The 55,362-nt window shown below is 66.7% G+C and carries 54 protein-coding genes (2 of these 54 running past the window's edge); 25 read left to right on the top strand and 29 right to left on the bottom strand.

Annotated elements, in window-relative coordinates; all coding sequences use genetic code 11:
* From LNV23_RS06290 to LNV23_RS06325, 8 genes are all read right to left on the bottom strand, one after another.
* Positions 1–371 carry the beginning of a GGDEF domain-containing protein gene (locus tag LNV23_RS06290; RefSeq protein ID WP_263562191.1) on the bottom strand. Its footprint begins 1,720 nt before the window's first position, so only the first 371 of its 2,091 coding nucleotides appear in the window; its start codon is at positions 369–371; the stop codon falls past the left edge of the window.
* On the bottom strand, positions 368–2,527 hold the full coding sequence (locus LNV23_RS06295) for a tetratricopeptide repeat-containing diguanylate cyclase (protein ID WP_263562192.1): 2,160 nt from the start codon (positions 2,525–2,527) through the stop codon (positions 368–370). The genes LNV23_RS06290 and LNV23_RS06295 overlap by 4 nt, the downstream gene beginning before the upstream one ends.
* A 193-nt stretch (positions 2,528–2,720) precedes the next feature.
* The gene (locus LNV23_RS06300; protein WP_263562193.1) at positions 2,721–3,149 is read right to left on the bottom strand and encodes a PaaI family thioesterase; all 429 of its coding nucleotides are present in this window, start codon (positions 3,147–3,149) and stop codon (positions 2,721–2,723) included.
* Between the two features lie 51 nt (positions 3,150–3,200).
* The gene (locus tag LNV23_RS06305) at positions 3,201–3,479 is read right to left on the bottom strand and encodes a hypothetical protein (protein ID WP_263562194.1); all 279 of its coding nucleotides are present in this window, start codon (positions 3,477–3,479) and stop codon (positions 3,201–3,203) included.
* 41 nt (positions 3,480–3,520) lie between these two features.
* On the bottom strand, positions 3,521–3,742 hold the full coding sequence (locus tag LNV23_RS06310) for a hypothetical protein (RefSeq protein WP_263562195.1): 222 nt from the start codon (positions 3,740–3,742) through the stop codon (positions 3,521–3,523).
* A 93-nt stretch (positions 3,743–3,835) separates the two neighbouring features.
* Entirely contained in the window at positions 3,836–4,489 is a 654-nt protein-coding gene (locus LNV23_RS06315) for a class I SAM-dependent DNA methyltransferase (protein ID WP_263562196.1), read from the bottom strand.
* A 55-nt stretch (positions 4,490–4,544) separates the two neighbouring features.
* Complete coding sequence (locus tag LNV23_RS06320; protein WP_263562197.1) at positions 4,545–5,288, bottom strand: class I SAM-dependent methyltransferase; 744 nt, start codon at positions 5,286–5,288, stop codon at positions 4,545–4,547.
* Between the two features lie 175 nt (positions 5,289–5,463).
* Complete coding sequence (locus LNV23_RS06325; RefSeq protein ID WP_263562198.1) at positions 5,464–7,698, bottom strand: helicase-related protein; 2,235 nt, start codon at positions 7,696–7,698, stop codon at positions 5,464–5,466.
* Positions 7,699–7,858: 160 nt separating this feature from the next.
* Between LNV23_RS06325 and LNV23_RS06330 the strand changes: the two genes are divergently transcribed.
* The 5 genes from LNV23_RS06330 to LNV23_RS06350 all read left to right on the top strand — a co-directional run bounded on the left by LNV23_RS06330 (position 7,859) and on the right by LNV23_RS06350 (position 11,129).
* The gene (locus LNV23_RS06330; protein WP_263562199.1) at positions 7,859–8,242 is read left to right on the top strand and encodes a YciI family protein; all 384 of its coding nucleotides are present in this window, start codon (positions 7,859–7,861) and stop codon (positions 8,240–8,242) included.
* A 116-nt stretch (positions 8,243–8,358) separates the two neighbouring features.
* A complete protein-coding gene (locus LNV23_RS06335) occupies positions 8,359–8,802 on the top strand; it encodes a YciI family protein (protein ID WP_263562200.1) in 444 nt (147 codons plus the stop codon).
* A complete protein-coding gene (locus tag LNV23_RS06340) occupies positions 8,799–9,374 on the top strand; it encodes an SRPBCC family protein (RefSeq protein WP_263562201.1) in 576 nt (191 codons plus the stop codon). Before LNV23_RS06335 ends, LNV23_RS06340 begins: the two co-directional genes overlap by 4 nt.
* Positions 9,375–9,403: 29 nt before the next feature.
* The gene (locus LNV23_RS06345; protein ID WP_263562202.1) at positions 9,404–9,823 is read left to right on the top strand and encodes a VOC family protein; all 420 of its coding nucleotides are present in this window, start codon (positions 9,404–9,406) and stop codon (positions 9,821–9,823) included.
* Positions 9,824–9,833: 10 nt separating this feature from the next.
* Positions 9,834–11,129, top strand: a complete 1,296-nt coding sequence (locus LNV23_RS06350; RefSeq protein ID WP_263562203.1) for an RNA polymerase sigma factor — start codon at positions 9,834–9,836, stop codon at positions 11,127–11,129.
* 10 nt (positions 11,130–11,139) lie between these two features.
* Here the strand turns inward: LNV23_RS06350 and LNV23_RS06355 are convergent, their stop codons facing one another.
* On the bottom strand, positions 11,140–11,781 hold the full coding sequence (locus LNV23_RS06355) for a DUF2242 domain-containing protein (RefSeq protein WP_263562204.1): 642 nt from the start codon (positions 11,779–11,781) through the stop codon (positions 11,140–11,142).
* Positions 11,782–11,911: 130 nt separating this feature from the next.
* On the opposite strand from LNV23_RS06355, the gene LNV23_RS06360 reads away from it, so the two are divergent.
* Entirely contained in the window at positions 11,912–12,433 is a 522-nt protein-coding gene (locus LNV23_RS06360; protein ID WP_263562205.1) for a cache domain-containing protein, read from the top strand.
* A gap of 1 nt (position 12,434) precedes the next feature.
* Here LNV23_RS06360 and LNV23_RS06365 read toward each other — a convergent pair whose 3' ends face one another.
* The gene (locus tag LNV23_RS06365) at positions 12,435–14,702 is read right to left on the bottom strand and encodes an ATP-binding protein (RefSeq protein ID WP_263562206.1); all 2,268 of its coding nucleotides are present in this window, start codon (positions 14,700–14,702) and stop codon (positions 12,435–12,437) included.
* A gap of 210 nt (positions 14,703–14,912) precedes the next feature.
* Here LNV23_RS06365 and LNV23_RS06370 point away from each other — a divergent pair, with 210 nt between their 5' ends.
* The gene (locus tag LNV23_RS06370; protein ID WP_263562207.1) at positions 14,913–16,757 is read left to right on the top strand and encodes a DUF885 domain-containing protein; all 1,845 of its coding nucleotides are present in this window, start codon (positions 14,913–14,915) and stop codon (positions 16,755–16,757) included.
* Positions 16,754–17,149, top strand: coding sequence for a nuclear transport factor 2 family protein (locus tag LNV23_RS06375; RefSeq protein ID WP_263562208.1), 396 nt, complete (start codon positions 16,754–16,756; stop codon positions 17,147–17,149). Before LNV23_RS06370 ends, LNV23_RS06375 begins: the two co-directional genes overlap by 4 nt.
* A 351-nt stretch (positions 17,150–17,500) precedes the next feature.
* Here the strand turns inward: LNV23_RS06375 and LNV23_RS06380 are convergent, their stop codons facing one another.
* Complete coding sequence (locus LNV23_RS06380) at positions 17,501–18,784, bottom strand: NAD(P)-binding protein (RefSeq protein WP_263562209.1); 1,284 nt, start codon at positions 18,782–18,784, stop codon at positions 17,501–17,503.
* 365 nt (positions 18,785–19,149) lie between these two features.
* Here LNV23_RS06380 and LNV23_RS06385 point away from each other — a divergent pair, with 365 nt between their 5' ends.
* Positions 19,150–19,980 carry a hypothetical protein gene (locus tag LNV23_RS06385; protein ID WP_263562210.1) on the top strand — a complete coding sequence of 277 codons (831 nt, stop codon included), beginning with the start codon at positions 19,150–19,152 and terminating at the stop codon, positions 19,978–19,980.
* A gap of 76 nt (positions 19,981–20,056) precedes the next feature.
* On the opposite strand, the gene LNV23_RS06390 is transcribed toward LNV23_RS06385, so the two are convergent.
* Both LNV23_RS06390 and LNV23_RS06395 read right to left on the bottom strand, forming a co-directional pair.
* Entirely contained in the window at positions 20,057–20,500 is a 444-nt protein-coding gene (locus LNV23_RS06390) for a GNAT family N-acetyltransferase (protein ID WP_263562211.1), read from the bottom strand.
* A gap of 3 nt (positions 20,501–20,503) precedes the next feature.
* The gene (locus tag LNV23_RS06395; RefSeq protein WP_263562212.1) at positions 20,504–21,040 is read right to left on the bottom strand and encodes a DUF3455 domain-containing protein; all 537 of its coding nucleotides are present in this window, start codon (positions 21,038–21,040) and stop codon (positions 20,504–20,506) included.
* Between the two features lie 65 nt (positions 21,041–21,105).
* On the opposite strand from LNV23_RS06395, the gene LNV23_RS06400 reads away from it, so the two are divergent.
* Positions 21,106–21,459 carry a DUF3147 family protein gene (locus LNV23_RS06400; protein ID WP_263562213.1) on the top strand — a complete coding sequence of 118 codons (354 nt, stop codon included), beginning with the start codon at positions 21,106–21,108 and terminating at the stop codon, positions 21,457–21,459.
* 43 nt (positions 21,460–21,502) lie between these two features.
* Here LNV23_RS06400 and LNV23_RS06405 read toward each other — a convergent pair whose 3' ends face one another.
* Both LNV23_RS06405 and LNV23_RS06410 read right to left on the bottom strand, forming a co-directional pair.
* Positions 21,503–22,132: a hypothetical protein gene (locus tag LNV23_RS06405; RefSeq protein ID WP_263562214.1), complete on the bottom strand. Its 630-nt coding sequence runs from the start codon at positions 22,130–22,132 to the stop codon at positions 21,503–21,505.
* 75 nt (positions 22,133–22,207) lie between these two features.
* Positions 22,208–23,914 carry a Wzy polymerase domain-containing protein gene (locus LNV23_RS06410; protein ID WP_263562215.1) on the bottom strand — a complete coding sequence of 569 codons (1,707 nt, stop codon included), beginning with the start codon at positions 23,912–23,914 and terminating at the stop codon, positions 22,208–22,210.
* A 127-nt stretch (positions 23,915–24,041) separates the two neighbouring features.
* Between LNV23_RS06410 and LNV23_RS06415 the strand changes: the two genes are divergently transcribed.
* Both LNV23_RS06415 and LNV23_RS06420 read left to right on the top strand, forming a co-directional pair.
* Positions 24,042–24,680, top strand: a complete 639-nt coding sequence (locus LNV23_RS06415) for a LysE family translocator (protein WP_263562216.1) — start codon at positions 24,042–24,044, stop codon at positions 24,678–24,680.
* A gap of 4 nt (positions 24,681–24,684) precedes the next feature.
* Complete coding sequence (locus LNV23_RS06420) at positions 24,685–25,233, top strand: DUF2939 domain-containing protein (protein WP_263562217.1); 549 nt, start codon at positions 24,685–24,687, stop codon at positions 25,231–25,233.
* A gap of 15 nt (positions 25,234–25,248) precedes the next feature.
* On the opposite strand, the gene gshA is transcribed toward LNV23_RS06420, so the two are convergent.
* Positions 25,249–26,799, bottom strand: a complete 1,551-nt coding sequence (gene gshA / locus LNV23_RS06425) for a glutamate--cysteine ligase (protein WP_263562218.1) — start codon at positions 26,797–26,799, stop codon at positions 25,249–25,251.
* Positions 26,800–26,986: 187 nt separating this feature from the next.
* Here gshA and LNV23_RS06430 point away from each other — a divergent pair, with 187 nt between their 5' ends.
* The 3 genes from LNV23_RS06430 to LNV23_RS06440 all read left to right on the top strand — a co-directional run bounded on the left by LNV23_RS06430 (position 26,987) and on the right by LNV23_RS06440 (position 29,393).
* Positions 26,987–28,477 carry a GGDEF domain-containing protein gene (locus LNV23_RS06430; protein WP_263562219.1) on the top strand — a complete coding sequence of 497 codons (1,491 nt, stop codon included), beginning with the start codon at positions 26,987–26,989 and terminating at the stop codon, positions 28,475–28,477.
* A 95-nt stretch (positions 28,478–28,572) separates the two neighbouring features.
* Positions 28,573–29,130, top strand: coding sequence for an adenine phosphoribosyltransferase (locus LNV23_RS06435; RefSeq protein WP_263562220.1), 558 nt, complete (start codon positions 28,573–28,575; stop codon positions 29,128–29,130).
* Between the two features lie 29 nt (positions 29,131–29,159).
* A complete protein-coding gene (locus LNV23_RS06440) occupies positions 29,160–29,393 on the top strand; it encodes a DUF2805 domain-containing protein (RefSeq protein WP_263515962.1) in 234 nt (77 codons plus the stop codon).
* 10 nt (positions 29,394–29,403) lie between these two features.
* Here LNV23_RS06440 and kdgR read toward each other — a convergent pair whose 3' ends face one another.
* From kdgR to kduI, 9 genes are all read right to left on the bottom strand, one after another.
* Positions 29,404–30,231, bottom strand: coding sequence for a DNA-binding transcriptional regulator KdgR (gene kdgR / locus LNV23_RS06445; RefSeq protein WP_263562221.1), 828 nt, complete (start codon positions 30,229–30,231; stop codon positions 29,404–29,406).
* Between the two features lie 65 nt (positions 30,232–30,296).
* The gene (locus tag LNV23_RS06450) at positions 30,297–31,523 is read right to left on the bottom strand and encodes a pectinesterase family protein (RefSeq protein ID WP_263562222.1); all 1,227 of its coding nucleotides are present in this window, start codon (positions 31,521–31,523) and stop codon (positions 30,297–30,299) included.
* 5 nt (positions 31,524–31,528) lie between these two features.
* Complete coding sequence (locus LNV23_RS06455; protein ID WP_263562223.1) at positions 31,529–32,695, bottom strand: oligogalacturonate lyase family protein; 1,167 nt, start codon at positions 32,693–32,695, stop codon at positions 31,529–31,531.
* Between the two features lie 26 nt (positions 32,696–32,721).
* A complete protein-coding gene (locus LNV23_RS06460; RefSeq protein WP_263562224.1) occupies positions 32,722–34,062 on the bottom strand; it encodes an ABC transporter substrate-binding protein in 1,341 nt (446 codons plus the stop codon).
* Complete coding sequence (locus LNV23_RS06465; protein ID WP_263562225.1) at positions 34,059–35,192, bottom strand: ABC transporter ATP-binding protein; 1,134 nt, start codon at positions 35,190–35,192, stop codon at positions 34,059–34,061. Before LNV23_RS06465 ends, LNV23_RS06460 begins: the two co-directional genes overlap by 4 nt.
* 136 nt (positions 35,193–35,328) lie before the next feature.
* Positions 35,329–36,192, bottom strand: coding sequence for a carbohydrate ABC transporter permease (locus tag LNV23_RS06470; protein WP_263562226.1), 864 nt, complete (start codon positions 36,190–36,192; stop codon positions 35,329–35,331).
* Complete coding sequence (locus tag LNV23_RS06475; protein WP_263562227.1) at positions 36,189–37,076, bottom strand: carbohydrate ABC transporter permease; 888 nt, start codon at positions 37,074–37,076, stop codon at positions 36,189–36,191. Before LNV23_RS06475 ends, LNV23_RS06470 begins: the two co-directional genes overlap by 4 nt.
* Before the next feature lie 190 nt (positions 37,077–37,266).
* On the bottom strand, positions 37,267–38,028 hold the full coding sequence (gene kduD / locus LNV23_RS06480; RefSeq protein ID WP_318023209.1) for a 2-dehydro-3-deoxy-D-gluconate 5-dehydrogenase KduD: 762 nt from the start codon (positions 38,026–38,028) through the stop codon (positions 37,267–37,269).
* A gap of 55 nt (positions 38,029–38,083) precedes the next feature.
* Positions 38,084–38,920, bottom strand: a complete 837-nt coding sequence (kduI, locus tag LNV23_RS06485) for a 5-dehydro-4-deoxy-D-glucuronate isomerase (protein ID WP_263562228.1) — start codon at positions 38,918–38,920, stop codon at positions 38,084–38,086.
* 258 nt (positions 38,921–39,178) lie between these two features.
* Here kduI and LNV23_RS06490 point away from each other — a divergent pair, with 258 nt between their 5' ends.
* The 4 genes from LNV23_RS06490 (at position 39,179) to pelA (ending at position 46,211) form a co-directional block, all read left to right on the top strand.
* Entirely contained in the window at positions 39,179–39,514 is a 336-nt protein-coding gene (locus LNV23_RS06490; RefSeq protein WP_102768744.1) for a cupin domain-containing protein, read from the top strand.
* 205 nt (positions 39,515–39,719) lie between these two features.
* Positions 39,720–42,716 carry a TonB-dependent receptor gene (locus LNV23_RS06495; protein ID WP_263562229.1) on the top strand — a complete coding sequence of 999 codons (2,997 nt, stop codon included), beginning with the start codon at positions 39,720–39,722 and terminating at the stop codon, positions 42,714–42,716.
* 2 nt (positions 42,717–42,718) lie between these two features.
* Positions 42,719–44,746 carry a GDSL-type esterase/lipase family protein gene (locus LNV23_RS06500; RefSeq protein WP_263562230.1) on the top strand — a complete coding sequence of 676 codons (2,028 nt, stop codon included), beginning with the start codon at positions 42,719–42,721 and terminating at the stop codon, positions 44,744–44,746.
* Between the two features lie 388 nt (positions 44,747–45,134).
* The gene (gene pelA / locus LNV23_RS06505) at positions 45,135–46,211 is read left to right on the top strand and encodes a pectate lyase (protein WP_263562231.1); all 1,077 of its coding nucleotides are present in this window, start codon (positions 45,135–45,137) and stop codon (positions 46,209–46,211) included.
* 65 nt (positions 46,212–46,276) lie between these two features.
* On the opposite strand, the gene LNV23_RS06510 is transcribed toward pelA, so the two are convergent.
* On the bottom strand, positions 46,277–47,341 hold the full coding sequence (locus tag LNV23_RS06510) for an NAD-dependent epimerase/dehydratase family protein (RefSeq protein ID WP_263562232.1): 1,065 nt from the start codon (positions 47,339–47,341) through the stop codon (positions 46,277–46,279).
* A gap of 71 nt (positions 47,342–47,412) precedes the next feature.
* Here LNV23_RS06510 and LNV23_RS06515 point away from each other — a divergent pair, with 71 nt between their 5' ends.
* From LNV23_RS06515 to LNV23_RS06525, 3 genes are all read left to right on the top strand, one after another.
* Complete coding sequence (locus LNV23_RS06515; RefSeq protein WP_263562233.1) at positions 47,413–48,366, top strand: LysR family transcriptional regulator; 954 nt, start codon at positions 47,413–47,415, stop codon at positions 48,364–48,366.
* Between the two features lie 79 nt (positions 48,367–48,445).
* Complete coding sequence (locus LNV23_RS06520) at positions 48,446–48,703, top strand: DUF3297 family protein (RefSeq protein ID WP_263515976.1); 258 nt, start codon at positions 48,446–48,448, stop codon at positions 48,701–48,703.
* A 43-nt stretch (positions 48,704–48,746) separates the two neighbouring features.
* The gene (locus LNV23_RS06525) at positions 48,747–49,268 is read left to right on the top strand and encodes a YgjV family protein (RefSeq protein ID WP_263562234.1); all 522 of its coding nucleotides are present in this window, start codon (positions 48,747–48,749) and stop codon (positions 49,266–49,268) included.
* A gap of 13 nt (positions 49,269–49,281) precedes the next feature.
* Here the strand turns inward: LNV23_RS06525 and LNV23_RS06530 are convergent, their stop codons facing one another.
* Together LNV23_RS06530 and LNV23_RS06535 are read right to left on the bottom strand one after the other, a co-directional pair.
* Positions 49,282–50,625, bottom strand: a complete 1,344-nt coding sequence (locus LNV23_RS06530; protein ID WP_263562235.1) for a pectate lyase family protein — start codon at positions 50,623–50,625, stop codon at positions 49,282–49,284.
* Positions 50,626–50,633: 8 nt separating this feature from the next.
* The gene (locus tag LNV23_RS06535) at positions 50,634–51,623 is read right to left on the bottom strand and encodes a sugar kinase (RefSeq protein WP_263562236.1); all 990 of its coding nucleotides are present in this window, start codon (positions 51,621–51,623) and stop codon (positions 50,634–50,636) included.
* Between the two features lie 147 nt (positions 51,624–51,770).
* Here LNV23_RS06535 and LNV23_RS06540 point away from each other — a divergent pair, with 147 nt between their 5' ends.
* From LNV23_RS06540 to LNV23_RS06550, 3 genes are all read left to right on the top strand, one after another.
* Entirely contained in the window at positions 51,771–52,751 is a 981-nt protein-coding gene (locus LNV23_RS06540) for a TRAP transporter substrate-binding protein (RefSeq protein WP_263562237.1), read from the top strand.
* Positions 52,748–53,248 (top strand): TRAP transporter small permease, encoded by a 501-nt coding sequence (locus LNV23_RS06545; RefSeq protein WP_263562238.1) that lies wholly within the window; start codon positions 52,748–52,750, stop codon positions 53,246–53,248. The genes LNV23_RS06540 and LNV23_RS06545 overlap by 4 nt, the downstream gene beginning before the upstream one ends.
* 62 nt (positions 53,249–53,310) lie before the next feature.
* Positions 53,311–54,600 (top strand): TRAP transporter large permease, encoded by a 1,290-nt coding sequence (locus LNV23_RS06550; protein WP_171828563.1) that lies wholly within the window; start codon positions 53,311–53,313, stop codon positions 54,598–54,600.
* Between the two features lie 9 nt (positions 54,601–54,609).
* Here the strand turns inward: LNV23_RS06550 and mnmE are convergent, their stop codons facing one another.
* Positions 54,610–55,362: the 3' portion of a tRNA uridine-5-carboxymethylaminomethyl(34) synthesis GTPase MnmE gene (gene mnmE, locus LNV23_RS06555; RefSeq protein WP_263562239.1), read on the bottom strand. It continues 630 nt past the right edge of the window; the window shows 753 of its 1,383 coding nt (coding positions 631–1,383); its start codon lies off the right edge, out of view; its stop codon occupies positions 54,610–54,612.

A 55,362-nucleotide genomic window follows, 5' to 3' on the forward strand; every position in this document is an offset into this window, starting at 1 on the left:
GCTTGATGCCCCGGCTGGGCGGCCAGACGCTCGGCCAGGCGCAGCGCGGCCTCGCTGTCGCCACGGGCCAGCAGCAGGCGAGCCTCGGCCAGATCAAAGTCCGCGCGAGCCCGTTCGTCGAGCACGCCGTCGGTGGCCGCCGCCTGGCGCCAGGCTTGCAGCGTCTTGAGGGAACCGAGGGTGCCAGGCTGATGGTTCGCCTGGCCCTGGTCGTGCCGAACCAACTGATCGAGCTGGGCGGCCAGGGCCTCAGCTTGAGCCGATCTAGGGCTCGATATTGTTGCTTGGACCTGGGCCGGCGCGGGCAGGCCCAGGCTGCATCCCAGCAAGACCCAGAGATAACGCGAGCGCAAGCGGCGGACCCTGCTCATTGCCGGCTGTCCTCGAAACGGGCTGGGCCATGCAAGGTGATCAGCTCCAGCTGTCCGGCCTGCCAGGAGGCTTCCATATCGGCCGTCAGCGATTGCAGCTGCGCATCATCGACTGCGGCCACAGAGGCAATGCCGTAGGCCTTGTTGCGGCCATGGGCCTTGGCCAGATACATGGCCGTGTCCACCAGATCGATGGCGCGCTCCCAGCCCAGAGCCAGCTCATGCGGGGCTATGGGGAAGCTGGCGAAGCCGAGCGATGCCGTCACCGGAATTCCTTGCATGCCGTGATTGACCACAGGCCAGGCGATCTGGTCCAAGAGGCGTTGGGCCAGGGCGCTGGCATAGCTGGCCTCACGGGTGTTGATGAGGATCAGGAATTCCTCGCCGCCCCAGCGCACCAGCAGGTCTTCGTCGCGCAAGCAGGCGCGCAGGCGCTGTGCGATCTCGATCAGCACGCTGTCGCCGGCGGCATGGCCGTGGCGGTCGTTGATGCGTTTGAAGTGGTCGATGTCAATCAGGAACAGGCTGCCACTGATTCGGCCGTGTTCAGCCAGGCGTTTGATGGCGGCCTGGAAATGGCGGCGGTTGGCCAGGCCGGTCAAGGGGTCGCGTTCGCTGGCCGTCTTGAGCGCGGCATTGCTGTGTGCCAGGGCCTGGTTGGTGCGGCGAATGCGCTGATAGGCCAGACCCAGCAACACGGCCGAGAGCACGATGCAGCCGCCCAAGGCGGCCCATAGCCAAAGTTGCAGATCGCGCGCGCGCAGCTGCTCTTGTTTCAGGCTGTTGCCGCGGTTGAGCAGCTCAATCTCTTTGGCGCGGCGCTCGTCTTCATAGCTTTCCTGGCTTTCCAGCAAGGCTTTGCGGGTTTCATTGCGCAGCACCTGGTCGATGCGGCGGCGGTGCTGGTGGAAGGCGTCCACGGCGGCCGGCAGGTCTCCGGCGCGTTCGAGATGCATGCCCAGTTCCAGCCAGGCGCTGGCCGCAGTGGTGTCGGCCCCGCGCTGCTCGTCGCGGGCCAGCGCCTCCAGCACTTCGCGTTTGCCTTCTTCGATCCGCTTCAGACCGATTTTGGCAATGCCGCGGTTGTGGCGTGACAGCAGTTCGTAATCGATGTTCTGGCTGGCAATGGCCAGGGCCAGGGCCTGCTCGGAAAACTTCAGGGCCTGCGGGTAGTTGCCCTGGTTGAGGTGGAAATCGGCGAAATTTCCCAAGGCCAGGGCGATGAGGGCGTCCGAGCCACTCTGCCGGGCCGCGTCCAGGGCGGCTTGCTTGGCTTGCTGTGCCTGCTCCACCAGCCCCTGGGTTTGCAGGATGATGCCGCGCGTGGTGTGGACGTCGTAGAGCAGGGATGGGCTCGGGTCCAAATTGACTTCGGCCTGGGATTGATCGCTGAACTGCTGCGCCAACTCCAGCTGCTGGGCCTGGTGGTAGATGAAGGCGAGATTGCTCATCACCTGGGCGCGCCGCCAATGCTGGCCCATGCCGTCGGCCAAGCGCAGGGCTTCGTTGGCACTGGCGATGGCGTCATCGACCTGACCGGTTTCGGCCAGCAAATAGGCCATGAAGTCATGGCAGCGCAGCAGCAGGCGCGGCCCGGTCTCGCGCACGCTGTAGCCGGCCAGAGGCGCCATGGTCCGCTCGGCCTGGCGCAGCTCGTCGGCGAAACGCTGCTGCCTGGCGCGCACATAGAGCAGGGCGAGATGGGCGGCGCGGCGGCTGGCCTCGGCCGGCCATTCCTCGAGGTCCTTGAGGATGCTGGCGGTCAGTCCCGCATTGCGCATCTCGGTGGCCAGATAGCCGCGCTGTGCCAGCAGTTGCACGCGAGCCAGGCTGCCCGGCGCCGTGCGCGGCTGCAGCTCGTGCAGTGCGTGTTCGCTGGCCGCCGGGTGGCTTCGGCCCTCGCGTTCGATGCGCTCCAGCTCTTGCCAGATGGGCTGCTTGAGTTCTTCCTCCAGGGCTCCACCGCCGGCTGCAGCGGCCACCTGGGCTGGCTCGGCCGAGTCGGCTGAATTGGTTCCGGGCCCGGCCGGCTGGCAGGCACTCAGGCCGAGCAGGCTCAGCAGCAGGCCGACGCGCACGCTTTCAAGCAGGCAAGCGCGCGCACGGCGCCGCCCGGGCGCAGTTGCAGCGCGCGTGACAGCGGGTGCTCGGCTCATGGACGGCGGTATCGGCACGGAAGGGGTGGAGTTGAGGGCGGGCTCAGGATGGTGAGCGGATCGGCGGGCGCAAGCGCGACTTCCTTGGCAGGCCGGGGCGTCGCGGCGGACGCGCAGGCGGCAGTGTAGTGAGGCGGACCCGCCCCACAAGTGCTGATTTCCCCGGGTTCGCTGCCTTGGCTGCCCAAGCGCCTCAGGCGCGCACCAGCACCATGGTCGCCTGCATCAAGGCCACCACCTTGTACTCGCTGGCCTCCTCGCTCAGGAAGGCGCGCACCTCGCCGCTGCACACCGTCAGCAGGCGGCCGGCGTTCTGCACCTTGCCCACGGCCAGGAAATGCGTGCCGATGGCCGGCCGCATCAGATTGATCTTGAATTCAGCCGATACCACCTCAAACTCCGGCGTCGCCCGACTCAGCGCGGCATAGCCGCAGGCGCTGTCGACGAGGCTGGTGACCGCGCCGGCATGGACATAGCCATGTTGTTGCGAGACCTGGGGCGAGTTGGGCATGGCGATGTGCACTTCCCCATCGCCGACCCAGGCCAGGCGCGCGCCCAGCGTGGCCATCAGGCCCTGGGCTTCGAAACTACGGGCGATGCGTTGTTCGATTTCTGGACTCATGGGCATGGCAATGGGAAGCGCTGATGATGCGCTTTACTGTAGCGGCAGGATTCAGCGCCAGCGCTGCCTCAAGGTCATCACGCCACTGGCCGCCAAGTAGAGCAGGGGTGCCACGACGACTGCGGCGAGCGTCATCCCGGCCGGCAAAGTGGCTTTCTCCCAGATGCAAGCCTGTTCAGTCGCCGTCAGCTGGCACTGCAGAGTGATCCAGGCCCAGGGCGGGATCACGGCAAGCAGCAGGCAGCTGGCGGCTAGCAGAAAGTTGCGCAGCCGCCAGAGTAGGAACAGGGCGAGCAAAGCGGGTGTACCCAGTGCAAGGACGTACAGCATGACGCTGATCGGTTCTGTTAGGAACCAGGTAGTAGCGCTACTTAGCGCTTCTTGCCGCCAAACAGCAGCATGGCCGCGCCCAGGGCGATTGCGCCGATGCCGGCCCAGCTCGGAATATTGACGGACTCCTTCTCTTTGAGCGTCAGCTCGATCGGCCCGAGCTTGAGGTCATGGGTCTCTTTGGTGAAACTGAAACCACCGTAGACCAGGCCCAGCACCCCGGCTGCGATCAGCAGGGCTCCCAGCAGTTTGACGAAGTTCATGAGGGATTCTTTCAAGGAGTTGGGCGCGCTGGATCCCTTGACCTGGATCAGTGCGGGCTGGCGCATTGAACCATGGCTGTGCCGTTCCAAGGCTCAGTCCGCGGGCACTGAGTTCCGGCGGGCCAGCATCAGCACGTCGACGGTCTTTTGCGAGGCATTTGCCGGACTGTCGAGTTCTTCCATGAGGTCGACAGCGAAGCCCGCTTCGATGAGCATTTCGGCCAGGGTCGTCGGGCGGCGGTAGACCATGAAGACACGGTCGCCGCTGCTGCTGTGCTGAGGTCCACTGTGGGCGGGGTCCCCGGACACCGAGCTCAGCAGCAGCGTGGCACCGGGCCGCAGCAGCCGGGCCAGTTCCGCCAACACCCGGCGGGCGTCTGTGTCATCGAAGTAGCTCAGTGCGAAGCAGAAAGCGGCGGCGTCAAAGCCGGGCGCGAGGCTGCGGAGATCGCGGCAGTCTGCCTGCTGGCACACGGCGCCGCGCACGCGCTGCCCGGCCACCACCAACATCGCCGGCGAGCGGTCCACACACAGGATGTCGGCACTCGGGCAGGCCTGGCGCACAAAGGCGGCGGCATTGCCGGGGCCGCAGGCGAGATCGAGAAAACGTGCGCCGTTAGGCGGCAATGCCTCTGCCAGAGCCCGGTAGAAACGGTCGTAGTCGCGCAGCTCGAAATACTTCTCGGCATAACGCTGGGCATGCCTGTCAAAGCAGGCCACCGATTCGGCGTTGTAGTCCTCGGACATGGCACCCTCCATACGGGCCACATGCTAGCCGCCTGCTTGCCCTAGCCCGCAGGGCTCAGCGTTGGTAGCGCAGCAAATGCCCGCTGTACTTCTCAGTGGCAAGGGCGAGCGAGCGCAGCGGCTGGTCGTCGAGCTCGAAGCCCAGGCCGGCCATGCGCTTGCTGAAGGCCGGGCGGTTGCCGCGGTTGGGGTCGATGATCAGCACCTCGCAATGCGTCTGGGCGTGGCGTTCGATGAAGCCGGCCAGGGCGCCGCCCTCGTCGCGTTCATAGAGGATGTCGCTGCCCATGATGAGGTCGAAGCGCCCTTGCACGCGCGGCCGCCGACGCGCCGGACCGATATGGCTCAGGGCCTGCGCGAGGGCTTCCTCGTCCCAGCTCTGGCCCGACCAGTCGCCGTGGCAGTAGCGCATGGGCGGCAGCTCGTTGAGGCGCAGGTTCTCGAGCAGAAAGCTGGCCGCCAGCGGGTGGCAGTCGCTGGCCGTGACCAGGGCGCCGCGCCGGTGGCTGACCAAGCTGGCCAGGCCCAGACCGCAGCCGATCTCCAGGATGCTTTCACCTTCCAGCAATGGCCGCAGCGCCATGGCCTCGGCCAGGCGCAGACCCGAGGGCCAGAGCAGGCCGAACAGCGGCCAGGCGGCCGAGGAAATGCCCAGGGCTTCGGCCTCGCCGCCGGGGTCATTGAACTGCTGGCGATCCAGCAAGGAGCGGATCAGCAGGTCGGCCGCGCCGGCGATGGCGATCGACTCCTGCTTGTAGGCCAGAGGTGCTTTGGAGTCCGTTGATCCCGTGTCAGACATGGCTGGAGCTTTCGTGTTGCACACACATCCAACCGGAATGCTCGGGACTTTCTTTGGGTGAACGGGTGAACAAGTGAGCGGCGCTGCGCGCCTGGTGAACCAGCCACCCTCACCCCTTCACCTATTCACTCGTTCACGACTCACGACTCACGACTCACGACTCACGACTCACGACTCACCGCCGCCCGCCCCGCGTCTGCCACAGCGGCTTCTTGCCCTTGAGGTGCCGCTCGATGCCGTCGTTGAGACGGCTGCGCAGGTCCACCACCTCGGCCACCTGGCCGTAGACGCCAGGGAAGCGCAGGTCCAGCCAGAGCCACAAGGTGCAGCTGCGCAAGGCCTGCTCCATGCGATCGAGCCGGCTGTGTTCGTCCACGTCCTGCAGGAACCAGGGCGAACCGGCCTTGCCATTGAGGGCGTGGCGGTGGGCCCAGTCCAGGTATTCCTGCACCTGGGCATCGGTGCGGCTGTCCACCGGCGCTTGCGCGTAGATGAAGCGCTGCTTCATGGTCAGGGCGCCGGCCGCCTGGTCGAGTTGACCGGCCAGATCCAGCATCTGCTCCAGCTCGGCCACCGCGAAATGGGCGTCGTCCAGGCGCAGCTGTTCCATGAAGACATTGAGCACCTCGCGCAGGCGCTTCAAGCCCAGGCGGCTGGCGATGGTGTTGACATGCCACCAGTTCGGCGCCACCGCGGCCTTGAAGTCGCGCGGCGCCCGTGGCTGCTTGGGCAGCAGCTCCTTCAGCACCTTGGCCGCTTGCGGCTCGGCTTCGCGCAGCACGCCGCAGAAGCCTTCGTCGTGCATGCCATAACGCCCAGCCCGGCCGGCAATCTGGTGCACCTCGGAGACGGTCAAGGCGCGGTCACCCTGGCCGTCGAATTTGCTCATGGTGCTGAACAGCACACGCCGGATCGGCAGGTTCAGGCCCATGCCGATGGCGTCGGTGGCGACCAGGATGTGGGCGGCGCCGACGGCAAAGCGCTCGGCCTCGCGCCGCCGCACCTCGGGCGGCAAGGCGCCGTAGATGACCGAGACCGGGTGGCCGGCCTGGGCAATCTGGTCGCGCAGCATCAGCACCTCGCGGCGGCTGAAGGCCACCACCGCATCGCCCTTTTTGAGCGAAGCGATCGGCAGCGGCGCAGGCAGCAGCTGCACCTCCTGCTTGCGCTCGAAATGCTTGACCGTGCAGCGCTCGCCGCACAGACCCAGCAGGTTCTCGATCGCCGGCACGGCATAGGCCGAGCAGATGATGATCACCTCATTGGCCGGCACCGCGACGATGGCCTGGGTCCAGGCCCAGCCGCGGTAGAGGTCGAAGAGCATCTGTGCCTCGTCGATCACCGCCACGTCGATGGGCTTGTTGGTGTTGACCATCTCGATGGTGCTGGAGACCACGCGGGCGTTGTCGGCCGGCACGTTCTCCTCGCCCGTCAGCAGCGAGCAGGGCACGCCGCGGCCGACCAGTCGGTCGCGTCCTTCCAGGGCCAGCAGGCGCAAGGGGGCGAGGTAGCAACCTTCATGCGCTTGCGCCAGGCGCTCGAAGGCGGCGTAGGTCTTGCCGCTGTTGGGCGGGCCGACGTAGAGCGTCACCGTGCGCTGCAGGCGGCGCGCGGCGTCGAAGGTGTCGGGGTAGCCTTGGAAGGCCAGCTCGCTGTTCAGCCCGGCCAGGGTGTTGAGCTCGGCGACGCGGTGCTCCCAGCGGTCCTGGGCGCGCGTGCAGCCGGCCTTGAGCAGCTCGAAGGTCTGGGGCGTCGCGCATTCGGCCTGCAGGCGCGGCAGCAGGGACTCCAGATGCTCGGGGTGGCCGGCCTCGCTGCGCGCCAGCAGCTGGGCCAGATGGGCTTGCAGCTCGGCCGCATGCACATACGGCGGCTGCTGACCCAGGGCGGCTTTGAGCGTGTGCAGGTCGCCGTCGCGATAGAAGGCCCAGACAGGCGCATCGTCATCGAGTGGCACACGGAAGGCGAGCGGAATCAGCCAGCCCGGCTGGGCCAGCTTGAGGTTGAGGCGGCAGAGCCGGCTCCAGCCCAGGCCTTCGCGGCTCAGGCCCAGGCCGTCGAGCAGCACAAGGCGCTGTTGCATCAGTGCGCGCACGGTCGGCGCCGTGCCCACCACATCGAGGTGGGCCAGGGCCGAGGCCATCAGCTGCGGGGCAATCCAGCGGCTCGGCCGGGCACCGGCCACGGCTTTTTGCAAAAGCACCAGGCCGGCGCGGTCCAGCGCGTCTTCGCTGGCGCCGCCCTCGGCACCGGCCACGCCGAAATCGGCCGGCGTCAGCACCTGGGGCAGTTGGTAGGCGGCCTGGCGTATGCGTAGCAGTTGTTCGGGGCCGATGCCGGCCGGCAGGCGGCTGGCATGGCGCGGGTTGGGCAGGTTCAGCGGCGTGGGCTTGCCGGCGCCCGGGGACACAGCAGCCGCGGGGGAACTTGACGGGGACGTAGAAGAGGAGGGGGTGGCGGTCGTGGCCGCGTCTTTGGAAATATCACTCACCCTGGGAGTGGACCACATGTTCAAGCTGGGCACGAAGCCAGACAATGCGCGCGAACTCAGCCCCAAGCCGGAACCCGCAATGGCCACACCTTCTTCGTCCTACATGCTTTTGATCGTCGAACCCACCGGCCAGCGCCAAGAGCGCGGCCGCGAGGGAGGCGAGCAAGCCTATGCCCGCATGCTGGCCTTCACCGCGGACTTGCAAGCCCTCGGTCTGCTGGAAGCCAGCAATTCCCTGGCCTCGACGCGCCAGGCCGTGCGCTTGCAGGTGCGCGAGGGCCAGACCCAGCTGGTTGATGGCCCCTTTGCCGAGGCCAAGGAAATGATCGGCGGCTTCTTCCTGCTCAAGAACTGCAGCCGCGAACAGGCGCTGGAGATGGCCGCCCGCTGCCCGGCGGCCGAGTGGGCGACGGTGGAGCTGCGCCAGGTCGGGCCTTGCTTCGAGGATGCCGAGCCGCTCTGAAGACTGGGTATTTACCCTGATTCTGTGCATCAGCGGTCGAGAAGCGCTGCCCGGCTTCGTCGTGTGTGGGTGGGCCGCAAGCGGCGGCTCTGCTTCCATAGGCTCAGGAGAATCTCATGCGATTCATGATCATCGTGCGCGCCACCGCCAGCAGCGAGGCCGGCATCATGCCGTCGGCCGACGACCCGCTGATGGCGGACATGGCCCGCTATCACGAAGAGCTGGCAAAGGCCGGCGTGCTGCTGGACGGCAACGGCCTCAAGCCCAGCCGCGAGGGCTGGCGCCAGCGCTACCAGAACGGCCAGGCGCAGCTCATGGACGGCCCCTTTGCCGAAACCAAGGAGCTGATCGCCGGCTATACCTTGATCCAGGTGCGCTCCCGCGCCGAGGCCATGGAATGGGCGCGGCGTTTCCCGGCGCCCTTTGGCAGACAGGGCGACGGCGGCGAGATCGAGGTGCGCCAACTCTACGAGCTCGATGACTTCACGCCCGGCCCCGCCCTCGATCAGATGAAGGCGCTCGAGGCCCAGCAGGCCAGCCAGAACGCGGAGGCCGCATGATGTGGGCGAGCCTGTTCAAAGCCGTCGGTGGCCTCTTGCTGCTGGTGCTGCTGGTCTTGCTGATCCAGGCGGCGCGCCAGCCTGATCAGTTCCGTGTCGAGCGCAAGCTCCAGATTCAGGCCTCGCCCGAGGCCTTGTTTGCCTTGATTCAGGATCTGCGCCAGTTCAATCGCTGGAATCCCTACGAGAAGAAGGACCCGCAGATCCAGGGCCAGTACAGCGCCCAGACGGCCGGCCCCGGTGCTCGCTACGCTTGGCAGAGCAAGGAGGTGGGCGAGGGCAGCATGGAGATCACCGCGCAAGAAGCGCCACAGCGCGTGCAGATGCGCCTGGATTTCCTCAAGCCTTTCGAGGCCCACAACCTGGCCGAATTCCAGATCGTGGCGCAGCCGGGCGGCCCGTGTGAAGTCAGCTGGTCCATGAGCGGCCCCTCGCCCTTCATCAGCAAGCTGATGGGTGTGATCTTCAATATGGACCGCATGATCGGCCGCGACTTCGAGGCCGGTCTGCAGAATCTCAAGGCCCTGGCCGAGGCGTCGCCGCCTGCAGCCGCAGCCGCCGCGCAGAAATGACTCTGACCCCAATTCAGGAGGCCTTCGCCATGCACCAACAAATCTTTGTCAATTTGCCCGTTCGGGACTTGGCCGCTTCGCGTGCATTCTTTGAGGCCATGGGCTACCGCTTCAATCCGCAGTTCAGCAATGAGCAGGGTGCCTGTCTGGTGCTGGGCGAGCAGCTGTTCGCCATGCTGCTGACCCATGAGTTCTTCCAGGGTTTCACGGCCAAGCCCATCGTCGACGCGCGCCAGGGCAGCGAGCTCTTGCTCTGCCTGTCTTGCAGCAGCCGGGCCGAGGTCGACGCTCTCGTGGCCAAGGCCGTGGCCGCCGGCGGCAGCGCACCCCGCGCGCCGCAGGACCATGGCTTCATGTACGCCCATGGTTTCGAGGACCTGGACGGCCATATCTGGGAGTTGTGTTTCATGGACGTCAGCGCTTGTGCCGACCCAGGCAGCGATGCCTGAAGGCTGCGCCATGCGTGACACCGTGGCGGCCATCTGGCGTCAAGAGTCGGCGCGCATCGTCGCCCATGTGGCCCGTCTGGTGCGTGATCTGGACCGCGCCGAGGAGCTGGCGCAAGACGCCTTGCTGGCCGCCCTGGAAACCTGGCCGCGTGATGGCCTGCCTGATAAGCCGGCCGCCTGGCTGATGACCACGGCCAAGCATCGCGCGCTGGATCACCTGCGCCGCGTCGCCATGCAGGCGCGCCAGGAGGAAGCCCTGGCCCAGGATCTGCAAACCTTGCAAGCTGATGTGGAGCCCGATTTCGCGCCCGAGCTGATCCGCAGCCTCGATCAGGCCGCCGATGCCGCCCACATCGATGACGACCTGCTGCGTCTGCTCTTCATTGCCTGCCATCCGGTGCTGCCACCGGCCAGCCGGGTGGCCCTGACCCTGCGCTTGCTGGGCGGCCTGAGCACGGCCGAAATCGCCCGCGCCTGCCTGCAGCCCGAGGCCACCGTGGCCCAGCGCATCGTCCGTGCCAAGCGCACCTTGGCGGACAGTGGTCTGCCTTTCGAACTGCCGCAGGGCGCGGCGCGTCGTGAAGCCCTGGGCTCGGTGCTGGCCGTGGTCTACCTGATGTTCAACGAAGGCCATGCCGCCAGCAGTGGCGCCGACTGGCTGCGCCCGGCCTTGTGCGAAGAGGCGCTGCGCCTGGCCCGGGTGCTGGCGGGCCTGAGCCCGCAGGAGTCGGAAGTGCAGGGCCTGCTGGCCTTGCTCGAGATCCAGTCTTCGCGCCTGGCCGCCCGGGGCGATGCCCAGGGCCGGCCGGTGCTGCTGATGGCCCAGGACCGACGCCGCTGGGATGCCTTGCTGATCCGCCGCGGCCTGGCCGCCCTGGCCCGAGCTCAGACCTTGGCACAGGCCGACCCGGCCGGCCCCGGGCCCTATCAGCTGCAAGCCGCCATCGCCGCCTGCCATGCCCGGGCGGCCACGGCCGAGGCCACCGACTGGCCCGCCATCGTGGCCGCCTACGACGCTTTGGCGGCGCGTTTTCCTTCGCCCGTGGTCAGCTTGAATCGGGCGGTGGCGGTGAGCATGATGAGCGCGGAACAAGGCGGCGGGCCCGCGGTGGCTCTGGCCTTGCTGCAGCCCTTGCGCGAGCAACCGGCGCTCCGCGACTACCCCTGGCTGGCCAGCGTCGAGGGTGATGTGCTGGCCCGGCTGGGCCGCGGTCGGGAAGCGCGCGAGGCCTTCGAGCGTGCCGCTCGGCTCAGTGGCAATGCCCAGGACCAGGCCTTGCTGCGCGCCCGGGCGGCCGAGCTTTAAGTCGCGTCGTTCAGCGGTCCGCCGTGCGCTCGCCCAACATGCGCTGCATCAGGCTGAAGAAACGGTCGTAGAAGGCACCGGCCGGGATGGTCTCGCTGGCCACCTTGACCAGGGATTCGTCGGTCGAGGACATGGGTACCGAGATGGACCCCAGGGCGCTGACGCCGATGCTGGTCGAGTTGCTGCTCTTCTTGAGTGAGTAACGGTCTTGTTGGGCGGAGACGAAAGCCGTGGTGACCAGGTCCTGACGGCCGTCAGGCGCACACACGACATTGAAGCTGATCTCCACATGGACCTCGCCGTCCGGCTGGAAATGCTTGCGGCCGGTGACCGAGCTGTTGTTGCTGCTGGCCGGCACGGCATTGGATGGTGTCGGGCTGATCACATAGCCCTGGCTCAGCAGGGCACGGCGCGCTGCCTCGCAGGTGTCTTCGACCGTGCCGTCGAACAGGCGCGAGAAGGTTTCGTCGGCCTGGAAACGCTCGTTCTGGTAGACGGTGGTCTTGCTCACCTTCTCGGCCGGCGCCTGGAAGGGCAGCTGCACCGCACAGGCGCTCAGGCCGAAAGCGCACAGCAATGCGCTCCATCGCCCGGGACGGATGGCCGGCATGGGGCGGGTCGGGCCGGGTGGCCACCGGGGTGGCTGCGTCATGAAATCACTCTCCTCGTTGTCACTCGTCGGGCTCGGCGGGCACAGCGTCGCCATTATGGCAAGGCTGCTCCGTCCCGCCCGCAGCGAGCTGATGCATGATGAGGCCTCCGACATGCACAGGGTGCGGACCATGAAACAGCCATCCCTCCATTTGCGCCTGCGCGCCCTGCGCCGTCTCGGCCTGGGCTTGCTGCTGGGCCTGGGCAGCACGGCGGCCGTGCAGGCCCAGGACGCACGCAGCACGGCCGAGGACGCCCTCGCCTTGATGAAGAAGGCCCAGGCTTTCATCAAAACTCAGGGCATGGACAAAGCGGTGGCCGAGTTCAACAACCCGAACAGCCCCTTCAACAGCAAGAGCGAGATCAACCGCCATGGCGATCTCTACCTTTTTTCGCTGGACGCCAAAGGCTTTCAGATCATTCACGGCATCAATCCGCGCATCCGAGGCACCAACAAGTTCGATATGCGTGACGCCAACGGCGTCTACCTGATCCGCGAAATGGCCCAGCTCTGTTTCGCCAGCGCCGAGGGGCGCGGCTGGGTGCAGTACCAATGGCCCAATCCGGTCAACCGCCAGGTGGAGACCAAGCTCGGCTATGTTGAGCGCGTGCCGGGCAGCGAGCTGTGCCTGGGCACCGGCATTTACAAATGATTCATTTGAGTGGCGCTTGCCGCGGCAGCAGCAGGCGCAGGCGGGTGCCCTGGCCGGGCGCGCTGTCGATGGCGATGCTGCCGCCGAGCACGCTGGTCACCAAGTTGTAGACGATGCTCAGCCCCAGGCCGGAGCCGCCCTGGCCGAGTTTGGTGGTGAAGAAGGGCTCGAAGACATGGTTGAGGTGCTCGGCTGTGATGCCGACCCCGTCGTCGCTGAAGCAGATCTCGAGGCGTTCGCTGTCCAGGGCGCGGCTGCTCAGACGCATCAAACCACTGCTGCCGGGCGCAAACGCATGGCTGACGGCATTGCTGACGAAGTTGGTCAGGACCTGGGTCAGGGCGCCGGGATAGCTGTCCATCTCCAAGTCAGGGGCCAGGTCCAGCTCCAGACGGTGCTGCTTGCGGTACATGGGCTCCAGCATCAGGGCCAGTTCCTGCAGGACATGTCGAAGGTCGAACGGGCGGCGCTGGTCGCTGCTCTGGTCCACCGCCACATGCTTGAAGCTGGTGATCAGATGGGCGGCGCGGTCCAGGCTGCGCACCAGGATGTCGGCGCCGCTCTGGATCGAACCGATCAGCAGCGCCATGCGTGAGCGACGCGGCCGCTCGACGCCCAGTTCGGCCGACAAGCTGTCGGCATAGGCCTGGATGGAGCTGGCCACGGTGACCCCATTGCCGATCGGGGTGTTTAGCTCATGGGCGATGCCGGCCACCAGGGAACCCAAGGCCGCCATTTTCTCGGTACGCACCAGTTCGCTTTGCATGCTCTTGACCGTGTTGAGCGCTTCCTCAAGGTGCTGGGTGCGCTGTTGCACCCGCGCTTCCAGCTGGGTGTTGAGTTCACCCATCTGACGCTCGATCTGGCGCTGCTGTGTGACATCGATGATGGACACGATGCCGAGGGACTGGCCGCCCGATTGCAGCAAGCGGGTCGAGATGAGGGCAGTGAACAGCGTGCCATTGACGCGGCGCAGCTCCGCCTCCAAGCTGTCTACCTGTCCCTGCTGCTGCAGATCGCGTGCATAGCGCTCGCGGCGTTCCGGGTCGAGCCAATGGCGCGGATCGAGCGGTGAGGCGCCGATCCAGCCCGCGCGGTTGATGTCGAACAGCCGCAGCATGGCCTCGTTGACTTCGATCAGGCGGTGTTGGCCGGCATCCATCAGGGCCAGTGGAATCGGTGCGTGCTGGAACAGGGCGACAAACTTGGCCTCGCTGTCACGCAGGCGCTGCTCCGAGCCCTGCAAGCGTTTCATATGCAGCAGCAGGTAGTAGGTCAGCAGCAGGTGCAGGGCGATAAACACGCCGGAAAACAGTAGACGGTCGTGGGCGCGGTCTTGCCAGGTTCCAAGCACCAGCGACATGTCCCGGCCGAAGACGATCACCAAAGGATGAGCGGGGAGTTTGCGGTAGCTGACCAAGCGCGGGCGACCATCGCCGAGCAGGCCGCTGTCTTCGAAACTGCCTTCTTCGGGCCCGGCCTGTATGCGGTCCAGGCCAGCCTGGACCGCGGCTGGGGCGCCGCTGCTCAGTGACGGGGCGCCGGCAACCGCCTGACCGGCCGAGGTGATCATCTGCACCGTCGCCTGGCTGTTTCTGGCCACGCTGGCGTAGAAGCTTTTGAAATAGGCAATCGTGAGCTCGGTGCTGATCAGGCCCAGGTGGCGGCCCTGCGCATCGTAGAGATTGCGCGCCAGCGGCAGCACCGCCTCGCTGTCGATCAAGCGCTCGAAGCGCTTGCCGATCAGCAAGTTCTTGCGTTCGGGGTGCTGCAGCAGCTCGGGGATGAATTCGCGCAGCTCGCCGGGCGCGGCGAAGGCCGGGAAGTCCACCGGGCTGGCCCAACGTTGGCCCTGGAGATTGACGTACTGCAGGGCCCCGGCCGAGCGGCTGGTGCTGAGTTGGTCTTCCACCAGGCCGCGGATGCGGGCCTCGCTCCGAGCCAGGCTCTCTGCGGCGTCCGCGCCTGTGCCCGAGCCGCTGTCCATGCCGGCCACCAGCACGGCAATTGCGTCCAGGCGCGCAGCGGCTACGGCCAGCTGCTGACTGGCATGTTCCTCCAGCAGGCGCGCTGTGGTGCGGCCGTTGGCTGCTTCGGTCGCCAGGGTCAATTCACGGTCCTGTCGTATGGCCCAGACGGTCTGGGCCACGATGGCCACGGTGGTCAGGCCGACAAAGACCGACAAGATCAAGCCGGGCCGGCGAGCGGTTCCAGATGAACCATCACGCAGTCCCGGTTGCTGCGCTTCGGCAGGCGGACGAAGGCTCATGAAGGGGCAGGATGGCGAGAAGGGTGGAAGGCCACGCTTTCGGTCTGGGCGGCCAGCGCAAAGGAGGTGCGCGCTGTGACGATAGCAGATGCTGACGGCGCGAATGGCCGGCTTCGTGGCAGGCCGTCGGCATGCCGTCTCGCTACACTGCCCGCTCCTTGCGGCCCGCTGCGGTGCACGCCGCCCCATCCCTTTACTGCCTTCAGCCTCATGAACTCGACCCGCTCCGTTCGCCCGCGTTTGCGCCGCCTGGCGGCTTGCCTGTCCTTGGCACTTTCGGCCGCCGTGCTGCCTGGTCTGGCTCAGGCCGCGGCGCCCGTGGCTGCCCTGGCTGCGGCGCAGTCGCAAGTTCGTCAGGCTTTCGAGCGGGAAGTCGATGCCTTTCTGAAGGACTATTGGCGCTTGGTGCCCGAGATGGCCGTGGCCGCCGGCCAGTACGCCGCTGCGGCCCAACTGCCGGCGCCGACCGAGGCCTTGCGCCAGGCGCAGCTGGCTTTTGCCCAGCGCTGGTTGAAGCGCCTGCAGGCATTGCCGGCCAAGCTGACGCTCGATGCCGGCCAGCGCAGCGACCTGGCCCTGCTGGACAACCATCTGCGCGGCCTGCAGTGGAGCTTGAGCGAGCTGCGCAGCGACCAGTGGAATCCGTCCGAGTACAACGTGGCCAATGGCTTCTCCGAGCTGCTCAGCAAGGAGGATTTCGCACCCCTGCCCCAGCGCCTGGCCCTGGTGGAGCGTCGCCTGCAGCAGGTGCCGGCCTATTACCGCGCCGCTTTGCTCAAGCTCAAAGAGCCCAGCCCCATGCATCTGCGCCTGGCGATCCGCCAGAGCGAGGGTGCGCTCGACACGTTCCGCAGCAGCATCCCCGAGGCGGCAGCCAAGGCCAAGCTGGCGCCGGCGCGCCAGGCCGCCTTGCTTCGCCATAACGCCGCGGCGCAGCGCAGCCTGGAGCAGTTCATCGCCGAGCTCAAGGCCGTGGATGCGCGCCAGACGGCGGCCGGCACAGGCCGTGATTTCCGCCTCGGCCGGGCGCTGTTCGAGAAGTCCTTCGCCTACGAGATCCAGGCCAATGTCGATGCCGACGGCCTCTACCAGCGCGCCCTGGCCGAGAAGGCCGCCCTGCACCAGAAGATGGGTGAGCTGGCTCGGGGCATGTGGCCCCAGCTCTTCCCCGGCGAAGCGGAGCCGGCCGAGCGCCTGGACCTGATCGCCCGCGTCATCGACAAGCTCAGCGAGCGCCATGCCACGCCCGAAGGCTTTGTGGACGAGATCAAGGCTCAGATTCCGGCGCTCTCGGCCTGGGTCACCGCCCATGATCTGCTGACCCTGGACCCCAGCCGCCCTTTGCTGGTGCGCGAGACCCCCGCCTATATGCGCGGCGTGGCCGGCGCTTCGATCAGCGCGCCCGGCCCGCTGGACCCCAAGGGCATGACCTACTACAACGTCGACCCGCTGGACAAGTACGAGCCGGCCGAGGCCGAGTCCTTTCTGCGCGAGTACAACCACTGGACCCTGCAGGTGCTGAGCATCCACGAGGCCGTGCCTGGCCACTATGTGCAGCTGCTGTACTCGAACAAGTCCAGCTCCAAGGTCAAGAGCCTGTTCGGCAACGGCGCCATGATCGAAGGCTGGGCCGTCTACGCCGAACGCATGATGATGGAAAGCGGCTGGGGTTCGGTCAACGGCCAGCCCAGCCCCGAGATGGGCCTGATGTACGCGAAATGGAATCTGCGCGTGGTTTGCAATGCCATCCTGGACTACCAGACCCATGTGCTGGGCCAGGGCGAGGCCGAGGCCATCCAGCTGCTCGAGCGCGAGGCCTTCCAGGCCAAGACCGAGGCCAAGGAAAAATGGCATCGCTCACAAGTCAGCGCCGTGCAGCTGAGCAGTTACTTTGCGGGCTTCTCGGAAATTCTGGCTCTGCGCGAGCAGCTCAAGGCCGCGCAGGGCCCGGCCTTCAAGCTCAAGGCCTTCCATGAGAACTTCCTCAGCTATGGCAGCGCCCCGGTCAAGGTGGTCAGCGAGGCCATGCTGAAGGTGGCCGCAGGCCGGCCATGAGTTCTTTCGACCTGGCTCATCTCCTGCAACTGGAAGAGCAGGTCTGGGCGGCCTTGGTGTCGGGCGACCGAGCGGCCGATGAGCGCCTGCTGGCCGATGAATTCCTGGGCGTCTATGCCAGTGGCCACGCCGGCAAGGCCGAGCACGTCGGGCAATTGGATGGCGGCGCGGTGGTCGCGCACTACCGATTGAGCGAGGCCAAATTGCTGCCCTTGGGCGAGGGCCTGGCCTTGCTGAGCTACCGGGCCGATTGGCAGCGTGTGTCTCGGGAGATGGAGAAGGCGGCGGAAGCGATGTTTGTGTCCTCGCTCTGGCGGCGCAGGGCCGATGGCCTCTGGCAGAACCTGTTCAGCCAGGACACGCCATGCGTGGAAAGCGGTCGCTCCGCTTGAGCGTCAGCACCGGCTTCAGCCTGCGACCGCAGCCTTGTGAAGCGACGCCTGGCTATGGGAGAGAAGCCAGAGCAGACGCTTGTGCGCATCCTCCGCTGGGATGGATGCCACCCGAGAGAAGCACGGTGCAGCTGTAGATGGCTCCAGATGTCTTGATGCTCGCGAAGAGGCCGGAGCCGGCAAGATGGAAGGCAATGCCCACTGCGCTCGCACCGATATTGCCGATAGGGACACACTTGGGATGAGGACTGCCTGCTGCGTTCTGTACCGATCGGCAGTGACTGGCTCTCCCCGTGGGGGGTATGCCCACAATCCTGCGACAGTCCTAGACATGCGCGATTTGCGAAGCTGTCAGGGCCCCGCTGACGACCGGGCGGCGCAGGACTCCACCAGTGCGGCCACCGCCAGCGCTGATCGCACCGCGCTTTCCAACAGCGGCACGCCGGTTTCGGCGTAGGAGCCGCACCACCAGACGCGACGTCCGGGCTGTGCATGCAGTTGCTTCAGCGCGGCCAGGGCGCCAGCGCTGCCAGCATCGACCAGCGGGCGCTCGAAGCGAGCGTGGCCGATGATGCGGTCCTCTCTCGGCAAGCGCTGCGGCATCACGGTCTGGAACAGCGGCGCGGCATCGCGCAGCCCGGGCTGCACGCGGTTGATCCAGATCGTGCTCTCGGGTTGCTCGTGTTCGGCGCAGACACGGGCGCTCACCGGGGACCAGTCGGCGCGCTGCGCCGGCAGCAGCGCCGTGTCGTTGTGCATCATCACCTCGAGCGCACGGTAGCGGAAGGCGGCCAGCGCCGCGATCTCGTCGGGCGCGGCGTCGGCCAGCAGGGTGAGCGCTTGGTTGGCTTGCGTGGCGAAAACAATATGGTCGAAGGTCTCCTCGCCAGTGCTGCGTTGCACCACCACTTGTTCGGCCGCGCCACGCCGGGACCAAACGGCCACCACGCCGGCGCTGCATTGCACGCGGGTGATGCCGGCCATCAGCTTGGCCGCCACTGCATCGGCGCCGTCGCGCGCACGGCGCACGCTTTGCCGCGCTACGCCAGCGGCTGCGTAGCCGGCGATCACGGCAGCGGGGTAGGCGCGTGCGTCCTCGCTGCTGCAGGTGCCAATGGTGGCGACAGCAGGCAGCAGCAGGCCGTCGACGAACTCGGGTGCGATGCGCTCGGCAGCGACGAACTCGCCGATGCTCGCAGCACCCAAGCCCCCATCGGCCAGCGCCGCGCGTGCGCGGGCCTGGAAGTGCAGCGCACCTTGCACGATGCGCCGTCCCCGCGCGCCGGCCACGTCCTGCGGCAGCACATAAGGCAGTGACCAGGCACCGAGGCGAGCGTTGCGCCAACGGAAGTAGGTACGGCCGTCGCCGTCAGTGAAGGTGGTCGCGTAGTCGACGGGATCGGTGGCCACGCCGAGGTCTGCGTACAGGCGCGTGAGCGTCGGGTAGTAGCCGGGGTAAAACACGCGCAACGGCACGTCGATACGCAGGCCTGAGGGGCTGTCGTTCAGTGCCACCGAGCTGGCGATAAAGCCGGGCAGCGCATGGCGTTCAAACAAGGTCACCGCGTGGCGCCGTGACAGCTGCCAAGCGGCCACCAAGCCGGCGATGCCGCCCCCGATGACGGCGATGTTCATGGCCGAAGGTTAACCGGTGTTTTCCGCCCATGCATCCCGTGCCCGGTGTCGAAGGTATTGCGCTCATCCAGCCTTGCTGGCGACAAATCGCCCATTCAGCTGGAGGCGAAAGTCTTCGGCTCGATGAGTCGAACTCCCGAGATTGACACAAGCCGGATGACCAGGCCCCGTGGCGATCATCGTTCTTGTACGAAGCCTGTTTTGTCTGGCACGGCGCCCTGTGCCGTCGGCAGCTTCTGCCGAGCTCGCGGGGCTAGGTCATGCGATACATGTACTTGACCCGCTTGCGCTGCCGCAACTGGGCACGCGGCGAACCGGCTGCGGCAGCGCTACGATGCATTCACCCCAATGAAGCGGAGCCGACCATGCGACTGATCAAACCACTTTTGGCCGCGCTCGCCCTGGCGGTCCTCGCGGGCTGCGCCACTGCGCCTGTGCCCGGCCCCACGCCGGCCAAGTCCGCGCAGGTGGTCTCCACCGAGATCAAGTCGATGCTGTGGCTGGGCAACAGCTTCTTCTACTACAACAACTCGATGCATGGTCACGTCAGCCAGTTGCTCAGCGCAGCCGGCGCCAAGAACATGCGCAGCAGTTCCGCCACCATCAGCGGTTCGGGAATCAACTGGCACGACCTGGAGGCCCACTTCAAGCCCGGTGGCGTGGCCAGCTACAGTTTCGTCGGCGACAACGAGGTGCGCTTCAACACCTTCGACAAGCCCTTCGACGGCGTGATGATGATGGACTGCAGCCAGTGTCCCATTCACCCGCAGTTGCAAAGCATCTTTCATGAATACGCGGCCAAGCACAGCGCTACCGCACGCAGCCATGGCGCGGCGCCCATCTTCTTCATGTCATGGGCCTATCAGGACAAGCCCGAGATGACGCAGCAGCTGGCCATTGAATACATCAAGGCTGGCAAGCAGAACAAGGCCCTGGTCGTGCCCGCGGGCCTTGCCTTCGCGACTTCACTGGCCAAGCGCCCAGAGTTGACGCTGCACGTGGCCGACAAACGGCACCCGACGCTTGCGGGCACCTACCTGGCAGCATGCACGGTGCTGGCCTCGGTCTACAAGATCAACCCGGTAGGCCTGAGCTACACCGCCGGCCTGCCTATTGACGTGGCCGCACATCTGCAGGTCACGGCCTGGGAAACTTCGCAGGCTTTCCACGCCAAGGAAGGGCGCGGTAGCCTGTGAAGTCAGTAAGGGCATTCAGGGCAGTAAGCGCGGTGCAATTGCTTGCCGCGCAAAGCGATTGCGTTGAAGCCCCGCGTTAGCGCCGCATTTCGAAGCTGGCCTCGCCATGGGCGTCGATGCCCAGATAAGTCCAACCGGTGGCGCGATAGAAGGCCTCGGCGCGGGTGCCCGGTGCGGTGCCCAGGTTCAGGCGTTCCAGTCCCTCGCTGAACAGCCAATCCACCATGACAGCCTGCAGCTGGCGGCCGAAGCCGCGGCCTTCATGGGCGGGGTCCACAAACAAGGCCCAGATATTGCCGGTCTCGCCATTGCCTACGGCAAAGGCTCGCACTTCCCCGGCTTCTTCGACCACCCAGCCGCGGCCGCTGCTCTCGATCGCGGGGATGTAATGCTCTTCGCGGATCACGTCGCTGGTCAAAGGGTTCTCACGCACGGCGCGGCGCACCCGGTGCATGCCGGGGATGTCGCTGCGCAAGGCCTGGCGCAGCTGGCAGCGGGATGCGGTGGTGTTCTCAGTCATGAATCACTTGGTCTCGAAAAAACGGTAGGCGGCACGGTAGCTGATGCGCGCTTCTCGGCCCAGCGCGTCGGCGCTGCAGCCCTCGGCCGGGGCCAGTCCGGCCACGGTGTCGATGCGTTGGATGGCGACGGTCTTGGCAAAGGCGCCGTTGCCGCTGTTGGACTTGGCGCTCAAGAGCAGCCACGGTATGGCCTTGGCATCGGGGCCGGCGTCGCGGGCCCGCACTTCACCGACCACCTTGCTGCCGTCCTGGAACTCCCAGCTCGGGCCGGCGTAGTGCTTGCCCACGCTGCGGCCTTGGGCGTCGAAGAGCTCGGCTTCGGGTGCTTTGAAAGCCCACTCGAAACGGGCCGGCTGGGCGTCTTTGACGGCCTTGCATTCATAGATCTGCACGCCGGTGGCTTGCAGTTCCAAGGTTTGCTGCTGCGATGCGGCGGCTTTCAGGGCTTCGGGCAAGGGGGCGGCATGGATGAGGCCGCTGGCGAGGATCAGGCCGGCGGTAGCCAGGGCCTGGTGGGCAGAGGTCAGGGTATGCGTCATGCGCGCATCCTAGGCGGCAGCCTGAGGCGGCGCTGGAAGTCATGCGGCGCGCCTACACTGGGCCGATGAACAGCTGGCTCTTGATCAAGTACCTGGCCACGGCCGCCGTGGTCGTGGCGGTGTCTGAGTTCGCCCGGCGTAATGACAAGTTGGGTGGTCTGATCGCCGCCCTGCCCCTGGTCACCTTGTTGACCCTGATCTGGCTGCAACTGGAGCAGCAGCCCATGGACAAGATCGCCAACCACGCACGCTACACCTTCTGGTACGTGCTGCCGACCCTGCCCATGTTCCTGCTCTTCCCGGCCCTGCTGGCGCGCCTGGGCTTCTGGCCGGCCTTGCTGCTCAGCGCTGTGTTTGCAGTGCTGTGCTTTGTGGCCTTCGCGGCGCTGATGCGGCGCTTTGGGGTGGAGCTGCTCTGAATCAGAGCAGCAGCCCCTGCCGCATCAGCAGATTCGGCCTGGTTCAGGCCTTGGATTTGCGGCGACCGAAAGTGCCGCCGAGCACCGCCAAACCGAGCAGCATGAGCACATAGGTCTCGGTCTCCGGGACAGCGGAGATGCTGGTCCAGGCCATTTCGGATGCGCTGCCTGTGAATTTCAGCAGCAAGGGGAACAGGGTGTTCGAACTCGTCACTGGCAGGCTGCCGTTGCGGCGGTAGACCTCGAAGCTACGCACATTGGCTGCGAAGTTCAACACCGAACCACTTCCGAAGTTGTCCGTGATGACCGAGCCGTTGGCGCTGACGCTCAGGTCGTCGCCCTGAAAACTGCCAATCTGAATCGAAGTCAAACTCAGCGGTCCATTGCTGAATGATGGGCTGAGGGACACCTGAAATCCCGAATGAGTCAGCGTTGAACCCAGCGCGGAATGCTTCAGGGGAGCGGCAAACCAGTAACCTGAAACAGCCGGTGCGATGAAGTACTGCTTCTCGCCGTTGGCGAGCTGAGTGGATGCCCAGGGCGTGTAGGGATTGGCTTCAGATCCCAGAGGTGGAGTCACCGGCCCGGAAGCACTGCTGAACTGAGCCTGCGAATGAGTCGCGCCAAGGGTCGCGGCCATCGCCACGAGGGCGGTCGCAAAATGTTTCTTCATGAGATTCCTCGCCTGATTGAATGGGCCGACCTGTAGAACACAGGCCGCCGATATTGCTTGTTGTTATGAGCGGCATTATGGCCCAGGCTGTTCGCTCTCTTTTTCCGGGTTTTTGCCCCTGCCGAAGCGCTCATGAGCACGCGCGCAATCTGTCTTCGTATGCAGCTTGCACAAGAGGTCGACGGCCTGACGGGCCGCTTCCACTTGCCCTTGCTCTTGCAGGAATCGAGCCCGTTGTTCCAGAACCGGTGCGTAGGCAAAGCGCTCGGCCAGCTGCGCCAGCTGCTGAACTTGTGCATCGGAGTAGCTGCTCGTATCGCTGATCAAGAGCAGCTCGGGCAGGGGCTGCAACTGCGTGAGCAGTGTGAATCTGGCCTCAGGTCGCGGGGGCGCTGCTTGCATCTGGCCGGCCTTGAAGTCATCGTGCATGCGGCGATGGGTCCGCTCATGCCTGGGGTATTCAAGCGCAATCGCGGTCAAGAGGGCCACGCTCAGCAGGCCTGCGCTGAGGATCAGCGCTCGCGGTACGCGCCAGGATCGACCTGGGGCTTGCATGGCTTGCAGCTCACCCATGATCAGGCCCAGCGGCAGCAGAAAGAAGAAGTACTCCAAGGGGTACTCGGTCATGGCGTGCGTCAGCAGCGTCAGCAGCCCGGCCAGCAAACAGGCGGCACGTGGTGAGCGGCAGGCGCGCAGCTGAATACTCAGCCAGGTGAGCAGCCCAAGGATCAAGAGCCCTCCGAGCGGCAGCCCGTTCCAGACCAGCAGATCGAGCAGCAGGTTGTGGCTGTGTTCGATGAACTCGTGGCTGGCCGGCTGGTTCAGTGCCGCGCGGGTCTGTGCCACCGCGACCTGATTCCAGCCAAAGCCCCAGAGCGGCGACTGCTGCAGGGCGTCAACCAGGGACTGCCAGTGAATGGAGCGTGCGCCCACCGCGAGCAGGGAGCGACTGCCCAGTGGCGCCAGGGCATGCACACGGCTCAGTCCCAATGCGCCTTCCAGCAGAGGCCAGGCAGAGAAGAGCAGCAGTCCAAGTGCACCTATGCCAAGCATGGCGCGTCGACTCAAGCGCAGGCCGGCCCGGCCCTGAATCAGCAGCAGCCAGGTCAGCAGGACCAGCAATTCCAAACGGCCGGTTCGGGAGTCGCTCATGGCAATGCCGGCCCACAAGACCAGGCTGAGGGCGATCAAGGTGCGCAAGCCGAGCTTGTGGCATTGATGCAAGCCCAGGGCGGCCAACTGCCCGAGCACCAGCACGCTGGCCAGCAGATTCGGCTGGGCGAGGTTGCCATAGGGCCGGACCATGGGCCGCGAGCGCAGCAGCCACTCCATGCCTGTGTCGATGCGCAGCCACTGCAAGCTCGCAATGGCGGTCGAGATCAGGGCCGCGCCCAGCAGCCACGGAGCAATCCGGCTCAGCCTCAGTGCCGCGTCCGGCCCGCCGTGAGCGCCTAGCAGCACGGCCCAGGCGAAGCCGACCAGGTAGAGCGAGGCCATCAAAGCGTCGCCTGCAAAATGAATCAGGCCAAAAGCGAACTGGAGCGCAGGTACTGCGGCCAGCAGCAGCGCGGCAAGGGCCAGGCTGGGCATGCGCAGCATGCGGTCTTCACTCTGCCTCAGCCAGGCCAGCACGGCCATCACCAGGGCGGCTGCGGCACACAGATCGCTGTGAAAGGCCAGCCAGGGCGCTTCGTGTTTGGGGATCAGCCAGCTCAATGCCAGGAGCATGGCTGGCAAGGCAGTTTGCAACTGGGCGGCCCAGCGTTCGGGTTGGCGAATCATGGGCGTGATCTGGTGCGAGGGGCAGGCCGGCGCGCGATTCTAGGAGCGTTTGTGCGTAAAGCCTGCGCAGCAGTTCCAGTAAGCTGCGGCCTGCTGCTTCAGCCCACTCAGCGAGAAACTGTTCCCCATGTTCGGCACGCAAGACCTGACCCTCTTCATCATCTCCGGCCTGCTGCTCAATATCGCGCCAGGCCCGGACTCGCTGCTCATCATGGCGCGCAGTGCCAGCCAGGGTTGGCGCGCGGGCTCGGCGGCCGCGCTCGGCATCGGCACGGGGACTTTTGTTCATGTGCTGGCGGCGGCCCTGGGCCTGTCTGCCTTGATGGCGGCCTCGAGCTGGGCCTTCGGGCTGGTCAAACTTTTGGGCGCCGCTTACCTGGTCTATATGGGCCTGGGCTTGCTGCTCAAGCGCGCCGAGCCCGACTCCAACGACGAGGCGCCGGCGGCACCTGCGCCTAGGCCCTTGCGCAGCATCTATCTCCAGGGCTTGCTGACCAATGTGCTGAACCCCAAGGTGGCGCTGTTCTTCCTGGCTTTTGTGCCTCAGTTCATCGCGCCCGATGCCGCCAGCAAACCATTGGCCTTTGTCTTCCTGGGCCTGGTTTTCAATATCAACGGCATGCTCTGGTGCCATTTTCTGGCCTGGTCCACGGCGCAGGCCAGCCGGCGCATCTCGGCCAGCCAGCGCCTGGTGGCCTGGCTGAACCGGGCCATCGGCGCCTTGTTCCTGGGTTTTGGCCTCAAGCTGGCTCTGGCCGAGCGCTGAGACCATGGCCATGGCTCGCTTCAACACCCGGCGCCTCTTGTGGGGCGCGGCCCTTGTCTTCGGTCTGCTGCTTTATGCCAGCCCCTATCTGGCCCTGCTGCAGATGCGGCAGGCGGCCAGCGTTCGCGATGGCGCAGCCCTGGCCGCCTGGGTTGACTTTCCCAGCCTGCGCGCCAGCGTCAAGCTCGGGGTGCAACAGCGTCTGGTCAGCCCGCGCAGCCCCGGTTCGGCGGAGCCGCCCAGCCCGGCGCGCGCCATGGGCGCGGCCGTGGCCAGTGCCTTGTTGGGCCCCATGGTCGATGCCCTGATCACACCGGCCAGCCTGGCCCGCTTGCTGCAGGGCGTACCGCCCGCCAGTGCGGCCCTGCCGCGCCCGCAAGGCAGCGAAGCCGCCGTGCCGCCGCCCCGGGTCGAGACGGCGATGGGCTATGAACACCCGCAGCGATTTGTCTTCAGCATCCGCCAGGCGGGCGAGGATGAGGAGCCGGTCGAGCTGGTCCTGCATCGCCAGGGATTGTTTGGCTGGCAGATCGCGGAGTTGCGCTTGCCCTGAGCCCGAGGGCCGAGCTCAAACCTCCATGCGCTCCGGCGCCAAGTATTGCTGGCGGTAGGCCTCAAACGGCAAGGTGTCCGCTTGCTCGATGCGTGCCTGCTCTGCCAGTGAGGCGGCGGCTTGCTCGGCAAAGCGCTGCGCCAACTCGTCGCTGTAGGGCAGGTCGAGCAGCAGGGCCCGGGTGGCCTCGGACTGCTGGCGGACAAAGCCGACGTAGGAGTTGTCAAAGCGCTCGGCCATGGCTGCCAGCACGCGGGCAGATGGGGTGCTGTCGGGCTCGGCCAGGGTCTGGCGGGCGGCGTCCAAAGCGGCGCGATAGTCCTCACCTCCATGGGCGGCATCGAGTGCGGCCGCCATGGGCGCGCAGGCATCCAGCAGCTCCTTGCCCCAGTCTTGCAGCGTGCGGCTGCCACCGTCCGGGGTTTGCAAGCGAAGGCCCGGCTCGCGGCCGCGTGCGGCCACCAGGTGCTGGTTCTGGCCCAGGGCGCGGATCTCTTCGGGGGTGTCCGGCGGGCTGTCGCTGAGCAGGCAGTGCAAGAGGAAGACGTCCAGGAAGCGCACGGTCTGGGCGGCGATGCCCACCGGCACAAAGGGGTCCAGGTCCATGCAGCGCACTTCCACATACTCGACGCCGCGTTCGCGCAGCGCATGCAGGGGGCGCTCGCCCGAGCGGATCACGCGCTTGGGCCGGATGGTGCCGTAGAACTCGTTCTCGATCTGCAGCAGGCTGGTGCTGAGCTGGTTGTAGTCGCCGCCGGGGTTCTGCACGCCGATGGCCTCGTAGGCCGGATACGGCCGCGTCAGCGCTTCTTGCAATGAATCGGCATAGCTTTCCAGGCAGTTGTAGCTGACCGCCAGCGAAGCCTGGGCATCGCTCTGGTAGCCCAGGCGGCCCATGCGCAGCGAGGTGCCATGCGGCATATAGAGCGTGCCGCTGTTGAGCGACTGCAGCTCGTGCTGGCGACCCTGCACAAAGCTGGAGCACAGGGCCGGCGAGGCGCCAAAGAGATACAGCAGCAAAAAGGAATGGCGGCGGAAATTGCGGATCAGGGCGAAGTACTGCTCGCTGCTGACGCCGGGCAGGGACCAGTTGTAGTGGATGCCCGAGATCGTCTGCATGCGCCGGCCGTAGCGCTGGCCCAGGCCCATGCGGTAGACGCTCTTGCTGCGGCCGACATTGGAGTGACCGTAGCGGCCCAGGGGGATGGTCTCGTCGGTCGGCAGACCGCAGGGCATGGAGCCGACCCAGAGCCGTTCTTCCTCGCTGCTCTGGCCGCAGCAGCTCATCTCGTGCAGTGTCTGGTAGACAGCCTGGTGCACCTCGGTCAATTCCAGCAGGCAGCTGTCCACGCCGGCCTGCACGCCGGTGATCAGCTCGACCTGGGATTCGCTGAAGTCGGTGGTGATGTGGGGGTGGGTCAGTGCCGAGCCCAGGGCCGCCGGGTGGGGCGTGAGTGCCAACTGACCGCCCGGGCGCGCGCGCAGGCTTTCCTTCTCGATGCCCCGGCGTATGCCCAGCAAGTCGGCCCGAGTCAAATGCTCCAGGCGCTTGTTTGCTTCGCTCATGCTGTATGTCCCCAATCACCCTCTGTGCAGTCGCGCACAGTAACAGAGCGCCGTGAATTCTGCCCGCGCCGGGCCCAAGCCGAACTTGTGTTAAAGCCTGGAAGCTGCCTTCCCACCTCGGGTTTTCCCGCTCCCCCGCAGGAAGGGCTGCCGTTGCGCTGGGCTCTGCGCTACGCTGCGCCCTCGCATGAAAGCACACAACGCCGACGCCGCCATCCGCTGGCTGCCCCTGACCGTCATCCTCGCCCTGGCTTTGCAGGTCGCGGTGCTCTGGCTCGACCGGCTCAGCGACGCCGAAACGTCCTGGCTGCCCGGCTTGGCCGAGGCCAGCCTGGTGGTCAATCTCTTGCTGGCGGCCCTGGCCACCTTGGCCCTGCGGCGCGCGCGCGAGCGTATCCGGGCCGCCAATCGCAGCCTGGAGGAGGCCATCGATGCCTTGCCGGCCAGCGTCGAGATCTTTGACCAGGACGACCGTCTGGTCGCCTACAACAAGCAGTTGGCCGCCAACTACCCGCATATGGTGCAAGCCTTCCAGAGCGGCGCCAGTTTCGAGGAACTGGTGCGCCGCTCGGTGCGCGATGGCGCGATTCCGGCCGCGGTGGGCCGCGAGGAAGCCTGGCTGGCCGAGCGCTTTGCCGACCGCGCGCGCGGCCAGGAAGCGCTGCTGCAGCGCCTCAGTGACGGCCGCTGGCTGCGCATCTTCGAGCGCCGCACGCCCTCGGGCGGCACGGTCGGTGTGCGTCTCGATGTCAGCGACCTGATTCTGGAGCAACAGCGCCTGGCCGCCAGCCAGGCCCACCTCAAGGCCTTTGTGCAGGCGGCGCCGAACGGCGTGCTGACCCTGGACACCGAAGGCCATGTGCTGGAGCTCAACCCGGCCGCCGAGCGCTTGTTCGGTTTCCGTGCCGCCGAGCTGCGCGGCAGCCATATCGATCTGCTCTTCGGCATCTGCATGGGCGAGAGCCCGGCCGAGCTGCTGGGCGAGTCACGTGAGCTGAGCACGCGCCGCCGCGACGGGCAAGAACTGACCCTGCAGCTCAATATGGCCGAGGTGCGCACCGACACCACCCACCGTTTTGTCTGCATCATCACCGACCTGACCGAGCGCAAGCGCCAGGAAGTCGCGCTGCAGCTGGCCAATGCGCAGTTGGCGCGCCAGTCCACCACCGACGGCCTGACCGGTGTCGGCAACCGCCGCCATTTCGACCATCTGCTGCAGCAGGAATGGCTGAACAGCGCCAACGAAGGCCGCAGCCTGGCCTGCTTGATGGTCGACATCGACCACTTCAAGCAATACAACGACCATTACGGCCATATCGCCGGCGACGAGACCTTGCGCCGCGTGGCCGAGCTCTTGCACACCTGCGTGGGCCGCGGCGGTGGCACGGTCTGCCGCTTTGGCGGCGAGGAGTTTGTGCTGCTTCTGCCCGACACCGATGTGGCCGAAGCCCAGACCCTGGCCCAGCGCTGCCTGGACAGCCTGCGCCTGGCCGCCATCGAGCACGCCGCCTCGCCCCTGCGGCGCAGCCTCAGCCTGAGCATTGGCGTGGCAGCCTGTGTGGCCGAGGCCCATGCCAGCCCCTTGCGCCTGGTCGAGCAGGCCGATGCCGCGCTCTACGCCGCCAAGCAGAATGGCCGCGCTCGTCTGGTCAGCGCGCCGCTGGACCGGGCCGCTTGAACGGGGCGGCCTGAGCCCCAAGCCCGCTGGCCGTCCGCCTGCCCGTTTGTTCGCTCGCTACCATTGGGCCCTCCTGCCCTCTGGAACACCTTGCCATGCCCACCTCAGTCGACGCCTCGGTCTGCGCCTATTTGCGCAGCCACATTCGCACCGTGCCCGATTGGCCCAGCGCCGGCGTGCAGTTCCGCGACATCACACCTCTGTTGTCCAACCCGCGGGTGTTCCGGGTGCTGATCGACCAGTTCGTGCACCGCTATTTCGACCTCAAGCCCGATGCCATCGCCGGGCTTGATGCGCGCGGTTTCATCATCGGCTCGGTGCTGGCCTATGAGCTGAACATCGGCTTCATCCCCATCCGCAAGAAAGGCAAGCTGCCCTTCACCACGGTGGAAGAAACCTATGAGCTGGAATACGGCAGCGCCACGGTCGAGATGCACACCGACGCGGTGCGCCCGGGCGAGCGTGTGGTGCTGATCGACGACCTGATCGCCACTGGCGGCACCATGGGCGCCGGCGCCAAGCTGCTGCAGCGCCTGGGTGCCGAAGTGGTGGAGTGCGGCGCCATCGTCGACCTGCCCGAGCTGGGCGGCTCGGCCCAGTTGCGGGCGGCGGGGCTGCCCTTGTTCACGCTCGTTGATTTCGCTGGCCACTAAAAAGCTCCGCAGCGAGGGACAATCGCGCCATGGCCAAACCCATTCCCCGTCTCAGCGCTGAAGAAATCAAGCGCGTCATCGCCACCGCCTGGACCGACCAACCGCCCTACAGCAAGGTGCTGATGGAGCATGGGCTCGGCCAGGGCGAGCTGGTGCAGCTGATGAAACGCGAGCTGACCTCGACCGCCTACAAGATGTGGGCCGCCCAAGGCAAGAGCGCCAAGGCGCCGACGCGCAAGGCCCAGTGGCCTTACGGCAAGTAAACCAGCAGTCTCAGCCTCGACCGGCTGGTGCCGGCGGGTCCAGCGGGAACTTGGTGCAGCCCAGCCGGGTCGAGATGTCGCGGCTGGCGGCTGTCAGCATGGCGATGATCTCCGGCGCCTTCTCCTCGTCGTAGCGGAAGGTCGGGAAGGAGATGCTCATGCCCGCGATCGGCTGATTCAGCCGGTCGAAGATGGGGATGCCCAGGCAGCGGATGTGGTCGTCGAACTCTTCGCGGTCTTCGCCGTAACCCTGGGCGCGCACCCGCTCCAGCTCGGCCAGATAGGGGTCGCGCTCGACGATGGTCTTGTCGCGGAAGCGCTTGAACTCGGCGCCGTCCAGGATGCGATCGCGCCGCTCCGGGTGTTCCCAGGCCAGCAGCACCTTGCCGATGGCGGTGCAGTGCAAGGGCGCGCGGCGGCCGACCTTGGAATACATGCCCAGGGTGTGGCGCGAGTCGATCTTGTGCACATAGATGATCTCGCTGTCGATCAAGGTGCCCAGGTGAACCGTCTCGCCGGTCTTGTCGGCCAGCATTTGCATATGGTGCTTGGCCAGGTCCACCAGGTCAGGGTACTGCAGCGCCTTGGCGCCCAGCTCGAAGGCCTTCATGCTCAGGCCGTAGCGTTCGCTGTCGGCCTGCTGACGCACATAGCCCAGGGTCATCATGGTCTGCAGAAAACGGTAGACCGTGGCCTTGGGCATGGCCAGGCGCACCGACAGCTCGGAGATGCCGGTCTCGCTGCGCTCGGACAGGGCTTGCAGGATGGCAAACACCTTGAGCACCGCGGCCACCGATTCGGGCTGCTTGCCGCCGCTGTCGACTGAGTCGTCATCCATTGTTTTGTTTTCCACGGGCTGGTGTTTCATTTGAAGTGGATTGTCCACGGCTTGGCGTTTGCGCTCTACCGGGCTAGCCCGGCCCCGGTGTGAAGCCGTGTCTCGTTCTGCTCGGCTGGCAAATCCTGGTTGCGGTGTTCGAACAGGCGGTTGGCTGCGTCGCCCTCGGTCTGGTGCGGCCGGCGTGCGGTGGAGGGGCCCCAGACGCCATCGCGCCGGGCGTGGATATGGGCGCCGATGCGGCTCTCGCGCACCACGGCCAGGCCATTCGGTGACGAGGGGCCGGCGCGCCACTCGCCCTTGGCCACGCCCTGGTCCCAGGCGCGGCCGAGCCAGACGCTGCCCGGCGCCAGGCCGGCTTCGGCCAGGAAGCGGCTGTCCTGCACGATGAAGCCGATGGTCTCGTTCGCCGCCGTGCTCGACGCCAGCACGATGCCGCCCTCGCCCGGCGTGCGCCGCCCGGCGCGGCTGAGCACGGTGCAGCGCTCCAGCAGCAGGCGGGCATCGCCGAAGATGAAATCCACATCGCCGGCGATCAGGCTGTCATGGACCCAGACGCGGCTCAAGCCCTCAACCTGACGGCGGCTGGCATAGAAGGTGTCCTGATGGCCCCAGAGCTGAACCCGATCCAGCTCGATGCGGTCACCCCGCGTCATCAAGGCCACGGCCTGGGCGCCGCCGCCCTCGCCCACCTCGGGCGGATAGCCCTGGCCGGCGCGCACGCCGTCCATGGCGCTGTTGACGATGCTGAGATGGCGCAGCGTCACCTCGTCGCTGAACACGGCCACGCTGGCGCTGCCGGCCGTGCCGTGGCGGGGTGCGCTGCTGGCTGGAAAGCAGGGTGAGGCGCTGCCGGCTTCGCGCGGCTGGGCGGCAAAGCGGCCGGCCACCAGGCGCACCTCGCCGGGTTCTCCGCCAGCGCCGTAGATCGTCAGCGGCGGCTTGTCGTGGATGCAGACGTTCTCGACGTAGCGGCCTGGCGCCAGGCGGATGAAGTAACGCGCCGGTGCAACGCCCACCGGCGCAGCGCTGCGCGAGGGCAGGGCATCAATGGCCGCTTGCAGGCTGCGGTGGCTGCCGCTGCCGTCGGCCGCCACGCTGAAATGGGCGGTCAGCTCGGCGAGTGGCGGCGCCGCTGCGGGCTGCCAATCCGCGAGGAGCGCAGCGCGGGTCTGCAGCCGGGCCTGGGCCTCGCTGAGCTGCGGGCGCAGGGCGGGGCTGGCCTGCCCGTTTCCCGGGTGAACGGCGAAAAAAATCAGAGCCAGTGCTGCAGCACCGCGCGCCGAGAACAAGACGCTCACTCCAGATCGGCCAAGTAGAGCGCCGGCTCGCCCTCAGCGTCCGAGCTGAACAGCACCTGGCGCTGGTCGGGCGTGAACGAAGGGTGCGGGTGGGTGACCTGGCGGTTGCCCTTGTGCACGCGCCAGGAGCTGTTGTGCCGGGCGATGGGCCGGGTGCTTCCGGCGCGCAGGTCGAAGAGGTGGAGGAAGGGGTCGTTCTGGATCTCGTGGCCGCGCGTGTTGGCCACATCGGTGGGCGTGCCGCTGCCGTCGCCCACCAGCAGGCTGCCGTCGCCATTGCTCATCAGGTGCGAGCAGGGCGGCATGGCGCTGAGGCGGCGGCTTTCTAGCGTCACCGGGTCGAGCGAGCAGATCCAGCGGTCCGTCTGACCTTCGAGGTAGGAGACAAACATCATGGACGAGCCATCGGGCACCCAGAACTCGTGCGTGATGCTTTCCCCCGGTTCGTGCTTGCGGCCGCAGCGCAGGCCGCTGCCGTCCTCGTTGATGAACCAGATGCGGGCGTCGATCAGGTCGTGCGGGCCCTCGTGGCAGAAGGCCACGGTGTGGTCGTCGAAGGGGCGGTACTGCGGGTGGCCGAGCCAGCCCTTCTTCTCGAGGATCACCTGGCGCTCGCCGGTGGCCAGGTCGATGCGGAACAGGCGGCAGCGCGGCTGCGCGTGGTACATCTGGTGGAACTTCTGCCAGTCGGACAAGGGGAACCAATCGTCGGCATGGATCTCGATGCCCACCATCTGCGTGCAGGCGCTGTTGGACACCCAGGTGCCGTAGCCGACCCAGCCCTGGGGCACGGTGTAGACCACCTCTTCGCTGAGGTCGCCCAGGTCCAGGCGGATCAGCTGGCGCTCGGCGCGCACGAAGTAGAGGTGGCGGTCATCGGGGCTGAGGAAGCCGCCGAAGGTGTTTTCACCCGCGCCATCGCTGAGCTGGGTGGCGACCTGGCTTTGCAGGTCCAGCAGGTGGTAGTTCCAGTCCGTGCCCGGGCCGAACTCGGCGCCGAAGATCAGGCGCTGGCCGTCATTGGTGAAGCACTTTTGGTAGAAGTAGTTGCGATGGCAGGTGATGTCGGTCGGTGTCAGGCGGGTGACGCGGCCGCCCTCGCTCGCGCTCAGGCGCAGCTGGGGGCAGTCGGTGAAGTGGAGCTGGCGTTCGGTGCGTTTCATCGGGGTCGTTCCAGGCAGGGGCGGGGTCACTTGATGCGCTGCAGCAGGGCATTGCCCTCGGTGATCAGGCGGCGCGCGGCGTCTTCGTCGCCGGTCTTGCCGTAGGCGATGGTCTCGAACACCTCGCGCATGAATTTGTGCAGGCGGGCATGTTCGAACAAGGGCGCCGGCAGGGCGATCTGGCCGGCTGCGCGCTGCTGGCGGATCTGCTCATGCGCTTGCAGCTCCAGCGGTGGCAGCTTCTTGGCAGCCAGCAGCACCTCGACCTGGGCCTTGGCCACGGGCACGCCGCGGGTGCGGCCCAGAATCAGCGCCGCCTCGCGGCTGGTCAGCAGATAACTGAGCAGCTCGGCGGCCAGCGCGGCATTCTTGCTGTTGCGGCCCACGGCCAACATCACAGTGGGGCGGCCGAACATGCCGCTGTTCTTGGCGCCGGGCAAGGTCGGGTAGTCACCCAGCACCAGGCGCTGCTTCTTGTCCAGCGTGGCGGCGCGCAGGCCGATCACCGAATCCCAGGTGTAGTTGCCGGCCCAGTTGCCGACCACCCAGTCCTGCTGCTGCTCGGTGGCCTTGTCGGCGCCGCCCAGGCTGGCGCGCAGCTTCAGCGGCGTGGCGACATGGCCGTCCACCAGGCGGCGGTAGGTGCGCACCCAGTCCAGGGCGGCGGCGAAATCCATGGCCACGCGCGGCGAGGCCGGGTCCACATAGGGCGTGCCATGCTTTTGCTGCACATAGCTTTGCGACAGCAGCATCATGTCGTAGAGCTCGCCGTCCAGCGGGTAGGCCTGCGGGCCCAGGCGTGCGCGCATCAGGGCGCCGGCGGCGAAGAGCTCGTCCCAGGTCTTGGGCAGGGGCATATTGGCGCGATCAAACGCCGCCTGGTTCCAGAGCAGCACGCGGGCGCTGTAGCTGACCGGCAGGGCGTTCAGGTGGCCGGCCACCATGCCGGTCTGCACGTCTTCGGCTTCGAACTGGTCCAGGGCCAGGTGCTGGCGCTGCTGCAGCAGGTCGGCAAAGCCATTGCCGCGCTTGGAGAACATGGCCAGCCAGGCCCAGTTGATCTGCATGAGGTCGGGCTCGGAGCCGCCGGCGATCTGGGTCGTCAGGCGCTCCAGATAACCGTTGAAACCCATGTACTCGCACTTGATCTTGACGCCCGGGTGCGCGGCCTCGAAAGCGGCCACGGCCTTGAGCGTGGCCTCATGCCGGCTGGCGCCGCCCCACCAGGCGAAGCGCAGCACGGTCGGAGCGCCTGTGCTGGCGCTGCCTTCCGGCCCGGTGGGCGAGCAGCCCGGCAGCAGGCTGCTGGCGGCACCGGCCATGCCGGCGGCCAGCACCGTTCGCCGTTGCAGCAGGGCGGGCTTCACAGCAGCAGGTTCGCGCCGGTGTCGGCGTCGAACAGGTGGGCGCAGGCCATCTGCAGATGAAAGAGGTGGCTGTCGCCGCGTTGCTTCTCGGCCAGGCCGTTGAGCTGGTCGGCCGGAACGCGCGCGGTCAGCGGCTGATCACCGATGGACAGGTGCACGAAGACTTCGCTGCCCATATGCTCCATGAAACGCAGCGTGGCCGGCACGGCCAGGCTGTCGCCTTGCGGCCGGGCCTGGGCGCTGATGTGCTCGGGCCGCAGGCCGAACTTGATGGCGGCGCCACGGCCGTGCAGCTTGGCGGCTTTGGCGGGAGGCAGCGGCAGGCGCTGGCCGCCGAGCAGCACGGTCAGGCCCTCTGCGCCGGACACTTGCTGCAGCTGGGCCTCGAGGATGTTCATCTCGGGTGAGCCGATGAAGCTGGCCACAAAGGCATTGGCCGGGCGGTCGTAGAGCGCGGTGGGTGTGTCCACCTGCTGGATCACGCCGTCCTTGAGCACGCAGATGCGCTGGCCCATGGTCATGGCCTCGACCTGGTCATGGGTCACGTAGATGACGGTGGCCGGCTGGCCCGATTCGCGCAAGGTGCGGTGCAGCTCGGTCAGGCGCACGCGCATGGAGGCGCGCAGTTTCGCGTCGAGGTTGGAGAGCGGCTCGTCGAAGAGAAAGACCTCGGGCTTCTTGACGATGGCGCGGCCCACGGCCACGCGCTGGGCCTGGCCACCGGAGAGCTGCTTGGGGTAGCGGTCCAGCAGATGCTCCATCTCCAGCAGCTGGGCGGCCTGGCGCACGCGCTGGTCAACCTCGGCCTTGGGCGTGCCCGCCAGCTTGAGGCCGAAGGCCAGGTTGTCGTACACCTTCATATGCGGGTAGAGCGCATAGTTCTGGAACACCATGGCGATGCCGCGCTGCTTGGGCGCCAGATCGTTGACGCGCCGGCCGCCAATCTGCAGCTCGCCGCCCGAGATGGTTTCCAGGCCGGCGATCATGCGCAGCAGCGTGGACTTGGCGCAGCCCGAGGGCCCGACAAAGACCATGAACTCGCCGTCCTGCACTTCCAAGTCCACGCCATGCACGGCCTTGAAGCCATTGGGGTAGACCTTCTCGATTTTCTTCAGGCTCAGGTGGGCCACTTGTTTGTCTCCAGTTCGCTCACGACGGCTCTTTGGCCATCGAAGGAAATGCAACCACAGAGGCGCAGAGGCACAGAGGAGTCCGCTCTGAGCTTTCTCTGTGACTCCGTGCCTCTGTGGTTGCCTTTTGTTTTCATCAGCCCTTCACCCCACTCGAAGTCGCCCCTTCGATGAAGTGCTTCTGCGCCAGGAAGAACACCGTCACCGAGGGCACCAGGGCCAGCACGGAGATGGCGATGACGCTGGCCCACTCGACCTCTTCGGTGGCGCCGATGCTCATCTTCAGTGCCAGCGAGACCGGGTACTTTTCGACCGTGGAGAGGTAGATCAGCGGGCCCATGAAATCGTTCATGGTCCAGATGAACTGGAAGACGATGACCGAGATGATGGCCGGCTTGAGCAGGGGCACGATGATGTGCCAGAGCAGCTGCAGGGCGTTGCAGCCGTCGATCTGCGCGGCCTCTTCCATGTCACGCGGGATGCCGCGCAGGAACTGCACCAGCATGAAGACGAAGAAGGTGTCGGTGGCAAAGGCCGAGGGCACGATCAGGGGCAGGTAGGAATCCAGCCAGCCCAGCTCCTTGAACACCAGGTACTGCGGCAGGCGCAGGATGATGAGGGGCAGCATCATGGTGCCCACCATCACCGAGAACAGCAGCTTCTTGCCCCAGAACTCGAAGCGGGCAAAGGCGTAGGCGACCAGCACGCAGGAGATCACCGTCACGAGGATGCGCGGGATGGTGATCAGAAAGCTGTTCAGAAAGTAGGTGGCGAAGGTGTACTCGGTGCTGGTCTTCCAGCCCTTGGCGTAGGCGCCGAAATCAAAGCGGGCCGGCCAGAAGCCGATCTCGGTGTAGATCTCGGTGTTGCTCTTGAATGAAGCGCCGACCAGCCAGAGCAGCGGGTAGAGCATGACGATGGCCACGGCGCCCAGGGCCAGATAGCGCAGCCAGGGCCGGCCGCGCTCGCGCACCAGGATCAGTTCGGAGGCGCCGCTCATCGCTTGCTCTCCTTCTCGCCGGCGTAGAACACCCAGTAGCGCGAGCTCCAGAAGGACAGTCCGCTCAAGGCCGCCACCAGGGCGAACAGCACCCAGCTCAGCGCCGCGCCGTAGCCCAGATTGAAGAAGCGGAAGCTCTGGTCGTAGATGTAGAGCGCCAGCACATAGGTGGAGCTCAGCGGCCCGCCCTCGGTGATCATGTAGGGGCCGTTGAACTCCTGGAAGGCGTGCACCATCTGCATGATCATGTTGAAGAAGATCACCGGCGTGATCAGGGGCACGGTGATGCGGAAGAACTGCTGGCGCTTGCTGGCGCCGTCGCATTCAGCGGCCTCGTAGAGCGCGATCGGCACGTTCTGCAGCGCCGCCAGAAAGATCACCATGGCCGAGCCGAACTGCCAGGTGAAGAGCAGCACGATGGTCCACATCGAGAAGTGCTCGTCGGCCAGCCAGGAGATCGGCTCGATGCCGAACTTGCCCAGGGCGATATTGACCAGGCCATGCTGGGAAAAGATGAAGCGCCAGAGCACGGCCACCGCGATCGAGCCGCCCAGGATGGAGGGCAGGTAGAAGGCCGAGCGGAAGAAGTTGATGCCGCGCATGCGGAAGTTCAGCACATGGGCGATGAAGAGCGCGAAGCCCACGCGCAGCGGCACGGCCAGCAGGGCGAACAGCAGGGTCACACCCAGCGATTTGCGGAACAGCGGGTCCTGCGTGGCCAGCTCGCGGTAGTTGTCCAGGCCGACGAACTCGGGCGGGTTGATGATGTCGTACTGGGTGAAGCTGAGCGCCAGGCTCATCACGAAGGGAAACAGCTTGAACAGCAGCACGCCCAGCACAAATGGCAGGACGAACAGAAAGCCCAGCTTCTTGTTCTCATACATACGCAGCCACTCCGTGACCCTAGGGATATAAAACGTGGAGCCGTGATTGGAGGCTGATTGCTTTTCGTAGCGAGCGCTTGTCAGGCTAGGCGGACGGAGCGTAGGGACCGGAACGTACTTGGTGTACGTGAGGATCCCGAAGCGACGGCCAACGACGCATGGCAAGCGCGCAGTAGAAAAGCAGTCCAGCTCAGCGGGCGAGCCAGCCGCCGTCGACTGCGACGGTATAACCGTTGACATAGTCGGAGGCTTTGGACGCGAGAAACACCACCGGCCCGGCCAGATCCTCGGGCAGGCCCCAACGGCCGGCGGGGATGCGCTCCAGGATGGCGGCGCTGCGGCCTTCGTCGGCGCGCAGCGGCGCGGTGTTGTTGGTGGCCATGTATCCGGGCGCGATGGCATTGACGTTGATGCCGTGGTTGGCCCATTCATTGGCCATGGCCCGGGTGATGCCCATGACTGCGCTCTTGGAGGCGGTGTAGGAGGGCACGCGCACGCCGCCCTGGTAGGACAGCATGGAGGCGACATTGATGATCTTGCCGCCGCTGCCCTGGGCGATGAAACAGCGCGCCACGGCTTGCGAGAAGAAGAACACCGACTTCAGGTTGAGGTCGATGACATCGTCCCAGTCGGCTTCGCTGAACTTGATGGCGTCTTCGCGGCGGATGATGCCGGCGTTGTTGACCAGGATGTCGACGCGGCCGGTCAGGCTCTTGGCCTGAATGAGCAGGCCGTCGATGCAGCCGATGTCGCTGAGATTGGCGCGCAGGTCGAGGAAGCGGCGGCCGGTGGCTTCGACCTGGGCGCGCGTGTCGACCGGGTCGGTGACGTTGACGCCGACGATGTCGGCACCGGCTTCGGCCAGCGCCACGGCCATGCCCTGGCCCAGGCCGGTGTTGCAGCCGGAGACGATGGCCACGCGGCCCTGCAGTTGAAATTGATCGAGGATCATGAGGTGCTTTCGTGAGGGGTGGACCCGTGGGTCGGTCGATGTCGCGTGGGTCCGCTCAACGCAGCGCAGTCATGGGCACATGGTCCATGTCCTTGAAGACCTGGTTTTCGCCCACCATGCCCCAGATGAAGGTGTAGGCCTGGGTGCCGACGCCGGAGTGGATGCTCCAACTTGGGCTGATCACCGCCTGCTCGTTGCGCACCACCAGGTGCCGGGTCTGGCTGGGTTCGCCCATCATGTGGAAGACGGCGGCGTTCTCGTTCATGTCGAAGTAGAAGTACACCTCCATGCGCCGGTCGTGCGTGTGGCAGGGCATGGTGTTCCACAGGCTGCCGGGCTCCAGCTGGGTCATGCCCATCAGCAGCTGGCAGGTGGGCAGCACATCGGGCACCAGGAATTTGTAGATGGTGCGGCGGTTGCTGGTCTCGGGCGCGCCAAGGGTCTCGGGCGAGGCCTCGGCCAGCGTCACCTTGCGGTGCGGGTAAGCGGTGTGGGCCGGCGCGCAGTTGAAGTAGAGCTTGGCCGGTTGCGCAGGGTCCACGCTGCTGAAGGCCAGCTCGCGGGCGCCCTGGCCCACGTACAAGGCCTCGCGCGGGCCGATCTCGAAGACCTGGTCATCGACGCTGACGCGGGCGGCACCGCCGATATTGATCAGGCCCAGCTCGCGGCGCTGCAGGAAGAAATCGGTGCCGGTGTGCTTACCCAGCTCGGGCGCGAAACGCACGGCCTGGCCGACCGGCATGATGCCGCCGACGATGATGCGGTCGATCTGGCTGTAGGTCAGCGTGACCTGGTCGGGCTGGAACAGGTCCTGGACCAGGAAATGGCGGCGCAGGCCCTCGGTGTCCAGGGTTCGTGCGTGTTCGCTGTGGATGGGTTGGCGGATGTCCATGGCTGGGGTCCTAGCGGTCGGGCGGGAGGCCGGCGAAGCCGCGCGCGTCAGGCGGCGGTCGGGGTGCGGGGGGGTTGGCAAGCCCAGGCAGAAGGCCTGTGGCGCTGCGAATGGGTGCAAGCCTAACGCAGCTCAGGACTTTCCCGGAATTATGGTTTCTATTTAGTGAACCGCTGTTTCATTTATTTGGCGGAACGCTATAGTCTGAACCATCGATGCGTGAAACGGCCGTTTGCGCCGCAGCAGGAGACATCCCCGATGAGCACACCGTACTTCGACAACGCCAGCAGCGCCTGGACCGAGCTGGGCGATGGCATCCGCCGCAAGATCGTGGGCCACACGCCGGAGCTGATGTCGGTGCTGGTGCAGTTCGACCAGGGCGCCATCGGCAGCGTCCATGCCCATGATGCGCATGACCAGATCGCTTTTGTGGTCAGCGGCTCTTTCGAAGCCGATGTGGCCGGCATCAAGAAGATTCTGCGCGTCGGTGATGCCTTCACCGCGCCGCGCCTGACCCCGCATGGTGTGGTGGCCCTGGAGGCCGGCAGCACCTTGCTCGACCAGTTTTCCCCGCCTCGGCAGGACTACCTCTAAACAGGCCAGCTCCCCTGCCACCGGAGGCGGCCGCACTGCAGCGGCCGCCCCGGCTCTCCCGATGTAGCGGTGCCCTGCGTGCGCCCTCCAAGCCTGAACCGAACCGGCCAAGCCGCACAGACGGCGCCGGGTCGTGCGAAACCCGCATCAGAGCGTCAGCCGGCCCCGACCGAGCGACGCCGCCCCAAACCATTGGAGACAAGCCATGACCTCGCGCCCCGCTTCGACGCAGACGCCCCAATTCACCTGCCGCCGCAGCCTGCTTTCGCTCGCCTCGCTGGCTGCCCTGAGCACCCTGGCCGCCGGCGCCCAGGCGCAGAGCGCGCCGCCAGCGGCCACACAAGCAGCCCCGGCTGCGCCGTCCAAGGCCAGCCTGGACGCCGTCACCGTCACCGGCCTGCGCGCTTCGCTGGAAAGTGCACTGCGCGCCAAGCGTGATGACAACAGCATCGTCGATGTCATCAAGGCCGAGGACATGGGCAAGTTCCCCGACACCAACCTGGCCGAATCGCTGCAGCGCGTGCCCGGCGTGGTGATCGACCGCGACGCCGGCGAGGGCCGCAACATCACGGTGCGCGGCCTGGGCCAGGATTTCACCCGCGTGCGCATCAATGGCATCGAGGGTCTGGCCACCACCGGCGGCACCGACAGCTCGGGCGGCGCCAACCGCTCGCGCGGCTTTGACTTCAATGTCTTCGCCTCCGAGCTGTTCAATTCGCTGACCGTGCGCAAGAGCAGCTCCGCCGATGTGGACGAAGGCTCGCTCGGTGCCACGGTGGACCTGCAAACCACCCGGCCTTTCGACCTGAAGGGCTTCACCGGCATGGTCTCGCTCAAGGGTGGCTACAACGACCTGTCCGGCAAGACCACGCCGCGCGCCGCCTTCCTGCTGTCCAACACCTTTGCCGACAACAAGCTGGGCGTGCTGATCTCGGGCGCCTACTCGCAGCGCAAGGTGCTGGAAGAAGGCTTCAGCACCGTGCGCTGGGACAACGGCCCCTCCTCCGGCGGCTGGTGCGCCCCACAGGGCGTGACGCCCGCCAACCCGACGAACTCGACCGCCACCACCTGCGGCCCGGCCGCTCAGGGCGTGCTGCGCCTGCCCAACACCGCCGCCAATATCGCGACCTACAACGAGGCCAGCAAGGCCGAGAACTTCCACCCCCGCCTGCCCCGTTACGGCCGCCTGACCCATGACCAGGACCGCCTGGGTGTGACCGCCGCCGTGCAGTTCAAGCCGGCCGACGGCACCTTGCTGACCCTGGACCTGCTCTACTCCAAGCTCGACGCCACCCGCCAGGAAGACTTCCTGGAAGTGATCTCTTTCAGCCGCAACGCCGGCCAGGGCGGCAAGCCGCAGACCAGCGTGGTCTCGGCCAGCTATGCGCCCAACGGCGCGTTGCTCAAGGGCGTGTTCAACGGCGTGGATGTGCGCGCCGAGTCGCGTTTCGACGAGCTCTCCACCACCTTCACCCAGCCCACCCTGACCCTGGAGCAGGACTTTGGCGAGCATGTGCGCCTGACCGCCCGCGCTGGCCGCGCCACCAGCAAGTTCCGCAATCCGGTGCAGACCACCACCACGCTGGACGCGCTCAATGTCAACGGCTACAGCATCGACTTCAGCGCCGACGACCGCGCCCCGGCCATCAGCTACCCCTTCGACCCCACGCAGGCCGGCGGCGCCCTGACCCTGGTCGGTGTGCCGGTGGCCAGCAGCGGCACCCAGGCCGGCACCATCACCAACACCACCAGCAGCGAGATCCGCATCCGCCCGCAAGGTGCCAGCAACACCAACGATGTGTTCCACCTGGACCTGGCCTGGGACGTGCTGCCCAACAAGCTCATGCTCAAGGGCGGTGTGGACTACAAGAAGTACAGCTTCGACTCCTACGAGTTCCGCCGCGTCAACCAGAACGACACCATCTTCCCGGTGCCGGCCGGCAGCACGGTGGCCAGCCTGACGACCAGCCTGACCGGTTTCGGCAAGGGCCAGAACCTGCCCGCGGGCACGGCAACCAGCTGGGTCATCCCCAATCTGGCCGCCATCGCCCAGGCCTACGACATCTATTGCAACTGCATCAAGAGTGGCCCGGCCGGCGGCCCCGGTGACTTCACGCTTTCGTCCATCACCAACGGCAATGCGCGCGGCAACAACCGCAGCGTCACCGAGAAAGACGAGGCGGCCTTCTTCCAGCTGGACTTCAACACCCGCCTCGGTGACATCCCGGTGCGCGGCAATGTCGGCACCCGCTACGTCAAGACCCGACTCGCGGCCACCGGCTACCAGGCCACCAGCGGCGGCACCGCCGTGACCGTGGACCATCTCTACGACGACCTGCTGCCCGCCGCCAATCTGGCCGCGACGCTGAGCAAGGACGTGATCGTGCGCTTCGCCGCGGCCAAGGTCATGGCCCGGCCGCAGCTGGGCAATCTGAGCCCGGGCGGTACCGTGTCTACCACCGGCACCTTGTCGGTCACCAGCGGCAACCCCCTGCTCAAGCCCTTCCGTGCCACCACCTTCGATTCCAGCATCGAGTGGTACTTCGCCAAGAACGCCTTCCTGGGCCTGGGCCTGTTCCAGAAGAACATCAGCACCTACATCCAGAGCATCCGCAACAACGTCCCGTTCAAGCAGACCGGCCTGCCCATGAGCCTGCTGCCGAGCAACTTCACCGGCGACGAGGTCTTCCAGGTCACCGCCCCCATCAACACCGACGGCGGCAAGCTGCAGGGCTTCGAACTCAACTACCAGCAGCCTTTCACCTTCCTGCCCGGCTGGGGCAAGAACTTCGGCGCCCTGCTGAACTACACCTATGTGAAGAGCAAGATCGAGTACGTGGTCTCGCCCACCAGCACGGCCACCATCACCGACGACTTGATCAACCTCTCGCCCAAGTCCTGGAACGCCACGCTGTACTACGACGACGGCGCCTTCAGCGCCCGCATCTCGGGCTCGCAGCGCTCCGGCTTCGTCACCCGGGTGCCGGGCCAGAACAACAACGATGTCGAGGGCAAGAACAAGACCTTCAACGTCGATGTGTCCCTGAGCTACAAGTTCAACGACAAGCTGGAAGTGACCCTGGAAGGCGTCAATCTGACCAACCAGGCCAACGACCAGTTCATCAGCCGGGCGCGCGACAGCGTGGTGGTCAACAACGTCACCGGCCGCGAGTTCATGTTCGGGGCGCGCTACAGGTTCTGAGCATGCTTCGTCATGTCATCGGAACCCTGTGCCTGATGGCGTCCGTCGCTCACGCAGCAGCACCCACCGTGCTGCTCGTGGGTGACAGCACCATGGCGCCGCAAACCGGTTACGGTGATGCCTTGTGCCAGCGTCTTGAGCCGGCTTCGCTTTGCCTGAATCTGGGGCGCGGCGGGCGCAGCACGCTCAGCTATCGGGCCGAAGGGCTGTGGGCGCGTGCGCTGGCGCGGGTCAGCGCTCGGCCAGCCGGCACGCCCGCCCATGTGCTGATCCAGTTTGGCCACAACGACCAAGCAGGCAAGCCGGGTCGCTCCACCGATCTGGCCCGCGAGTACCCGGCCAACCTGACACGCTTCATTCAGGATCTGCGTGCCGTTCAGGCCCAGCCGGTCCTGGTGACGCCGCTGACGCGTCGCCAGTTCAAGGCCGGCGTGCTGCAGGATGATCTGCAGCCCTGGGCAGAGGCGATGCGCACCGTGGCCCGAGAGCAGCAAGTACCCTTGGTGGACCTGCACAATCTCAGCATGGCCGCCGTACGCGAGCTGGGCAGCACGGCAGCGGATGCGCTGGCGCAGGCGGCCCCGGGGCAACCCGCTTTTGACCACACCCATCTGGGCCCCCGTGGCGCCTGCCTGTTCGCCGAGCTGCTGTCGCGCGAACTGGCCGCACAGCTGCCAGCCCTGGATCTTCCGCGCAGCGCGCAGCCAGACTGCGCAGAGCTTTCTCCCCCTTCGGCAGAGTCCACGCCCGCCGCAGCGCCCGCTCCCTTGCACAGGGCAAGTTTTCAGCATGCGGGCTGGGCCGTCGGGACCTTGGGTGGACGGGGCGGACGCATCATCAAGGTCACCACGCTGAATCAAAGTGGACCCGGATCGCTGCGAGCGGCCCTGGAGTCCGAAGGACCGCGCATCGTGGTGTTCGAAGTCGGCGGCGTCATCGACCTGCAAGGGAACGCGCTCGAGATCCGCCATCCCTTCGTGACACTGGCCGGCCAGACGGCGCCCGAGCCAGGCATCACCCTCATCAAGGGCGAGCTGAACATCCGCAGCCATGACGTGATGATTCAGCACCTCAGCGTGCGACCCGGTGCCTACGGTCGTGCGAAACGCAGCGGCGCCGACCACGACGGCATTTCCACCCATGCCGGCGCGCACCAGGTGATCGTCGACCACTGCAGCTTTTCCTGGGCCACGGACGAAAACCTGTCGGTCGGCGGGCCACGCTTCGAAGGCGCTGACCCGGTCGCCTGGCGCCGCGCCACCTCGCACGAGATCACCTACAGCAACAACCTGATCTTCGAGGGCCTGGCCGACAGCGTGCACCCCAAGGGCGAGCACTCCAAGGGCAGCCTGGTGCATGACAACGCCACAGGCGTTCTGCTGCTCGGCAATATCTACGCCAGCAATCGTGAGCGCAACGCCTTGTTCAAGGGCGGCGTGTATGCCGCGATGGTCAACAACCTGATCTACAACCCGGGCGCCAAGGCCGTGCACTACAACCTTGTTGCGCACGAATGGTTGAACCGACCCTATCAGACAGGCAAGCTGGCCTTGGTGGGCAATGCCTTGCGCTACGGGCCAGACACGCCGGCCGGCACACCGCTGTTCAGCCTGGGTGGGCACGGGGACATCGAGTTGCACCTGGCGGACAACATCGCGATGGATATGAACGGCAACAGCGTGGCGCTGACCGGGCGCTACACCTCGGGCTCAGCCCGTCTGCTGGTCGCCGGCAGTGCCGAGCGCCCGGCCTATCTGCCGCCACGGCTGAGCGCCTTGCCGGCCTCGCAGTTGGAGGACCACATCTTGCTGACGGCAGGCGCCCGCCCTTGGAACCGCGACCCCATCGACTTCAAGCTGCTGTCGGATGTGGCCGAGGGGCGGGGCCGCATCATCGACAGCGAAACCGAGTCGAGCGGCTACCCCCGCTATCCCGCGACCATGCGTGCCTTCGACCCGGCGGCCTGGCAGTTGCAGGACATGAGCCCCAAGGCCGGCTGGGATTCCCTGTTTTCCAAGAGCAAGCCATGAGCAAAGGCGTGGATGTCCGCGGTGTGAGCTCAGTTCATGGCGCAGGTATTGACACTTGAAGAGGAGACCGATCGTGTTCCCACTACGTCCTGCGCCAGCATCGCGCTTGTGTCGCGCGAAGCGCCGCCTGCGGCAAGGCGTTTTCGTGCTTGCCTTGGCAACGCTTTGTGCCGAGGCAGGTGCTGCAGTCATTGGCAGCAACCCACCGGCTCCGCCCTTGAACCAGGAGCGCGTGGCTGGCTTGGCGGAGCCTGCTCGGCAAGCCTGGGTCGACTATTTGGCCGCCTCGGCCCGACAGCGCCAGACGGACCGCGCAGTCCTGGCTGCTGAACGAAGTGCGGGGCACGCCATACCCGCTCCGCCGGGCTCGGGCAAAAGCGAAGCCAGCATGCCGCTGGATCGCCCGTCCGCCTGGTATGCCAGCGCCGAGGCATTGCGGGTCGCAGACAATATCGTGAGCTTTCAGACGCCCGCCGGCGGCTGGGGCAAGAATCAGCCGCGCGACCAGCCGCCGCGTCAGCCGGGCCAAGCTTTTGTGGCCAGCAATGCGTCGGCTTTTGCGCAGGCGGGTGATTTTGACGCGCAGCATGAGCATGAATGGAGTTATGTCGGCACCATCGACAACGACGCGACTCTGACGGAAATCCGTTTCTTGGCGCGGGTGCAGGCAGCTCTGCCCGCAACGGCGTCTGCGGCTTATCGAGCTGCGTCCATCAAAGGCCTGCAGTACCTGTTGAGCGCCCAGTTTCCGAACGGTGGCTGGCCGCAGGTCTGGCCTCTGCAGGGCGGCTATCACGATGCCATCACCCTCAACGATGACGCGATGGTGGGCGTCGCCAGCCTGCTCGGGGATGTCGCCGCCGCACTCAGCCCTTTCGACTTCGTGCCACCGGACTTGCGAAGCCGGGCTGCGGTGGCGCAGCAGCGCGCCAGCCGCCTGCTGGTCGAGCTGCAGGTGCGCGTGGATGGGCGCCGTCTGCTGTGGGCGCAGCAGCACGACGGACTCAGTTTGCTGCCCGTCTCGGCGCGCAACTATGAGCCGCCCGCGCTGAGCAGCTCCGAAAGCGCCAGCGTCCTGATCTACCTGATGCGCCTGCCCCATCCCGATGCCGACACTGTTGCGGCTGTGGAGGCGGCGGTCCAGACCTTGCGAGAGTTGGAAATCTTCGATCAGGTCTGGGATCGACCTGCCGGCACGACGGTGCGCGGTCTTCGTCGGCATCCCGGCGCTCGCCATCTTTGGGCTCGCTACTACGATGCCCGGACCTTGAAACCGGTCTTCGGAGACCGCGACAAGTCTCTGCACGACGATGTGGCTGGAATCAGCCCCGAGCGTCGCAATGGCTACGCCTGGTTCGTGACCTCGCCCCGGGGGGCACTCCAGGCCTATGAGAGTTGGGCTCATCGTCTGCCCGAGCGGCCTGCTAGCGCATCTCGGTCGGATGCAGCGAAGCCCTCCCAGTGAGTCGCAAGGGAAATTCGGATCAGCTCGCCCTGGGGCATATGGGACGTGGGCTTGGCCATGGCGCCCTATGCCTTGAGCCCGGCCGCCGCCGAGTGAGACGCCGCAGACGTGGCAAGGGCTAGGCAGCCCAGGCCGCTCATGCTCTGTGCCACCGCCTCGTCGAGCGGCGTGTGCGGCTCTTCGCCGAGCAGGGCGCACAGCCGGGCGTTGTCCAGGCGCACGGGCTGGCGCCAGAGGTAGCGCATCTCCTGCATCTCGCGCAGCGTGGCCACAAAAGGCGCCAGCATGCGCATCAGCCACCAGGGAAAGGCGCGCAGCCGCGGCTGCGGCAGGCCGTGCTGTGCCATCACGCGCTGGATGGCCTCGCCCATCTGGCGCCCGTCGGCATCCCAGTGGCCGGCCATGTGAAAGCTTGCAAAAGCCGGCAGCTCAGCGCGCCGCTGCACCAGGGCCACCATGGTGCGCGCCACATCGGGCAGAAAGGCCCACTGGTGGCCCACGCCCGGCGTGGCCGGCAGCAGCACGCGCGAGGGTGGCCGGCCCGGTTGGATCAAGCCCTGCGAAAACCAGTTGTTGCCCGGCTGCGGGCCGAAGAAATCGCCAGCGCGCACGATCAGCACCTGGCAGGGGCGCTCGGCAGCCTCGTTCGTGGCTGCTTGCAGGCGCCGCTCCATCTCCACGCGGATGGCACCCTTGCGGCTGGGCGGCTGCTGCGGCGTGTCCTCGCGCAGCGGCATCGGTGCGTCCGGCGCGTAGTTGTAGACCGTGCCCGGCAGTAGCAGGCAAGCGCCCTGCTCGCACGCCGCGGCGATGCTCGCGTCCAGCATGGGCAGCACCAGCTCGGCCCAGCGCAGGTAGCCGGGCGGGTTGACGGCATGCACGATCAGCTGGCAGCCCTGGGCGGCCTGGCGCACGGCTGCGCCGTCCAGCGCATCGCCGCGCTGCCAGGCGATGCCGCTGCGGGCCTGGGCCGCGCTGGGCGGCTCGCGTTTGAGGCCGCGCACCTGCCAGCCGGCGGCCAGCAGCTGGCGGGCCACCTCGCCGCCGATGCCGCCGCTGGCGCCCAGGACCAGGGCCGTGCCGGTGTTTGTGAAGGGAGTGACGGAGGTGGGGGTGTGTGCGCTGTTCATGGCCGCCAGTCTCGGCCGGCCAGGCCGCGCGCGGAACTGCCGACGATGTGCCAGCGGCTATACAGTTCTGCATGGACTCCAAGAACAAAGATCCCGAAAGCAGCGCCAGCAACAAGCCCGGCAAGGACATCGGCTGGGAGCTGTACCGCACCTTCCTCGGCGTCTTGCAGGAGGGCTCGCAATCGGGCGCCGCTCGCGCCCTGGGCCTGGCCCAGCCAACCGTGGGCCGGCATATCGAAGCGCTGGAGCAGGCCCTGGGCCTGCCGCTCTTCACCCGCTCGCAGCAAGGCCTGTTGCCCACCGAGGCGGCTCTGAGCCTGCGCGAAGGCGCCGAGGCCATGGCCCACCAGGCGGCGTCGCTGCAGCGTTTGGCACAAGAGCGCCAGCTCGGCGCCCAGGGCCAGCTGCGCGGCGTGGTGCGGGTGACGGCCAGCGAGGTCATGGGCGTGGAAGTGCTGCCGCCCATCCTGGCCCGGCTGGCGCAAGACGAGCCCGGCCTGGTGATCGAGCTGGTGCTGAGCAACCGCATGCAGGATCTGCTGCAGCGCGAGGCCGACATCGCTGTGCGCATGACCGCGCCCACGCAGGAGCAGCTGATCGCGCGCCGCCTGGGCACGTTGGAGCTGGGCCTGTTCGCCCGCAGCGACTACCTGGACCGCGCCGGCCGCCCGGTCACGCTGGAGGATCTGGCTGCGCACCGCCTGGTCGGCTATGACCAGGAAACGCCCTTCATCCGTGCCGCCCGCCAGGGCTTCCCGAGCTGGCGCCGCGAGGCCTTTGCCCTGCGCAGCGACAGCGATCTGGCCCAGCTGGCCTTGCTGCGCGCCGGCGCCGGACTCGGCGTCTGCCAGGTTGCCTTGGCGCGGCGCAGCCCGGGTTTGGAGCGCGTGCTGCCCGAGCAGCTCAGCCTGCCGCTGGAAACCTGGCTGGCCATGCACGAAGACCTGCGCCAAAGCCTGGCCTGCAAGCGCGTGTTCGAGGCCCTGGCCGAGGGCTTGAGTGAAATGATGGCGGCACCGGCCTGACGGGGCCGCCCCAAATCGCGGAAAATGCCGGCATCCAGCCCCGCCCGGGGCCTTTTGTTTTTTGACGATTGCTGCTGCCATGACCGACACCGCCGCTCCCACCGACCGCCCTGCCATTCCCGACCACCTGTCCATCGACCCGCGCAGCCCGCACCACGATGCCGCCGTGTTCCAGCACGACATCGGCATCCGCCTGAACGGCAAGGAGCGCTTCGATGTGGCCGAGTACTGCATCAGCGAAGGCTGGGTCAAGGTGCCGGCCGGCCGCACCGTGGACCGCAAGGGCAACCCGGTGATGATCAAGCTCAAGGGCACGGTCGAAGCTTTCTACAGCTGAAGCCCCGCCCGAGCCTGCCCCTGCCAGGCCGCGCGCTGCCCGCATGCTGGACCCCGCGTATTTTTCTGCCGCGCAGATTTTTGGTTATGTCGCCTTCGCTTGCGGCGTGGCCTGTTTTGCGCAGACCGACGATCGCCGCTTCAAGGTCTTCATGGCCCTGGAGTGTTTCGCCTATGTGCTGCACTTCTGGCTGCTCGGCCAATCTACCGCTGTTGCCAGCAGCCTGGTATCGCTGGGCCGCTCGCTGGCCTCGCTGCGCAGCCGCTCGCCCTGGGTGGGCCTGGGCTTCATTGGCCTGAGTGCGGGCCTGGGCCTGTGGCTGCAGCAGGGCTGGCTCTCGCTGCTGCCGATTGCCGCCTCCTGCATCGGCACGACGGCGCTGTTTTTCTTGAGCGGGCTGCGCATGCGCCTGCTGATGCTGCTGGGCACCTTGCTCTGGTTGGTCAACAACCTGGTGGTGGGCTCGGTGGGCGGCAGCTTGCTCGAAGCCACCATCGCCCTGACCAACAGCTGGACGCTGTGGCGGCTCTGGCGCCGCCCGCCGGAGGCCGCTCAGGCCACGTGAGCTTTAACCCGATTCAGCGCCCGCGGCGGAACAGCGAGGCCCAGCCGGCGCGTGGGCTCATGTCATCCAGATTCCAGGCCTCGGGCTGAAACGCCTGCTTGCTGGGCGCGTAGCGCGGGTAGCCGCTGGCGTTCTGCAGCTCGCTGTCGATGATCTGGCCACGACCTTCGGCCACATCGGACAGCAGCTTGAAATCAATCGGGTCGCGGTCCCAGGGCCGGGCGCCCACGGCCAGGGGCAGCTCCGCCTCCAGGCGCCGTGCCGGCAGGATGCGGCTCAGCGGCAGATCGGCGGGCAGCTCGGGCGCTTGCAGCTGCAGGATGCGCGCCTGGCCGGCGCTGTAGATGCCGGTCTGGGCCACGGCGGCGCCGTACTCGTCCACCGCCAGGTTGTCGTGCAGGAACAGCGCCACATCGCCGTGGCCGCCGAGCGCGAACAAGGGCGTGTTGGGCCGCGTGTCCGGCCCCTGGCGGTAGGCATTGCCGATCAGGCTGATGCGGCCGGTCTGCCAGGGGTGGGGCGCCCACTCATGCGCGACCAGGTTGTAGTGCACCGCCTTGTTGCCGGGGTTGTAGATCAGGTTGTTGACCATGGCCGCCTGCACGCCGCCTTTGAACAAGGCATTGCGCTCGCGGTTGGAGGCGTAGAGATTGGCGTAGAGCAGGATGCCGCTGGCGTTGTCGTGCACCAGGGTGCCCTTGGAATGCTCGCCCTTCTCGTGCACCGAATAGCCCAGGCCTTCGTAGATCAGGTTGTGGCTGTAGGTGATGGCGTGCGAGGTGTTGCGGCGCCAGTCCTCGGGCGTGGCGCCCTCGAAACGCGGGCCGCCGACCGACAGGTTTTCGTCCGTGGCCCAAGACAGGCTGCAGTGGTCGACGATGACGTGGTGGGCCGCGCCCTGGGTGGAGATGCCGTCTTGGTCGGCTCCGCTTTTCTTGGCGCGGCCGAACTCGCCGGGCCGGAACATCAGGTGCTGGACGATCACCTGGTGGGTGGCGATATTGGTCTCGCCCTTGATCACGGTGATGCCGGGTTTGGGGGCGGTCTGGCCGGCGATGGTCAGGTAAGGGTGGCGGATGTTGATGGTCTGGCCGGCCAGGTCGATGACGCCGCCGACCTCAAACACCACGATGCGCGGCCCCTCGGCCTCCAGCGCTTCGCGCAGCGAGCCGGGGCCGGATTCGTTGAGGTTGCTGACCCGAAGGATGCGCCCGCCGCGGCCGCCCACGGTGCCGGCGGCCCAGCCTTGCACACTGATGCCGGCAGGGTCCAGCTGGGGCGTTGGTGGGCCCTCGGCGCTGGCGCTGAAAGACAAGGCCAGCAGGCAGACGCTGGCAAGCAGGTGTCGACGACGCATGGCGGTACTCATGACTGGGGCTGCAGCAGATCGGCCATCAGCGCCGGCTCGATCAAGGCGCCGCGGTGCTGGATCACGCGCGCGGCCAGGCGGTTGCCGAAGCGGGCCGATTCCAGCGCCGGGCGGCCACGCAGGCGCTGGCTCAGATAGCCGCCGGCAAAGGAGTCGCCGGCCGCGGTGGTGTCGACCACGCGCTCGACGCGCTCGGTGGCGGCTGCCTGCCAGTCCGGGGCGCCGGCTTCGGGCGCGCGCACCAAGGTGGGGTCGGCGCCGCGCTTGATCAGCAGCTCGCGCGGGGCCAGGTCTTGCGCGGCGGCCACCGCCTCGGCCAGGCTGGGCAGTTCGAACAGGGCCTGGTGGTCGTCGGCGGTGATCAGGCCCACGCTGGCCAGGTCCAGGGCGCGGCGGAAGACGGCCTGCGCCTCGGCGCGGCTGGCCCAGAGCCGCGGCCGGTAGTTGTTGTCGAACACCACCATGGCGCCTCGCGCCCGCAGCGCCTTCATCAAGGCAAACACGCGCTCGCGCCCGGCCGGCGGCAGGATGGCCAGGCTGATGCCGCTCAGGTAAAACAAGTCCCAGTCGGCGGTCTGGTCCTCCAAAGGTGTGCGCTCGCTCTCAAAGTAAGCCTTGGCTGCGCTGGTGTCGCGCCAGTAGTTGAAGCTGCGCTCGCCGCGCGCATCGACCTCGATCATGTAAAGCCCTGGCATGCGGCCGGGAATCTGGCGCACCAGATCCAGGGCCAGGCCTTCGGCCGCCCAGCGCTCCATCAGGCCACGGCTGAGGCCGTCCTCGCCCAGGCCGGTGGCGTAGTGCACGGTGTAGGGCGCGGCGGCCTCGGCCTCGTTCTGGCCTGGGTCCGCAGCACAGCGCGCCAGATAGACGGCCGTGTTCAGGGTGTCGCCGCCAAAGCCTTGTTGCAGCGCGCCAAAGGCCGGGCCGACCAGCTCCAGCATGCATTCACCGAGCACCGCCACCTGCTTTGTTGAAGCTACCCTCATGGAATCCCTTAGTGATTTGGAACGCTGTTTCGTTATTCTATTTGCGAGCGAACGAATTTCGAAACAAGGGCTGACCCTGATGCGCCGAGGCTGAGGCCGCGTGCGTGCCGGGGCAGACCCTCCCCCACTCGCCCGGAGACGCCCCCCATGTTTTGCCCCCGCTTCAAGATCCTGCCCGCCGCCGCCCTGCTGGCCCTGGCGCTGAGCCAGCCGGCCGCCCAGGCACTGACCCTGCGCGCCGCCGATGTGCACAACAGCAATGAGTACCCGACCGTGCTGGCGCTCAAGCGCATGGGCGAGCTGCTGGAGCAGCGCAGCGCCGGGCGCATCAAGCTCAAGGTCTTCAACAAGGGCGCTCTGGGCACCGAGAAGGAAACCATCGACCAGCTCAAGATCGGCGCGCTCGAGCTGACCCGCGTGCACATCAGCCCCATGAACGCCATCTGCCCGCAGACCCAGGTGCCGACCATGCCCTTCTTGTTCCGCTCGGTGGCGCAGATGCGCCGCGCGCTGGACGGCCCGGCCGGCGAGGAGATCCTGCGTGCCTGCGAGCCGCAGGGCTTCATCGGCCTGGCTTTCTACGACAGCGGTGCCCGCTCCATCTATGCCCGCAAGCCGATCAAGAATCCGGCCGATGCCAAGGGCTTGAAGATCCGCGTGCCGCAGTCGGACCTCTGGGTGGCGGTGGCCGCGGCCCTGGGCGCCAATGCCACGCCCATGCCGGTGGGCGAGGTCTACACCGGGCTCAAGACCGGCCTGGTCGATGCCGCCGAGAACAACCTGCCCTCGTTTGAAGGCTTCAAGCATTTCGAGGCGGTCAAGTTCTACTCCCGCACCGAGCATTCCATGGCGCCCGAGCTGCTGCTGATGAGCAAAAAGGTCTACGACGGCCTGCCGCCGGCCGACCAGCAGCTGATCCGCGCCGCGGCCAAGGAATCGGTCGCTTTCCAGCGCCTGCGCTGGGACGAGCAGGAGGCGAAATCGCTGGCGATGGTGAAAGCCGGTGGCGCGCAGATCGTTGACGTGGACAAGAGCGCCTTCCAGGCTGTGATGCCGCCGGTCTACGCCCGCTTCATGAACACGCCGGAGCTGCAGCGCCTGGTCAAGACCCTGCGGGAGACACCGTGAACGCCCCCGCATTCACGCGCTTGTGCGCCGCCCTGTCCAAGCTGGCGCTGGTGTCCGCCGTGGTCTGCCTGATCGCGGTGCTGCTGTGCGTGCAGTTGCAGGTGGTGGGCCGTTATGTCTTCAACGACACGCCCACCTGGACCGAGGGCCTGGCCATGCTGCTGGTGCTTTATGTCACGGCCTTTGGCGTGGCCGTGGGCGTGCGCGATGCCGGCCACATCGGCCTGGAGTCCTTGCTGGTGCTGCTGCCCGAGCGCTGGCGCTTGCGCCTGGAGCTGCTGGTCCATGCCCTGGTGGCGGGCTTTGGCGCGCTGATGGCGCAGTCGGGCTGGGTCTGGACGCAGCTGAAATGGAGCGAGCCCAAGCCCATGTTGGGCGTGCCCGAGGGCCTGGACTACCTGCCGCTGCTGATTGCCGGCGTGCTGATCGTGCTGTTCTCGCTGGAGCATATGCGTGCGCTCTGGCGCGGTGAGGCGGTGCGCCCGTCCTGGTACTGAACCCAGCGCAGCACGCCGCCTGGCGAAGCCTGCCCCCTTTTGATTCACAAGGAATTGATGCGATGGAACTCTGGGTTCTGGGCCTGAGCTTTGCCCTCTTGCTGCTGCTGGGCGTGCCGGTGGCTTTTGCCATCGGCCTGTCCTCGGTGGCCACCATGCTGGCGGCCGATCTGCCACTGGCCCTGGTCTTTCAGAAGATGGTCGGTGGCATGCAGGTCTTCTCCTTCCTGGCCATTCCCTTCTTCGTGTTCGCCGGCGAGCTGATGCTCTACGGCGGCATTGCCGACCGCATCGTGCGCTTCGCCAACAGCCTGATCGGCCATGTGCGCGGCGGTTTGGGCATGAGCAATGTGCTGGGTTGCACCTTGTTCGGCGGGGTGGCGGGTTCGCCGCTGGCCGATGTCTCGGCCATGGGCTCGGTGATGATTCCGCTGATGAAGAAGGAGGGCTACCACGCCGATTACGCGGTCAATGTGACCACGCATGCGGCCCTGGTCGGCGCCCTGATGCCGACCTCGCACAACCTCATCATCTTCGTGCTGGCCGCATCGGGCATCGCCTCGGTCAGCGTCTTCGGCCTGATCCTGGCGGCCTTGATCCCGGCCCTGCTGCTGACCCTGGCCAATCTGGCCGCGGCCTACGGTGTGGCCGTGCGGCGCGGCTATCCCACGCATGGCGCCTTCCCGGGCTGGGCGGCGGTGGGCCGCGCTTTTGTCGGCGCCCTGCCGGGCCTGTTGGTGGTGGTGATCATCCTGGCCGGCATCCTCAGCGGTGTCTTCACCGCCACCGAGTCGGCCGCCACGGCGGTGTTCTGGGCCCTGGGGGTGACGGTCTTCGTCTACCGCTCGCTGAGCTGGCAGAACTTCCTCAAGGCCTGCGCCAAAGCCTGCAAGACCACGGGCGTGGTGCTGCTGCTGATCGGCATCTCCTCGGCCTTCGGCTACTTCATGGCCTTGTACGAGGTGCCGCAGCGCACCGGTGAGCTGATGCAAAGCGTCAGCCAGAGCCCCTGGGTGATCTTTCTGATGGTCAACCTGCTGCTCTTCGTGCTCGGCACCTTCCTGGACATGGCGGCCACCATCCTGATCTGCACGCCGATCTTTCTGCCCATCTGCCAGCAGTACGGCATGGACCCGCTGCAGTTCGGCATCCTGATGCTGATCAACTGCGCCCTGGGCCTGAACACGCCCCCGGTCGGCAGCACCCAGTTCGTCGGCTGCGCCATCGGCGGCATCTCGGTCGGCCAGGTCATGCGCTCGATCTGGCCCTTCTACGGCGCCTTGCTGGCCACGCTGGCGCTGGTGACCTTTGTGCCGGCGATCTCGCTTTGGCTGCCGGCGCTGATGAAGTGAGCGGGCCCCTCACTTGCCGATGCAAAACTTGCTGAAGATCTCGCCGAGCAAGTCGTCCGCCGAGAAGGCCCCGGTGATTTCGCCCAGGGCGTCGTGGGCCAGCCGCAATTCTTCGGCCAGCAGGTCCAGCGCCGGCGGCTGCTGGTGGGCCACGGCCTGGGCCATGTCCAGATGTTCCCGTGTGCGGCGCAGGGCCTGCACATGGCGCTCGCGGGCGATGTAGAGGCCTTCGGGCGTGGCTTGCCAGCCGACCTGCTGCAGCAGGCGCTGGCGCAGGGCTTGTAGGCCGGCGCCGGACTTGGCAGAGAGGCTCAGCGCGCCCTCGGGCACCGGCACGGCATTCGGCGCATCGCTCTTGTTGAACACTTGCAGGATGCGCTCGGCTGACACGTTAGCAAGACGGGCTGAGATCAAGCGGTCCTCGGCCTCGTAGTCGGCCTGGCCGACGCGGGTCAGGTCGTGCAGGAAGAGGATCACATCGGCATCGGCAATCGCCTCCCAGCTGCGCGCCACGCCGATGCGTTCGACCTCGTCCTCGGTGTCGCGCAGGCCGGCGGTGTCGCTGATGTGCAGGGGCACACCTTCGATCTGTATGGTCTGGCTGACCTTGTCGCGCGTGGTGCCCGGGATGGGCGTGACGATGGCCAGCTCGGCGCCGGCCAGGGCGTTCAGCAGCGAGCTCTTGCCCACATTGGGTTGGCCGGCCAGCACCACCTTGATGCCCTCGCGCAGCAAGGCGCCCTGGCGGGTGCGGTCCAGCAC

The sequence above is a fragment of the Kinneretia sp. DJ1R-11 genome, assembly GCF_025717595.1.
Classification (GTDB): domain Bacteria; phylum Pseudomonadota; class Gammaproteobacteria; order Burkholderiales; family Burkholderiaceae_C; genus Paucibacter_A.

Coding starts and splice junctions, on each gene's coding strand:
- LNV23_RS06295 (WP_263562192.1), bottom strand. CDS start 2,527: ATGAGCCGAGCACCCGCTGTCACGCGCGCTGCAACTGCGCCCGGGCGG.
- LNV23_RS06300 (WP_263562193.1), bottom strand. CDS start 3,149: ATGAGTCCAGAAATCGAACAACGCATCGCCCGTAGTTTCGAAGCCCAG.
- LNV23_RS06305 (WP_263562194.1), bottom strand. CDS start 3,479: ATGCTGTACGTCCTTGCACTGGGTACACCCGCTTTGCTCGCCCTGTTC.
- LNV23_RS06310 (WP_263562195.1), bottom strand. CDS start 3,742: ATGAACTTCGTCAAACTGCTGGGAGCCCTGCTGATCGCAGCCGGGGTG.
- LNV23_RS06315 (WP_263562196.1), bottom strand. CDS start 4,489: ATGTCCGAGGACTACAACGCCGAATCGGTGGCCTGCTTTGACAGGCAT.
- LNV23_RS06320 (WP_263562197.1), bottom strand. CDS start 5,288: ATGTCTGACACGGGATCAACGGACTCCAAAGCACCTCTGGCCTACAAG.
- LNV23_RS06330 (WP_263562199.1), top strand. CDS start 7,859: ATGGCCACACCTTCTTCGTCCTACATGCTTTTGATCGTCGAACCCACC.
- LNV23_RS06335 (WP_263562200.1), top strand. CDS start 8,359: ATGCGATTCATGATCATCGTGCGCGCCACCGCCAGCAGCGAGGCCGGC.
- LNV23_RS06340 (WP_263562201.1), top strand. CDS start 8,799: ATGATGTGGGCGAGCCTGTTCAAAGCCGTCGGTGGCCTCTTGCTGCTG.
- LNV23_RS06345 (WP_263562202.1), top strand. CDS start 9,404: ATGCACCAACAAATCTTTGTCAATTTGCCCGTTCGGGACTTGGCCGCT.
- LNV23_RS06350 (WP_263562203.1), top strand. CDS start 9,834: ATGCGTGACACCGTGGCGGCCATCTGGCGTCAAGAGTCGGCGCGCATC.
- LNV23_RS06355 (WP_263562204.1), bottom strand. CDS start 11,781: ATGACGCAGCCACCCCGGTGGCCACCCGGCCCGACCCGCCCCATGCCG.
- LNV23_RS06360 (WP_263562205.1), top strand. CDS start 11,912: ATGAAACAGCCATCCCTCCATTTGCGCCTGCGCGCCCTGCGCCGTCTC.
- LNV23_RS06365 (WP_263562206.1), bottom strand. CDS start 14,702: ATGAGCCTTCGTCCGCCTGCCGAAGCGCAGCAACCGGGACTGCGTGAT.
- LNV23_RS06370 (WP_263562207.1), top strand. CDS start 14,913: ATGAACTCGACCCGCTCCGTTCGCCCGCGTTTGCGCCGCCTGGCGGCT.
- LNV23_RS06375 (WP_263562208.1), top strand. CDS start 16,754: ATGAGTTCTTTCGACCTGGCTCATCTCCTGCAACTGGAAGAGCAGGTC.
- LNV23_RS06380 (WP_263562209.1), bottom strand. CDS start 18,784: ATGAACATCGCCGTCATCGGGGGCGGCATCGCCGGCTTGGTGGCCGCT.
- LNV23_RS06385 (WP_263562210.1), top strand. CDS start 19,150: ATGCGACTGATCAAACCACTTTTGGCCGCGCTCGCCCTGGCGGTCCTC.
- LNV23_RS06390 (WP_263562211.1), bottom strand. CDS start 20,500: ATGACTGAGAACACCACCGCATCCCGCTGCCAGCTGCGCCAGGCCTTG.
- LNV23_RS06395 (WP_263562212.1), bottom strand. CDS start 21,040: ATGACGCATACCCTGACCTCTGCCCACCAGGCCCTGGCTACCGCCGGC.
- LNV23_RS06400 (WP_263562213.1), top strand. CDS start 21,106: ATGAACAGCTGGCTCTTGATCAAGTACCTGGCCACGGCCGCCGTGGTC.
- LNV23_RS06405 (WP_263562214.1), bottom strand. CDS start 22,132: ATGAAGAAACATTTTGCGACCGCCCTCGTGGCGATGGCCGCGACCCTT.
- LNV23_RS06410 (WP_263562215.1), bottom strand. CDS start 23,914: ATGATTCGCCAACCCGAACGCTGGGCCGCCCAGTTGCAAACTGCCTTG.
- LNV23_RS06415 (WP_263562216.1), top strand. CDS start 24,042: ATGTTCGGCACGCAAGACCTGACCCTCTTCATCATCTCCGGCCTGCTG.
- LNV23_RS06420 (WP_263562217.1), top strand. CDS start 24,685: ATGGCCATGGCTCGCTTCAACACCCGGCGCCTCTTGTGGGGCGCGGCC.
- gshA (WP_263562218.1), bottom strand. CDS start 26,799: ATGAGCGAAGCAAACAAGCGCCTGGAGCATTTGACTCGGGCCGACTTG.
- LNV23_RS06430 (WP_263562219.1), top strand. CDS start 26,987: ATGAAAGCACACAACGCCGACGCCGCCATCCGCTGGCTGCCCCTGACC.
- LNV23_RS06435 (WP_263562220.1), top strand. CDS start 28,573: ATGCCCACCTCAGTCGACGCCTCGGTCTGCGCCTATTTGCGCAGCCAC.
- LNV23_RS06440 (WP_263515962.1), top strand. CDS start 29,160: ATGGCCAAACCCATTCCCCGTCTCAGCGCTGAAGAAATCAAGCGCGTC.
- kdgR (WP_263562221.1), bottom strand. CDS start 30,231: ATGGATGACGACTCAGTCGACAGCGGCGGCAAGCAGCCCGAATCGGTG.
- LNV23_RS06455 (WP_263562223.1), bottom strand. CDS start 32,695: ATGAAACGCACCGAACGCCAGCTCCACTTCACCGACTGCCCCCAGCTG.
- LNV23_RS06470 (WP_263562226.1), bottom strand. CDS start 36,192: ATGAGCGGCGCCTCCGAACTGATCCTGGTGCGCGAGCGCGGCCGGCCC.
- LNV23_RS06475 (WP_263562227.1), bottom strand. CDS start 37,076: ATGTATGAGAACAAGAAGCTGGGCTTTCTGTTCGTCCTGCCATTTGTG.
- kduD (WP_318023209.1), bottom strand. CDS start 38,028: ATGATCCTCGATCAATTTCAACTGCAGGGCCGCGTGGCCATCGTCTCC.
- kduI (WP_263562228.1), bottom strand. CDS start 38,920: ATGGACATCCGCCAACCCATCCACAGCGAACACGCACGAACCCTGGAC.
- LNV23_RS06490 (WP_102768744.1), top strand. CDS start 39,179: ATGAGCACACCGTACTTCGACAACGCCAGCAGCGCCTGGACCGAGCTG.
- LNV23_RS06495 (WP_263562229.1), top strand. CDS start 39,720: ATGACCTCGCGCCCCGCTTCGACGCAGACGCCCCAATTCACCTGCCGC.
- LNV23_RS06500 (WP_263562230.1), top strand. CDS start 42,719: ATGCTTCGTCATGTCATCGGAACCCTGTGCCTGATGGCGTCCGTCGCT.
- pelA (WP_263562231.1), top strand. CDS start 45,135: ATGCCGCTGGATCGCCCGTCCGCCTGGTATGCCAGCGCCGAGGCATTG.
- LNV23_RS06510 (WP_263562232.1), bottom strand. CDS start 47,341: ATGAACAGCGCACACACCCCCACCTCCGTCACTCCCTTCACAAACACC.
- LNV23_RS06515 (WP_263562233.1), top strand. CDS start 47,413: ATGGACTCCAAGAACAAAGATCCCGAAAGCAGCGCCAGCAACAAGCCC.
- LNV23_RS06520 (WP_263515976.1), top strand. CDS start 48,446: ATGACCGACACCGCCGCTCCCACCGACCGCCCTGCCATTCCCGACCAC.
- LNV23_RS06525 (WP_263562234.1), top strand. CDS start 48,747: ATGCTGGACCCCGCGTATTTTTCTGCCGCGCAGATTTTTGGTTATGTC.
- LNV23_RS06530 (WP_263562235.1), bottom strand. CDS start 50,625: ATGCGTCGTCGACACCTGCTTGCCAGCGTCTGCCTGCTGGCCTTGTCT.
- LNV23_RS06535 (WP_263562236.1), bottom strand. CDS start 51,623: ATGAGGGTAGCTTCAACAAAGCAGGTGGCGGTGCTCGGTGAATGCATG.
- LNV23_RS06540 (WP_263562237.1), top strand. CDS start 51,771: ATGTTTTGCCCCCGCTTCAAGATCCTGCCCGCCGCCGCCCTGCTGGCC.
- LNV23_RS06550 (WP_171828563.1), top strand. CDS start 53,311: ATGGAACTCTGGGTTCTGGGCCTGAGCTTTGCCCTCTTGCTGCTGCTG.